At 65.6% G+C, this 57,046-nt stretch carries 52 protein-coding genes and 1 pseudogene (2 of these 53 only partly in view); 31 read left to right on the top strand and 22 right to left on the bottom strand.

Features of this window, described 5'->3' with window-relative positions; all coding sequences use genetic code 11:
* A protein-coding gene (locus tag OU419_RS13340) for a hypothetical protein (RefSeq protein WP_254474464.1) crosses the window boundary here: on the top strand, positions 1–1,185 show its 3' portion. The gene continues 120 nt to the left of window position 1, outside the view; 1,185 of the gene's 1,305 nt are visible here — the last part of the coding sequence; its start codon lies off the left edge, out of view; its stop codon occupies positions 1,183–1,185.
* Between the two features lie 58 nt (positions 1,186–1,243).
* On the opposite strand, the gene OU419_RS13335 is transcribed toward OU419_RS13340, so the two are convergent.
* Both OU419_RS13335 and OU419_RS13330 read right to left on the bottom strand, forming a co-directional pair.
* Entirely contained in the window at positions 1,244–2,578 is a 1,335-nt protein-coding gene (locus OU419_RS13335; protein ID WP_254474465.1) for a sigma-54 dependent transcriptional regulator, read from the bottom strand.
* Positions 2,579–2,709: 131 nt separating this feature from the next.
* Entirely contained in the window at positions 2,710–4,200 is a 1,491-nt protein-coding gene (locus tag OU419_RS13330; protein WP_254474467.1) for a RimK family protein, read from the bottom strand.
* Positions 4,201–4,352: 152 nt separating this feature from the next.
* Here OU419_RS13330 and OU419_RS13325 point away from each other — a divergent pair, with 152 nt between their 5' ends.
* Positions 4,353–5,447 carry a GNAT family N-acetyltransferase/peptidase C39 family protein gene (locus OU419_RS13325; RefSeq protein WP_254474469.1) on the top strand — a complete coding sequence of 365 codons (1,095 nt, stop codon included), beginning with the start codon at positions 4,353–4,355 and terminating at the stop codon, positions 5,445–5,447.
* 370 nt (positions 5,448–5,817) lie between these two features.
* On the opposite strand, the gene OU419_RS13320 is transcribed toward OU419_RS13325, so the two are convergent.
* Together OU419_RS13320 and OU419_RS13315 are read right to left on the bottom strand one after the other, a co-directional pair.
* Entirely contained in the window at positions 5,818–6,252 is a 435-nt protein-coding gene (locus tag OU419_RS13320) for a carboxymuconolactone decarboxylase family protein (RefSeq protein ID WP_254474472.1), read from the bottom strand.
* Between the two features lie 146 nt (positions 6,253–6,398).
* Positions 6,399–6,827, bottom strand: coding sequence for an Lrp/AsnC family transcriptional regulator (locus OU419_RS13315; RefSeq protein ID WP_254474474.1), 429 nt, complete (start codon positions 6,825–6,827; stop codon positions 6,399–6,401).
* 223 nt (positions 6,828–7,050) lie between these two features.
* On the opposite strand from OU419_RS13315, the gene OU419_RS13310 reads away from it, so the two are divergent.
* The gene (locus OU419_RS13310; protein WP_254474476.1) at positions 7,051–8,733 is read left to right on the top strand and encodes a flavin monoamine oxidase family protein; all 1,683 of its coding nucleotides are present in this window, start codon (positions 7,051–7,053) and stop codon (positions 8,731–8,733) included.
* A 103-nt stretch (positions 8,734–8,836) separates the two neighbouring features.
* Positions 8,837–9,622, top strand: a complete 786-nt coding sequence (locus OU419_RS13305) for a carbon-nitrogen hydrolase family protein (RefSeq protein ID WP_254474478.1) — start codon at positions 8,837–8,839, stop codon at positions 9,620–9,622.
* A gap of 243 nt (positions 9,623–9,865) precedes the next feature.
* On the opposite strand, the gene OU419_RS13300 is transcribed toward OU419_RS13305, so the two are convergent.
* The 8 genes from OU419_RS13300 to OU419_RS13265 form a co-directional block, all read right to left on the bottom strand.
* Entirely contained in the window at positions 9,866–10,816 is a 951-nt protein-coding gene (locus OU419_RS13300) for a PDR/VanB family oxidoreductase (RefSeq protein WP_254474479.1), read from the bottom strand.
* Between the two features lie 132 nt (positions 10,817–10,948).
* Positions 10,949–11,689 (bottom strand): SDR family NAD(P)-dependent oxidoreductase, encoded by a 741-nt coding sequence (locus OU419_RS13295; protein WP_254474480.1) that lies wholly within the window; start codon positions 11,687–11,689, stop codon positions 10,949–10,951.
* A gap of 10 nt (positions 11,690–11,699) precedes the next feature.
* A complete protein-coding gene (locus tag OU419_RS13290) occupies positions 11,700–12,197 on the bottom strand; it encodes an aromatic-ring-hydroxylating dioxygenase subunit beta (protein WP_254474481.1) in 498 nt (165 codons plus the stop codon).
* Entirely contained in the window at positions 12,194–13,477 is a 1,284-nt protein-coding gene (locus tag OU419_RS13285; RefSeq protein WP_254474482.1) for an aromatic ring-hydroxylating oxygenase subunit alpha, read from the bottom strand. Before OU419_RS13285 ends, OU419_RS13290 begins: the two co-directional genes overlap by 4 nt.
* Before the next feature lie 10 nt (positions 13,478–13,487).
* Positions 13,488–14,645, bottom strand: a complete 1,158-nt coding sequence (locus tag OU419_RS13280; protein WP_254474484.1) for an amidase — start codon at positions 14,643–14,645, stop codon at positions 13,488–13,490.
* Positions 14,642–15,142 carry a nuclear transport factor 2 family protein gene (locus tag OU419_RS13275; RefSeq protein WP_408004940.1) on the bottom strand — a complete coding sequence of 167 codons (501 nt, stop codon included), beginning with the start codon at positions 15,140–15,142 and terminating at the stop codon, positions 14,642–14,644. The genes OU419_RS13280 and OU419_RS13275 overlap by 4 nt, the downstream gene beginning before the upstream one ends.
* 3 nt (positions 15,143–15,145) lie before the next feature.
* Positions 15,146–15,517, bottom strand: a complete 372-nt coding sequence (locus OU419_RS13270; protein WP_254474486.1) for a hypothetical protein — start codon at positions 15,515–15,517, stop codon at positions 15,146–15,148.
* Positions 15,518–15,616: 99 nt separating this feature from the next.
* Positions 15,617–16,768, bottom strand: a complete 1,152-nt coding sequence (locus OU419_RS13265) for an acyl-CoA dehydrogenase family protein (RefSeq protein ID WP_254474488.1) — start codon at positions 16,766–16,768, stop codon at positions 15,617–15,619.
* 213 nt (positions 16,769–16,981) lie between these two features.
* On the opposite strand from OU419_RS13265, the gene OU419_RS13260 reads away from it, so the two are divergent.
* Complete coding sequence (locus OU419_RS13260) at positions 16,982–18,463, top strand: PAS domain-containing sensor histidine kinase (protein WP_254474489.1); 1,482 nt, start codon at positions 16,982–16,984, stop codon at positions 18,461–18,463.
* A gap of 43 nt (positions 18,464–18,506) precedes the next feature.
* On the opposite strand, the gene codA is transcribed toward OU419_RS13260, so the two are convergent.
* Genes codA through codB form a run of 3 tightly spaced genes read right to left on the bottom strand, consistent with a single transcriptional unit; the run spans position 18,507 to position 22,238 of the window.
* The gene (gene codA / locus OU419_RS13255) at positions 18,507–19,748 is read right to left on the bottom strand and encodes a cytosine deaminase (protein ID WP_254474490.1); all 1,242 of its coding nucleotides are present in this window, start codon (positions 19,746–19,748) and stop codon (positions 18,507–18,509) included.
* A 22-nt stretch (positions 19,749–19,770) separates the two neighbouring features.
* Complete coding sequence (locus OU419_RS13250; protein WP_254474491.1) at positions 19,771–20,982, bottom strand: PucR family transcriptional regulator; 1,212 nt, start codon at positions 20,980–20,982, stop codon at positions 19,771–19,773.
* On the bottom strand, positions 20,979–22,238 hold the full coding sequence (gene codB, locus OU419_RS13245) for a cytosine permease (protein WP_254474492.1): 1,260 nt from the start codon (positions 22,236–22,238) through the stop codon (positions 20,979–20,981). Before codB ends, OU419_RS13250 begins: the two co-directional genes overlap by 4 nt.
* Before the next feature lie 559 nt (positions 22,239–22,797).
* Between codB and OU419_RS13240 the strand changes: the two genes are divergently transcribed.
* From OU419_RS13240 to OU419_RS13220, 5 genes are read left to right on the top strand one after another with little or no spacing between them, the layout of a single operon-like run.
* Complete coding sequence (locus OU419_RS13240; protein WP_254474493.1) at positions 22,798–23,943, top strand: amine dehydrogenase large subunit; 1,146 nt, start codon at positions 22,798–22,800, stop codon at positions 23,941–23,943.
* Between the two features lie 37 nt (positions 23,944–23,980).
* The gene (locus OU419_RS13235; protein WP_254474494.1) at positions 23,981–24,520 is read left to right on the top strand and encodes a MauE/DoxX family redox-associated membrane protein; all 540 of its coding nucleotides are present in this window, start codon (positions 23,981–23,983) and stop codon (positions 24,518–24,520) included.
* A gap of 4 nt (positions 24,521–24,524) precedes the next feature.
* A complete protein-coding gene (gene mauD / locus OU419_RS13230) occupies positions 24,525–25,151 on the top strand; it encodes a methylamine dehydrogenase accessory protein MauD (protein ID WP_254474503.1) in 627 nt (208 codons plus the stop codon).
* A 17-nt stretch (positions 25,152–25,168) separates the two neighbouring features.
* Positions 25,169–25,690 carry a methylamine dehydrogenase light chain gene (locus tag OU419_RS13225; protein ID WP_254474505.1) on the top strand — a complete coding sequence of 174 codons (522 nt, stop codon included), beginning with the start codon at positions 25,169–25,171 and terminating at the stop codon, positions 25,688–25,690.
* Between the two features lie 17 nt (positions 25,691–25,707).
* Entirely contained in the window at positions 25,708–26,235 is a 528-nt protein-coding gene (locus OU419_RS13220) for a cytochrome c (protein WP_254474507.1), read from the top strand.
* A 309-nt stretch (positions 26,236–26,544) separates the two neighbouring features.
* Here the strand turns inward: OU419_RS13220 and OU419_RS13215 are convergent, their stop codons facing one another.
* The 5 genes from OU419_RS13215 to paaY form a co-directional block, all read right to left on the bottom strand.
* Positions 26,545–28,035, bottom strand: coding sequence for an aldehyde dehydrogenase family protein (locus OU419_RS13215; RefSeq protein WP_254474508.1), 1,491 nt, complete (start codon positions 28,033–28,035; stop codon positions 26,545–26,547).
* Between the two features lie 16 nt (positions 28,036–28,051).
* On the bottom strand, positions 28,052–28,456 hold the full coding sequence (locus tag OU419_RS13210; RefSeq protein WP_254474510.1) for a c-type cytochrome: 405 nt from the start codon (positions 28,454–28,456) through the stop codon (positions 28,052–28,054).
* A 296-nt stretch (positions 28,457–28,752) separates the two neighbouring features.
* The gene (gene feaR / locus OU419_RS13205; RefSeq protein ID WP_254474512.1) at positions 28,753–29,670 is read right to left on the bottom strand and encodes a transcriptional regulator FeaR; all 918 of its coding nucleotides are present in this window, start codon (positions 29,668–29,670) and stop codon (positions 28,753–28,755) included.
* Between the two features lie 151 nt (positions 29,671–29,821).
* A complete protein-coding gene (gene paaX / locus OU419_RS13200) occupies positions 29,822–30,745 on the bottom strand; it encodes a phenylacetic acid degradation operon negative regulatory protein PaaX (RefSeq protein WP_254474515.1) in 924 nt (307 codons plus the stop codon).
* A 77-nt stretch (positions 30,746–30,822) separates the two neighbouring features.
* Positions 30,823–31,422 carry a phenylacetic acid degradation protein PaaY gene (paaY, locus tag OU419_RS13195; RefSeq protein ID WP_254474520.1) on the bottom strand — a complete coding sequence of 200 codons (600 nt, stop codon included), beginning with the start codon at positions 31,420–31,422 and terminating at the stop codon, positions 30,823–30,825.
* A 375-nt stretch (positions 31,423–31,797) separates the two neighbouring features.
* On the opposite strand from paaY, the gene paaF reads away from it, so the two are divergent.
* From paaF to OU419_RS29105, 19 genes and pseudogenes are all read left to right on the top strand, one after another.
* Positions 31,798–32,571 (top strand): 2,3-dehydroadipyl-CoA hydratase PaaF, encoded by a 774-nt coding sequence (paaF, locus tag OU419_RS13190; RefSeq protein WP_254474521.1) that lies wholly within the window; start codon positions 31,798–31,800, stop codon positions 32,569–32,571.
* Positions 32,572–32,609: 38 nt separating this feature from the next.
* Positions 32,610–33,401 carry a 2-(1,2-epoxy-1,2-dihydrophenyl)acetyl-CoA isomerase PaaG gene (gene paaG, locus OU419_RS13185; RefSeq protein ID WP_254474524.1) on the top strand — a complete coding sequence of 264 codons (792 nt, stop codon included), beginning with the start codon at positions 32,610–32,612 and terminating at the stop codon, positions 33,399–33,401.
* 3 nt (positions 33,402–33,404) lie between these two features.
* The gene (gene paaH / locus OU419_RS13180; RefSeq protein ID WP_254474526.1) at positions 33,405–34,922 is read left to right on the top strand and encodes a 3-hydroxyacyl-CoA dehydrogenase PaaH; all 1,518 of its coding nucleotides are present in this window, start codon (positions 33,405–33,407) and stop codon (positions 34,920–34,922) included.
* Entirely contained in the window at positions 34,915–35,355 is a 441-nt protein-coding gene (gene paaI / locus OU419_RS13175; RefSeq protein WP_254474528.1) for a hydroxyphenylacetyl-CoA thioesterase PaaI, read from the top strand. The genes paaH and paaI overlap by 8 nt, the downstream gene beginning before the upstream one ends.
* A 5-nt stretch (positions 35,356–35,360) precedes the next feature.
* On the top strand, positions 35,361–36,566 hold the full coding sequence (pcaF, locus tag OU419_RS13170; RefSeq protein ID WP_254474604.1) for a 3-oxoadipyl-CoA thiolase: 1,206 nt from the start codon (positions 35,361–35,363) through the stop codon (positions 36,564–36,566).
* A gap of 175 nt (positions 36,567–36,741) precedes the next feature.
* A complete protein-coding gene (paaK, locus tag OU419_RS13165) occupies positions 36,742–38,061 on the top strand; it encodes a phenylacetate--CoA ligase PaaK (RefSeq protein ID WP_254474530.1) in 1,320 nt (439 codons plus the stop codon).
* A gap of 172 nt (positions 38,062–38,233) precedes the next feature.
* Positions 38,234–38,587 (top strand): DUF1428 domain-containing protein, encoded by a 354-nt coding sequence (locus tag OU419_RS13160; protein ID WP_254474532.1) that lies wholly within the window; start codon positions 38,234–38,236, stop codon positions 38,585–38,587.
* Positions 38,588–38,936: 349 nt separating this feature from the next.
* Positions 38,937–39,929: a 1,2-phenylacetyl-CoA epoxidase subunit PaaA gene (gene paaA, locus OU419_RS13155; protein ID WP_254474534.1), complete on the top strand. Its 993-nt coding sequence runs from the start codon at positions 38,937–38,939 to the stop codon at positions 39,927–39,929.
* Positions 39,930–40,078: 149 nt separating this feature from the next.
* Positions 40,079–40,360: a 1,2-phenylacetyl-CoA epoxidase subunit PaaB gene (paaB, locus tag OU419_RS13150; protein WP_254474542.1), complete on the top strand. Its 282-nt coding sequence runs from the start codon at positions 40,079–40,081 to the stop codon at positions 40,358–40,360.
* Positions 40,361–40,370: 10 nt separating this feature from the next.
* Positions 40,371–41,132 (top strand): 1,2-phenylacetyl-CoA epoxidase subunit PaaC, encoded by a 762-nt coding sequence (gene paaC / locus OU419_RS13145; RefSeq protein WP_254474543.1) that lies wholly within the window; start codon positions 40,371–40,373, stop codon positions 41,130–41,132.
* Positions 41,119–41,652: a 1,2-phenylacetyl-CoA epoxidase subunit PaaD gene (paaD, locus tag OU419_RS13140; protein ID WP_254474544.1), complete on the top strand. Its 534-nt coding sequence runs from the start codon at positions 41,119–41,121 to the stop codon at positions 41,650–41,652. The genes paaC and paaD overlap by 14 nt, the downstream gene beginning before the upstream one ends.
* Before the next feature lie 170 nt (positions 41,653–41,822).
* Positions 41,823–42,899 carry a 1,2-phenylacetyl-CoA epoxidase subunit PaaE gene (gene paaE / locus OU419_RS13135; protein ID WP_254474545.1) on the top strand — a complete coding sequence of 359 codons (1,077 nt, stop codon included), beginning with the start codon at positions 41,823–41,825 and terminating at the stop codon, positions 42,897–42,899.
* A 201-nt stretch (positions 42,900–43,100) separates the two neighbouring features.
* A complete protein-coding gene (gene paaZ, locus OU419_RS13130; protein WP_254474546.1) occupies positions 43,101–45,152 on the top strand; it encodes a phenylacetic acid degradation bifunctional protein PaaZ in 2,052 nt (683 codons plus the stop codon).
* A 453-nt stretch (positions 45,153–45,605) separates the two neighbouring features.
* Positions 45,606–46,925, top strand: a complete 1,320-nt coding sequence (locus OU419_RS13125) for an amino acid permease (protein ID WP_254474547.1) — start codon at positions 45,606–45,608, stop codon at positions 46,923–46,925.
* Positions 46,918–48,181 (top strand): annotated as a pseudogene (locus OU419_RS13120) (aspartate aminotransferase family protein). Before OU419_RS13125 ends, OU419_RS13120 begins: the two are co-directional and overlap by 8 nt.
* Before the next feature lie 25 nt (positions 48,182–48,206).
* Positions 48,207–49,226: a phosphotransferase enzyme family protein gene (locus OU419_RS13115; RefSeq protein WP_254474550.1), complete on the top strand. Its 1,020-nt coding sequence runs from the start codon at positions 48,207–48,209 to the stop codon at positions 49,224–49,226.
* Positions 49,227–49,318: 92 nt separating this feature from the next.
* Positions 49,319–50,266 (top strand): AraC family transcriptional regulator, encoded by a 948-nt coding sequence (locus OU419_RS13110; RefSeq protein ID WP_254474551.1) that lies wholly within the window; start codon positions 49,319–49,321, stop codon positions 50,264–50,266.
* 195 nt (positions 50,267–50,461) lie between these two features.
* On the top strand, positions 50,462–51,787 hold the full coding sequence (locus OU419_RS13105; RefSeq protein ID WP_254474553.1) for an alginate export family protein: 1,326 nt from the start codon (positions 50,462–50,464) through the stop codon (positions 51,785–51,787).
* A gap of 63 nt (positions 51,788–51,850) precedes the next feature.
* On the top strand, positions 51,851–53,983 hold the full coding sequence (locus OU419_RS29105) for a methyl-accepting chemotaxis protein (protein WP_254474554.1): 2,133 nt from the start codon (positions 51,851–51,853) through the stop codon (positions 53,981–53,983).
* Between the two features lie 3 nt (positions 53,984–53,986).
* Here the strand turns inward: OU419_RS29105 and OU419_RS13095 are convergent, their stop codons facing one another.
* On the bottom strand, positions 53,987–54,220 hold the full coding sequence (locus OU419_RS13095; RefSeq protein WP_254474556.1) for a DUF2790 domain-containing protein: 234 nt from the start codon (positions 54,218–54,220) through the stop codon (positions 53,987–53,989).
* Positions 54,221–54,478: 258 nt separating this feature from the next.
* Here OU419_RS13095 and OU419_RS13090 point away from each other — a divergent pair, with 258 nt between their 5' ends.
* A complete protein-coding gene (locus OU419_RS13090; protein WP_254474557.1) occupies positions 54,479–55,441 on the top strand; it encodes a GlxA family transcriptional regulator in 963 nt (320 codons plus the stop codon).
* A gap of 177 nt (positions 55,442–55,618) precedes the next feature.
* Here OU419_RS13090 and OU419_RS13085 read toward each other — a convergent pair whose 3' ends face one another.
* Complete coding sequence (locus OU419_RS13085; RefSeq protein WP_254474558.1) at positions 55,619–56,080, bottom strand: Lrp/AsnC family transcriptional regulator; 462 nt, start codon at positions 56,078–56,080, stop codon at positions 55,619–55,621.
* Between the two features lie 264 nt (positions 56,081–56,344).
* Here OU419_RS13085 and OU419_RS13080 point away from each other — a divergent pair, with 264 nt between their 5' ends.
* A protein-coding gene (locus OU419_RS13080; protein WP_254474559.1) for a 3-methyl-2-oxobutanoate dehydrogenase (2-methylpropanoyl-transferring) subunit alpha crosses the window boundary here: on the top strand, positions 56,345–57,046 show its 5' portion. It continues 531 nt past the right edge of the window; only the first 702 of its 1,233 coding nucleotides appear in the window; its start codon is at positions 56,345–56,347; its stop codon lies off the right edge, out of view.

Below are 57,046 nucleotides of genomic sequence, written 5' to 3'. Positions count from 1 at the left end.
CGTCAACGCTATGTGGAACAACAGAACGCGCTGTCGGTACTCGAACAGCGCGTGCGCCAGGTGGAAAGCCAGCCCGCCCAGGCACAGCAGGGAATCATCAAACCTATCCAGGCACCCTACCAGGCCAAGGCCGCTGCACAGCAACAGCAGCAGATGGCAGCCGCCCAGGGCACCTCGCGCAACAGCTCGGGCAGCACCTACGGCGAATCGCTCAAGGAAAACTCGCAGCCGGCGCAGAGCGTGGAGAACATCTACCAGGACGCCAGCGGTTTCTTCGGTGCCGGCACCTTCAGCGTCGAAACCGGCCTCACCTACAGCCGCTACGACACCCGACAGTTGTTCCTCAACGGCTTCCTGGCCCTGGATTCGATCTTCCTCGGCAATATCGGCGTGGACGAAATCGAGGCAGATATCTGGACGCTGGATCTCACCGCCCGCTACAACTGGAAAAACCGCTGGCAGTTCGACGTCAACGTGCCGGTGCTCTATCGCGAATCCACCTACGACTCGGCGGGGGCTGGCGGCAGCACCAACCAGATCTCCTCGGAAACGGTCACTGGCGACCCGCGCATCGGCGACGTCAACGTTGGCGTCTCCTACAAATTCATGGATGAAAGCGATACTCGCCCGGACATGGTCGCCAGCCTGCGGGTCAAGGCACCCACCGGCAAGGACCCGTATGGCATCAAGATCCACCAGGTGCCGGGCAACAACAATCTCAACGTCCCCGACGACCTGCCCACCGGCAACGGTGTCTGGTCGGTCACCCCGGGCATCTCCATCGTCAAGACAGTCGACCCCGCCGTACTGTTCGGCAGCCTGTCCTATACCTACAACTTCGAAGAGTCGTTCGACGACATCGACCCCTCCGAAGGCGTGAAGACCGGCGGCAAGGTCGACCTCGGCAACTGGTTCCAGATCGGCGCAGGCGTGGCCTTCGCGCTCAACGAGAAGATGAGTATGTCGTTCTCCTTCTCCGACCTGGTCAGCCAGAAGAGCAAAATCAAGCCCGACGGCGACAGTTGGCAGACCATCCAGGGCAGTGACGCCAACGCCGCCTACTTCAACTGGGGCCTGACCTACGCCGTGAGTCCGAAGCTGACCATCGTGCCGAACCTCTCCATCGGCATCTCCCCCGACGCTCCCGACTACACCTTCAGCGTGAAATTCCCCTACTACTTCTGATCTCGCCACAAACGAAAAGGCCCCGCGAGGGGCCTTTTCGTCGTTCCCGGAGCCAGGCTCAACGCAACTGGTGCTTGTGCAGCAAACGGTAGAAGGTCGGGCGGGAAATCCCCAGCATGCGTGCCGCCACACTGAGGTTATCGCCATGCCGCGCCAGCGCATCGCACATCGCCTGGCGCTCGGCGCCGAGCTTGTACTCCTCCAGCGTCACCAGCGGCAGGTGCGGATGCCTGCCCTTCTCCCGCTCCAGCCCCAGGTCCCGTGCCTCGATCTGCCGCCCCTCCGCCAGCACCAGGCCGCGACGCACCCGGTTGGCCAGCTCGCGCACGTTGCCCGGCCAGGAATGCTCTGCCATCGCTGCCAGCGCATCGTCACTGAAGCGCCTCGGCCGGCGTCCGGTCTCGACGCTGTAGAGGTGGGAAAAATGATTGGCCAGCAATGCCAGGTCTCCGTTGCGCTCACGCAGCGGTGAAGTGGAGACCTGCAGGACATTGAGCCGATAGTAGAGATCCTCGCGGAAGGTACCCGCGCGAATCGCCGCCTCCAGGTCTACATGCGTCGCTGCCAGCACTCGCACGTCCACATCGATCGGCTGGCTGCCACCGACCCGCTCGATCTGTTTCTCCTGCAACACGCGCAGCAGGTTGGCCTGCAGCTCCAGAGGCAGATCGCCGACCTCGTCGAGGAACAGCGTGCCGCCGTTGGCCTGCTCGAATCGGCCGATCTTGCGCTGGTGCGCGCCGGTGAATGCGCCCTTCTCGTGGCCGAACAGCTCCGACTGGATCAGGTTTTCCGGGATCGCCCCGCAGTTGATCGCCACGAACGGCCGCACCGCTCGCCGCGACTGGCGATGCAGCGTGCGCGCCACCAGCTCCTTGCCGGTACCGCTCTCGCCGCGGATCAGCACAGGCGACTCGGTCGGCGCGAACTTCGCCAGCAACTTGCGCAGCTCGCGGACGTCACGGCTCTCGCCGAGCAGCTCGTGCTGCCGCTCCTCGCTGTGCGTGCTGCCGCGTCCGCGCAGGCGCGCCATGCCGAAGGCGCGGCCGAGGGTGACCTGCACCCGCGCCACGTCGAACGGCAAGGTATGAAAGTCAAAGAACCATTCGCTGACGAAATCACCCACCTCATGGATGGGCAACACCTCAGGGCTGAGCACCGCTATCCACTCGGTGCCGCTGCGGCTGATGAGTTCCTTGACCGATTCCGGCCGATCCAGATGCTCGGGTTGCAGGCGCAATAAACCGACGTCACAGCTGCGCTCGCCGGCAAGATCCAGCTCGCAACTGTCTACCTCCCACCCTGCTGCCCGGAGTCCGGGTAATAACCGCCGGCAGTCATCACATGGATCCACCACCAGCAAGCGACGAAGATTCGAGGCTGCCTCGAGCATGCTCCCTTCCTTGGCGCCATTATTTTGAAAAACGTTAAAAAACAGTTGTTTGGCGCTCCAGTTTGTAAAGCTAGCAATATCTTGACACACCCCATTGACCGTTTTTCTATAGCATCAATGCCGAAAAAATCTCACCAGCCACGGCCCCGCCGCTTGACTTCCAGGCGCCTCACGAATTCTTCGAGCACCAGCTTGTAGAGGTCGTCGCCGAGGTACACATCCTCCACTCCACAGTCGATGTTCGGGTTGTCGTTCACCTCGATCACCACGACACGGTCGCCAGACTGCTTCAGGTCCACGCCATACAGTCCGTCGCCGATCAGATTGGCGGTCTTCACCGCCAGCTCCACGACCTTGCGCGGCGCCTCGTGGACCGCCAGGGTACGGAAATCGCCGCTCAGCTCCGCGGCGTCCGGGCTATGGTCGTAGATCTGCCAGTGCCCCTTGGACATGAAGTACTGGCAGGCGAAGATCGGCTTCTGGTTGAGCACGCCGATCCGCCAGTCATACTCGGTGTAGAAGAACTCCTGGGCCAGCAACAGCACCGAGCGCTCGAACAGCTCGGCGCTGGCCTTGAGCAGCTCAGCCTGGTCGGACACCTTGATCACCCCGCGGGAGAAGCTGCCGTCGGGAATCTTCAACACCAGCGGAAAGCCCAACCGCTCGCCGACTCTCTCCAGCTCCTGCGGATTGTCCTTGTACAGAATCTCGGTGGCCGGCATGCCCAGCTTGTGGCTGCGCAACAGGTCCGCCAGATAGACCTTGTTGGTGCAACGCAGGATCGACACCGGGTCGTCCATCACCACCAGCCCTTCGCTCTCGGCCTTCTTGGCAAAGCGATAGGTATGGTCGCTGACACTGGTGGTCTCGCGGATCAGCAGCGCGTCGTACTCGGCCAGCCGCGAGTAGTCCTTCTTCTCGATCAGCTCGACGTCGATGCCTAGGCTGCGGCCGACACGGATGAAATTCTTCAGCGCCTTGCGGTCCGATGGCGGGAAGGCTTCCGCCGGATCGTGCAGGATCGCCAGGTCATAGCGGTACTGGCGGCGCGAACGCGGCTTGCGCCAGATCTGCCGGCTGAAGCTGTCCAGCGCGCTGGCGAACAGATCTTCCTGGTCTTCGCGCAGCTTGTGGATGTTGCCCGGCTTCACCCCTTCGATATGCCAGCCGCGCGCACGGCGAAACTCCACCAGCAGCATCGGGCAGGGAAACGCCTCGAACAACTGGCGCGCCAGGTCCTGCAGCGGCTCGATCTCGGTGCGTCCGAAATACAGCGTCAGCGTGAAGCCGTCGGTACTGCCGTAGGGGTGGTCGGCAAGCGCCTTGTCGAGGGTCTTCTCCAGGTCTTCCAGCGCCAGGCTATAGAGTGACTTCTTCGCCAGCTCGCTGATGCTGCGCACCGATGGAATGACCTTGTGCCCGCGCGCCTCGGCCAGCAGCGAACAGTAGTAGCCGTGGCCCAGATAGCGGTAGTTGCGGCACAGGTTGATGACCTGCACGCGCTTGCCGTTGTCGTCGTCAATGGGCATTTCCAGGTACTCCTGGGCGGTGACCACATCGTCGCTGGGGTAGTAAGAGGCCCAGTCTTCCTTGCGTTCCACGATGATGAACAGCTTGCTCACGACACCTCCAAAGGCCCGCGACCACGTGCTTGCCGCGCCTGCCGCCAGGGACAATACTCGGATGACTGCTCCTTCGACCGCGAGCCCGGGCACCCGTTCGCGGCCCGCATGGAATCAACCTGCGCCATCCAGATTAAAGAAACCTTACCGGTATGAACCTTCGATTCCGCGCCGCCTCCGCCGACGATCTCAACGCCCTGGTCGAACTGGAAAAGCGCTGTTTCGAGCATGATCGCCTGTCGCGGCGCAACTTCCAGTGGATGATCAGCCGCGCCCACGCCTCGCTGCTCGTCGCCGAAGCCGACGGTAACCTGCTGGGCTACGCCCTCGTGCTGTTCCACCAGGGCACCTCGCTGGCCCGCCTGTACTCCATCGCCGTGGAAGAACGCGCCCGCGGCATCGGCCTCGGACAGAAGCTTCTCGACCAGGCCGAAGCGCAAGCCATCGACAACGAGTGCGCCTACATGCGTCTGGAAGTGCGGCCGGACAATCGTGGCGCCATCGCCCTCTACCAGCGCAACGGCTATCGCCCCTTCGCCACGGTACGCGACTACTACGAGGACCACAGCGAGGCGTTGCGCCTGCAAAAGCGGATCCGCCAGATCAGCGACCGCGCTCCCCGGCACGTCCCCTACTACCGCCAGACCACCGAGTTCACCTGCGGTCCGTCCTGCCTGCTGATGGCGATGGGCGCACTGGAGCCTGAGCGCATACTGGAGCGCCGCGAAGAACTACGCCTTTGGCGCGAGGCCACCACCATCTACATGACTGCCGGACACGGCGGATGCAGCCCCCAGGGCCTGGCGCTTGCAGCCTGGCGGCGTGGCTTTCGCGTGCAACTGCAACTGTCGGAGGATGGCCCGCTGTTCCTGGACGGCGTGCGCAGCGACGAAAAACGCGAAGTGATGCGCCTGGTGCACGACGACTTCGCGGCCGAACTGGCGCAGAGCCATGTGCAGCAGTTGCTGGTCAACCAACTGGATATCGATAGCGCTCTGGAGGCCGGAGGGCAGCCGCTGGTACTCATCAGCAGCTACCGCCTGACCCGCTCCAAGGCGCCGCACTGGGTGGTAGTCACCGATTGCGACGAAGACTTCGTCTACCTCCACGACCCGGACGTCGACCACAGCCAGCACCGCGAACCGCTGGACTGCCAGCACATCCCGGTGAACCACGGCGAGTTCGAGCAGATGAGCCGCTTCGGACGAAGCAAGCTGCGCGCGGCGGTGATCCTCTACAAGCGCTGAACATGCCTCATGCGACCACACGCTCCGCCTGCAGCAAGGGCACTTCGTAGGTTGGGTGGAGCGCTGAGACACCCAACCTGGGCTGATGGGTATCGCAAGCTCCACCCATCCTACGGCTGACTTCAACTTTGGCAGACGTTGCCTTCGCAGGTGTGGATTCGATCCGCGATTGGCTCAGATGCAAAGACAGCCGCGAACAAGACCCGCTCCTGCGAGGTGACACCGGCACGCCCCCAAAGGCGCAACTCCTTGGCACTTCGTAGGATGGGTGGAGCGCAGCGATACCCATCGCGCATCACCCGCCCAGGGATGATGGGTGTCACAAACGAAAAAGGCGCCAACCGGCGCCCTCTTCAGTGCATTGCGCCGCTCAGGGCACCATCGCCATGCCCACGCCGAAACGGTTCCAGGCATTGATGGTGGCGATCGCCAGGGTCAGGTTGACGATCTCCGCCTCGCTGAACTGCTCGCGCAGCGCTTCGAACTGATCGTGCGGCGCGTGCTTCTCGGCCAGCAGCGTAAGACTTTCCACCCAGGCCAGCGCGGCGCGCTCGCGTTCGGTGAAGAAACGGGTCTCGCGCCAGACGCTCAGGGTCTGCAAGCGCGCCTCGGTTTCGCCAGCCTTACGGGCATCATTGGCGTGCATGTTCACGCAATAGGCGCAGCCATTGATCTGCGAAGCGCGCAGGCGTACCAGTTCCAGCAGCGAGTGTTCCAGGCCGGACTTTTCCAGCGCCTGCTCCAGGCCGAGCATAGCCTTGTAGGCATCGGGGGAGGCCTTGGGCCATTCGATACGTGCACTCATGTTCATCTCCAGTGGGCCCGCCGTACTTGCGGGAATGGCGATACGTTAGCGTCGCCGCCCGGAGGTTCGAATAGCCAATTGCGGACAATATCGACAGACCAATGGAGCCGAATCAACCATGCTCCCAACAGGCCCGACAGCGCTCGTCAGCGATCGATTCGCGTCGACAGGATGATCGAGGACATGGTCCGTTCCACACCATCCAGCGCGCCGATGCGATCCAGCACCGCGTCCAGGTCGCGGATCGACAGCGCCTCGACGATCACGATCATGTCGAAGTTGCCGCTCACCGAATGCAACGTCTTCACCTCGGCGATCTTCTCCAGCGCCTGCACCACCTGGTGCGACAGCTTGGGCAGCGCCGTCACCAGCACGTGGGCGCGCACCAGCGACTGCGCGTAGCTGTCCGACACCTTGACCGAATAACCGCTGATGACGCCCTGCTGCTCCAGCCGCTCGATGCGGCTCTGCACCGTGGAGCGCGATACGCCGAGCTTGCGCGCCAGCTCGGAGATCGACTCGCGGGCGTTGGCGCGCAGCAGGTTCAACAGCGCCGCGTCGGCGTTTTTCGTCATATTGCTCATCGTATTGGTCAATCTGCCTGAAAGCTCTCGCCAATCTTGCAGATTGCAGGATTCATTTCAACGACAGCCTTTGCAATAGTGAACGCCACGGCGAGCCCTCACAGCTCGCCATTTCTTTGCCTGCGCGCCACCCATCGACTGGCCGCTGCAGGCCGCGAAAGCCTTGCCAAGCTGGTGATACAAGCCGGCATTCCGAACAAGAAGGACGCCTCCGATGCACAAGAACCGCCACCCCCATACCCCCGGCAAGAAACCGGTCACCATCTTCGGCCCGGATTTCCCCTTCGCCTTCGACGACTGGATCGAGCACCCCGCCGGCCTGGGCAGCATTCCTGCCGAGCAGCACGGCCAGGAAGTGGCCATCGTCGGCGCCGGCATCTCCGGCCTGGTGGCGGCCTACGAGCTGATGAAGCTGGGTTTGAAGCCCGTGGTCTACGAGGCGTCGAAGATGGGCGGCCGCCTGCGCTCGGAGACCTTCGAAGGCGCCGACGGGATCATCGCCGAGCTGGGCGGCATGCGCTTTCCGGTGTCCAGCACCGCCTTCTACCACTACGTCGACAAGCTCGGCCTGCAGACCAAGCCCTTCCCCAACCCGCTGACCCCGGCCTCGGGCAGCACCGTGGTCGACCTGGAAGGCACCAGCCACTACGCCGAGAAGATCGACGACCTGCCGGAAATCTTCCGCGAAGTCGCCCAGGCCTGGGCCGACGCCCTGGAAGACGGAGCGCGTTTCTCGGAGATCCAGGACGCCATCCGCGAGCGCGACACGGCCAGGCTCAAGGCCCTGTGGGACGAACTCGTGCCGAAGTGGGACGACCGCACGTTCTACGACTTCGTCGCCAGCTCCAAAGCCTTCTCGCGCCTGTCCTACCGCCACCGCGAAATCTTCGGCCAGGTCGGCTTCGGCACCGGCGGCTGGGACTCGGACTTCCCCAACTCCATGCTGGAAATCTTCCGCGTGGTGATGACCAACTGCGACGACCACCAGCACCTGGTCGTGGGCGGCGTCGAGCAGGTGCCGCGCGGCATCTGGAGCCACGTGCCGGAGAAGTGCGCGCACTGGCCAGCCGGCACTTCGTTGGCCTCGCTGCACAACGGCGCGCCGCGCCCGGGCGTGAAGAAGATCGCCCGCGCCGCCGACGGCAGCTTCGCCGTCACCGACTACTGGGGCGATACCCGCCACTACGCCGCCGTCCTGGCGACCTGCCAGACCTGGCTGCTGACCACGCAGATCGAGTGCGAGGAAGCGCTGTTCTCGCAGAAGATGTGGATGGCTCTGGACCGCACCCGCTACATGCAGTCCTCGAAGACCTTCGTGATGGTCGACCGGCCGTTCTGGAAGGACAAGGACCCGCAGACCGGCCGCGACGTGATGAGCATGACCCTCACCGACCGCCTGACCCGCGGCACCTACCTGTTCGACAACGGCGACGACAAGCCGGGGGTGATCTGCCTGTCCTACTCCTGGATGAGCGACGCCATGAAGATGCTCCCGCACCCGGTGGAAAAGCGCGTGCAGCTTGCGCTGGATGCGTTGAAGAAGGTCTACCCGAATGTGGACATCGCCAGCCACATCATCGGCAACCCGATCACCGTGTCCTGGGAAGCCGACCCGCACTTCCTCGGCGCCTTCAAGGGCGCGCTGCCGGGCCACTACCGCTACAACCAGCGCATGTACGCGCACTTCATGCAGGACGACATGCCCGCCGAGCAGCGCGGCATCTTCATCGCCGGCGACGATGTGTCCTGGACCCCGGCCTGGGTAGAGGGCGCGGTGCAGACCTCGCTCAACGCCGTGTGGGGCATCATGAAGCACTTCGGCGGCGCCACCCATCCGGAGAACCCCGGCCCCGGCGACCGCTTCGCCGAGCTGGGCCCGATGGTGCTGCCGGACTGATCCGCGCCATTGCCCGACATATGACTTGACAGCGGCTCGCGCAGGGCCGGGATCGGGTGCACACTGCCTGATCCCGGCCTTGCGCGTTTCGAAGGAGAATCCCATGTACCTCGCCCTCTACCAGTGCCCACCCGGCCCCGACGACGTCGCCGGCAACCTGCGCCGCCTGGAACAGGCCGCACAGCAGGCGGTGCGGAACGGCGCGGACCTGCTGGTCCTGCCTGAAATGTACCTCTCCGGCTACAACATCGGCGCAAAGCGCGTCGCCGAACTGGCGGAAGGCTGCGACGGCCCGTCCGCACAGCGCATCGCCGAGATCGCCCGCGAGCACAAGCTCGGCATCCTCTACGGCTACCCGGAGCGTGACGGCGACGCCATCTTCAACAGCGTGCAACTGATCGACCGCCAGGGCGAACGCCGCGCCAACTACCGCAAGACCCACCTCTACGGCGACCTCGACCGCAGCCAGTTCAGCGCCTCCGACCAGCCACCGGCCATATTCGAGCTGGACGGCTGGAAGATCGGCCTGCTGATCTGCTTCGACGTGGAGTTCCCCGAGAACGTGCGCAGCCTGGCGATGGGCGGCGCCGACCTGGTGCTGGTGCCCACCGCCAACATGCGCCCCTACGAATTCGTCGCCCAGGTACTGGTGCCGACCCGTGCCTATGAGAACCAGGTGTTCCTCGCCTACGCCAACTACATCGGCAGCGAGGGGGAAATCGAGTACTGCGGCCTGAGCAGCATCGTCGCCCCGGATGGCCAGGTGCTGACCCAGGCCCGGCATGGCGAGGAACTGCTGGTGGCCGAGCTGGACCCACAGCGCATCGCCCTGGCGCGCGAGGGGTACAGCTATGTGCACCTGCGCCGGCCGGTGCTGTATCGCAGCTGAGAGAAAGGCCCGGCTTGATGCCGGGCCTTTGGGGCCTGATCCCCAGCGGGTCAACTGTGCTCCGCTCCTACGGGTTGGTGGCCCCGGTGACGCAGGAAAAAGCCCCTGTAGTTCTGCGAAGCCGTCGTGCTGCGCTTGCCACCACGTAGGGCGCATAACGCCTATGGCGTTATCCGCCATCGCGGCGCACAACCCGTTCCGGGTTATGCGCCCTACGGATGTGCCACGCAGGGTGCGCGCCGCTTAAAGGTCCAGCACCAACCGCGCCGATTTCGCGCGCGAAACGCAGGCGCAGATCTGCCTGTTGGCGGCCTTTTCCTTGTTCGACAGGCAATTGTCGCGGTGCTCCGGCTCGCCCTCGAGTACCTCGACAATGCAGGTGCCGCAGATGCCTTCGCGGCATTCGGTGTCGATGTCGCAGCCGTGGGCCTGCAGCACGTCCACCAGCGTGCTGTCCGCCGGTACATGCAGCACCACGCCGGAGCTCGCCAGCTCGACCTCGAAGGAACCGGCTGGCGCCGCGCTGGCGGCGGGGTCGGCCTGGAAGTGCTCCAGGTGAATGGCGTCCTCCGGGCGGCTGCGCGCGGCGATCTCCACCACTTTGCTCATGAACGGCGCCGGGCCGCAGGTGTAGACATGGGCCTGCCGCGGCGCACGCTCCAGGCACTCGCCCAGCACGCGTTCGAGGTCGGCCGGTTCGACACCATAATGCAGCTCCACTTTGCCGGCGAACGCCTCGCTGCCGAGCAATTGGACAAAGGCCGCGTGCCCGGCGGAACGAGCGAAATAATGCAAACGATACGGCTCGCCCCTGGCGTTCAGGCGGTAGGCCATGCTGAGCAGCGGCGTGACGCCGATGCCGGCGGCGAACATCACATGCTCGCGGGCATCCGGGGCGAGGCGGAACAGGTTGCGCGGCGCACCGATGTCCAGTTCCATGCCTTCGCGCACTTCATGCAGGGCGACGGAGCCACCGCGGGAGGCGCCTTCCTTCTTGATCGCCACCAGGTAGGCGGCGCGGTCGTCCGGCGGGCTGCACAGCGAGTACTGGCGCGTTACACCGGTCGGGCCGGTGACGTCGATATGCGCGCCCGGCTCGTAGGCGTCGAATGGCTGGCCATCACAACGTACGAGGCGCAGGGAGCGGATGTCTTGCGCTTCTTCGACGATTCTTTCGATTCTGACCTTCATCATGGCGTTACCTGCAAGGCGTTGCTGTGGGCTCTGCGGCCCCTTCCTACCGCTTCTGCGAGCGGACGGGTTCTTCGATACTCGTGCCGGAGCGAGGCCTGCCCCGCTCCGGCAATCTGTCTGCGCCAGTGCGCCTCAGCGCATGAACAATCCGCCGTTGATATCCCAGCAGGCGCCCGTCACCGACCCGCCGTTTTCCGCGCAAAGCAGCAGCACGCTGTCGGCGATGAAGGTCGGATCACCCAGGCGGCCGGCGGGGATACTCTTGAGGATCTGCTCCAGGCGCTCGGGCGCTACGCTCTCGTAGACCACCGGCAGATCCAGAGGCCCCGGCGAGATGGCGTTGACGGTCACGCCCTGCGCCGACAGCTCGCGGGCGAACACCTTGGTCAGGGTCGCCACGCCGCCCTTGGCCGCCGCGTAGTGGCCGCCGGTGGCGGTGCCGCCGTTCTGCCCGGCCAGCGAGGCGATGTTGACGATGCGGCCGAAACCGCGCGCCGCGAAGTGCGCGCCGAACACCTGGCAAGCGACGAAGGTGCCGCGCAGGTTCACCGCCATCGAGGCATCGAAGTCCTCGGGGCTGATGTCCATCAGCGCGGCCACCTTCGACATCCCGGCGTTGTTCACCAGGATGTCGGTGCCGCCCCACCGCCCGGCGAGCTGGTCGCGGGCGCGTTCGAAATCTGCCTTCTCCCGTGCGTCGAGGCGGATGCCGAGGGCCGTGCGGCCCTCGGGGTCCAGTTCGTCGGCCAGCCGCTGCACAGCTTCTTCCTGCAGATCGGCCAGCGCCACGCGCAGGCCGGCGGCATGCAGGCGGCGCGCGATGGCTTCACCCAGCCCGCGTGCGGCGCCGGTTACCAGGGCTACTCGTTGCATGGCGCGGCCCTCAGAGCAGGAAGCCGAGCGCATTGAGCGCGTCTTCGGCGTTGATCAGGCGGATCACCTTGCGCTCCAGCCGCGGCTGGCCATCGACGAAGCGGATGCGGTGGTTCAGGTCGGCAATGAACGGCGTCGCCAAGCCGCGCTTGTAGGCGTAGAGCACCTGCGCCGAGTTCACCTCGACGAGGTCGCCCGCCGCTTCCACCAGGGTGAAGCGCGATACGGTGCGCACGGTCTTCGCCGCCTCCACCGCCGACGGCGAATGGCCGCCGGTGAGGCGCTCGATGCGCAGGGCACGCATGCGCGCGTCGTCGAACACGTAGTTCAGGCGCGAGGCGAAGTCATCGTCCTCACCTTCGATCGGCACCACGTAGACGCCATCCTCGCTCCACAGCTGCGACCACTGCGCGTAGTCCTTGCGGTCCAGTAGCTCGGCTTCGCGCCAGACGAATTCGATGGCCTTGGCCAGCGGGCCGGAGAAGCCGTTCAGGGTGTCGTAGCTCATTGGCTCATCATCCTTTTCCACATCCGGTACGCCTCGCGCATGCCACCTTCGTCGGTGGCGTGGGAGACCTTGTCGCCGTTCTGCGCGACCACTTCGCGGTTCAGGCCGCGGTTGACCAGGATCGGCGCGTCGACGCCGGCGTAGGAGCCACGCTGCACGCGGTCCCAGGCCTCGGCGTCATCCGGGCTGCCGAAGCCGAACGGGCCCTGGAAGTGCTCGTGAATGCGCATGCGCTCGCGGTTGGCGATTTCCGGGCCGCCGTCCATGCCCAGCGCCACGTGGCGAATCTCGGTCTCGGTGACGGAGATCGGCCGCAGCACGCGGAAGAACGACATGGACATGGCCACGTTGGGGAACAGGTTGAGGTTGAAACCGGCGCCGTGCAGCGAACGGACGATGCGGCGCACTTGGGCAGGCTGCATGGTTTTCGACAGTTCCGCGGTGACGTGGGCGAAGCGCTCCTGGAGCTGCTCGGTGCCGTCGTCGTGGTCGAGGTCGACGTGTTCGGGAACCATCACCATCACGCTATGGCCGTTGCCCAGGGCATGGGTGACCGCCTGCTCGTCGCTCATGAACGAGAGCATTTCTTCGGTCTCTTCATCCACCGAGGACATGAACGACTTGTGCACGATGGGGAAGTGGTAGCCGTCGGTGGTGTTTTCCAACTGGATCTTCCAGTTGCCCTTGAAGGTGAATTTGTGTTCGCCCTGGGTCTTGATCGGGTAGCCGGCGCCCTGCTTCATGAACAGGTCCATCCAGTGCTTCGCCCCGCCGAGGAAGTCTTCCAGCGGTTCGATCTCGTCGTTGTAGGTGGCGAACACCATGCCGGCGTAGCTCTCGACCCGCAGGCTGGTGAGCGGCAGCTCGGACTTGTCGAGGATGTCCTCGTAGCCGTCCGGGTACGGCAGTGCGCGCAGCTTGCCGTCCAGCGCGTAGGACCAACTGTGGTACGGGCAGGTGAAACCGGTGGCGTTGCCCTTGTGCTTCTCGCACACGGTGGCGCCACGGTGGCGGCAGCGGTTTTCCAGGACGTTGATATTGCCTTTCTTGTCGCGCACCACGATAACCGGGCGGCGACCGACGCTGGTGGTCTTGAAGTCGCCGGGATTGCGCACTTCGCTTTCATGGGCGACCCACACCCAGGTGCGGTAGAAGATCTTGTCCATCTCCGCGTCGAACAGTTGCGGGTCGTTGTACAGCGAGACGTCGACGCGGTCGTCGCCGACCAGCTCCTCGACGCTGCGCGACCGGGCGATCAGCCGGTATTCGTGAGCGCTCATGCCCTTCTCCTCATGCCGATTTCTTGTGTTTTTGTGCAGGCCGCGTGGCAGCCAGGCTGTGTTCCAGTTGCGCGCCGAAGGCACAGACGCGCTCGTCGTCACCCTTGCGGCCGACGATCTGCAGGCCGACTTTCAGCCCGCCGCAATCCAGCTCCACCGGCACGCTCAGCGCCGGGTGCCCGCTCAGGTTGAAAGGCCGCACCAGAGGCGTCATGCCGGCCACGGACTTGCCATTGCGCGCGTCGGAAAGCAGCGGCGGCAGGTCGGGCATGGTCGGCAGCAGGAGCACCTCGAAGTCTTCCAGCGCAGCGTCGATGGCGTGGGTGAAACTGTCGCGCACCTTCTCCGCTTCGGCGCGCTCGGCGTCGGTGGTGCGGCTGGCCAGCAGCAGGCGTTGCTCGACGTCGGCGCCAATCAGGCCCTTGCCGGTCAACGCCGCGTAGGCAGCCCAATTCTCATGATTGATCACCACCAGCCCGGCCTGGAAAGCCGCCTCGAACTCGCCGAGGTACAGGTGGCTGCGGCGCCAGCCGGCACGGTCGGCGGCGGCGCCCAGGCAAGCCTGAATATGCGGCGCGGCTGGCACTTCGAGGAAGGCTACGCGGGCGCCCTCGCCCGGTAGTTGCGCGTCGCCGAAACCGGGGCAGATGACCCGCATGGCGGCGATCAGGTCAGCCATGTTGGCGGCGAACGGTCCGACGCAATCCAGACTGCTCTGCGCCGGGTGCACGCCATCGCGGCTGACGCGGCCGAAGGTTGGCTTCAGCCCGGCGATGCCGCAGCACGCCGCCGGCACGCGCACCGAGCCACCGGTATCGGTACCCAGGGCGATATCCGCCAGCCCGGCCGCCACGGCGGACGCGGAACCGCTGGAGGAGCCGCCCGGCACGCGGTCCGGAGCCATCGGGTTGATCGGCGTGCCGGTCCAGTCGTTGATGCCGGTGACGCCGAAGGCCAGTTCGTGCAGGTTGGTCTTGCCGACAATCTGCCAGCCGGCGTCGAGCACGGCGTCGACCACGAAGGCGTTACGCGCGGCCGGCGCGGCGTCGGCCAGCGCGCGGGTGCCACAACGGGTCGGATGGCCGGCGATGTCGATGCTGTCCTTGACCGCGACGCGCTTGCCGTGGTCGCTGCGGCCCAGGAGGAATTGGCTGACGAAGGTACTCATGGACGTCGCTCCTCTGCGCTGCCCAGCAGGCGCTGCGACAGGCGCTGGGTGCGGAAGTGGCTGATCTGCCAGCGCCCGTCGATCTCGCGGAAGTCGATGTCCAGGCGCGTGCCGAACAGTTCGGTGCGGCCCTCGGCGTAGGTCGAAAGCTGCTGCATGATCCATTGCCCGCGGGCGGTGGGGCCGTCGACGCGGATCGACTCGCTGGTGAGGAAGTGGAGGTTCACTGCGAAGTGCGGCGACGGCGGCAGGTAGCTGAAGACGAACCGTGCGATGGCCTCGCGGCCCTGGTGATGGCCGAAGGTTTGCGCGGTGGAGGTGCCGATGCCCTCCCACACGGCGTCCTCGCTGAACAGCTCGGCCAGTTGGCTGAGCGCCACCGGCGCGCGCGGCACGTCGCAGAGGTCCATGTAGCGAGCCATCAGGCGGCGCACCTGGCTCTCTGCTTCGAGAACCTCCAGGCGGCGGCTCAGTTCGGCCATGCTCAGGCTGCTCATGGCTCAGGTCCGCGCGGCTTCGGGGATGGTCAACGGACGGCCGATGCGCGCCTCGACCTTGGCGTACTTCCACAGGCTGTACTCGCCCACCGGAGTGGTGCGGAACAGGTTGCAGGCGTCGATCACGGTCTGGTGGCAGTCGACGTCGGCCATGATGTAGACGGTCCAGGGCGAGGTGGTGGACGGGCCGACCATCAGGCGGTCGTCGTCCAGCACGCCGAGCACGTTCATGCCCGGCAGCGCGCCGAGGTCGCTCATCATCTTCGAGAAGCCCTTCCACACGGTGATGCCTTCACCGGTGGGCAGGTCGAAGAACGGCTGGGCGATGCCGATGCAGAACAGTACGCGCAAGGGTTCGGTGGTGGGGCGGGTCATGGCTCGGTCCTTGTTCTTGGGGCCTGCTGTCGGTCTGCTGCGCGCCAGCCGCGTACCGCGGTTCCAGCTCGCAGGATCGAAACCAGGCCCTCTGGGTTGTCAGATGTATCCGGGGAACGGCGGCACATCGAGCAGCACCGCGCCGGCGCCGTCGTACATGCCATCGCTGAGGAAAGCGTGCTGGGTGACCACCATCGCGTCGCGCAGGTAGCGCTGCAGCGGGTGGTGCAGGTAGATGGCCGTGGTGCCGGCCAGGGTGTAGGCGCGGCGCACCACGTCGGCGCCGGCGCGGGACACATGCACAGCGGACAGGCGCAACTGGCTCACCTGCTCGGGGCTGACGGCGTTGCCGGCGAGAATCGATTCCCAGACGGTTTCCGTGGCGTCGTAGAAGAAACCACGCGCGGCCTGCAATTCAGCTTCGGCCTTGCCGATCTCGATGCGCACGTAGGCCCGATCGCCCAACTTTGGCGCGCCGGTAACGCCGCTGGACGAGGCCATGCGGGTGATTTCGTCCAGCGCCGCACGGGCAAGGCCCAGGTTCACCACGGCGAGCACCTGGGCGGCGTAGGCGATGGTCGGGTAGCGGTACAGCGGTTCGTCGATGCTCGATTCGCCGCCGCGGATGAAGGTCCAGTCGTCCGCGACGAAGGCGTTGTCGAGCTTCAGGTCATGGCTGCCGGTGCCCTTGAGGCCGACCACGTTCCAGTTCTCGACGATTTCCACGTCCCTGGCGCGCAGCAGTGCGGTGCGCGGCTTGCCGCCGGGACCACCGATGCCGATACCGACGCCGAGCACGTCGGCGCCCTTGCAGCCGCTGGCGAACTTCCAGGTGCCGCTGACGCGCCAGCCGCCTTCCACCTGGGTCGCCGGCTGGATCGGGAACAGGCCGCCGGCGAACACCAGGTCCGGGCCGTCGGCATAGAGCTCGGCGAGGGTGTGGCGCGGCAGCGCGGTGAGGTAGGTGCTGGCGCTGCCGAAGCTGGCGACCCAGCCGGCGGAGCCATCGGCCTCGGCGATGCGCTCGACCAGGCGCAGGAACCGGGCCGGCGGCAGCGCGTCGCCACCGAAGCACCTGGGCGTCGCGGCGCGGTAGATGCCCACGTCGCGGAAGCGTTCGATCATGTCGCGCGGCACATGGGAGCGGGTGTCGAACTCCTCGCGGCGCTGGCGGACTTCATCGAGCACGCGCTGGAATTCGAGGGCACGGCCGTCCGCATCGAGCGGTTCGGCGAGAGCGGCACGCAGCATGGCGTCATCTCCGGTTGTTCTTGTAAGACCGAGCCGTTCGATGCGGGCCGGTCGTCGATGGGGCCAGTGTATGAACCGCCCTGCCCGGCCAACTATTGGGGCGTGCAGCCCCATGCCTAAGGGAATCCCCTAGTCGGCGCCGGGTTACTCCGCAGTCCCTTCGCGCTACGCTGCGCGGTATAAAGACAGCACCTGCCTGCCCGAGCGTGTCCGATGTTCCAGCCCAAGCCCGACGACTTCCTTGCCCTGCTCCAGGCCATGCCGCTGTGCGTGATCCTCCACGATGCGCAGACCAAGGAAATCCTCTGGGCGAACAACGCCGCACTCGCCGTGCTCGGCTTCACCCTGGAAGAGCTGGTGCCGCTGAAGGCACCGGACATGACCGCCAGGGCCCCGCAGTACCGCCGCTCGGTCGGCCTGCGCTGGCTGGAAGGCGCCGCGCGTACCGGGCAACGCACCATCGAGTGGTGCTACCGCTCCAAGCAGGGGGTGGAGATCCTGTCCGAAGCGGTCGCCACCCGGGTGCACCTCCAGGAGCGCGACGTGCTGATGGTGCAGTTCCGCGATATTTCCCGGGAGAAGCAGGTGGCGCGCGATCTGCAACGCTTCGAAGGCCGCCTGAAGGCGATCATGCAGGACCTCGCCGAAGGCGTGGCGGTGCTGGGCCCGGACGGCGACCTGCGCTTTCTCAGCGAGTCCGCCTTGCCGCTGCTGGGTGGCACCCAGGACGACTGGATGGCGCACAACTTCCTCGATCGTTGCGATGCCAACACCCGCCCGCGCCTGCTCCATCACCTCGCCATGCTGCCGCCCAGCCGCGAGCCGTACAGCGTCAGTTACCAGTTGCAGCGGCTGGACGGCGAATGGCGGTGGCACCACGCGACCTGCCGCTATATCGAGATCGAAGACGACCTGGTCGGCCACCTGCTGCTGTTCCGCGACGTCACCGAACAGGTCCGCGCCGCCCAGGCACAGCGCCAGAGCGAACAGAAGCTGGAGTACCTGGCGCGCTACAACGCGATGGGCGAAATGGCCCTGGCGATCGCCCACGAACTCAGCCAGCCGCTGGCGGCGACACGCAATTTCATCGAAGGGGCATTGATCCGCCTGGACCGCGAGCAGAAACGCGAAGCGGCCGCGGCCTGGGGCCTGGACAGCGCCGTGCGACAGATCGAGCACGCCTCGCTGATCATCAAAAGTGTGCGCGAATACGTGGTGAAGCTGGAGCAGGCCGAGCAGCGCATCGACCTCAACGAGCTGCTTGGCGAAACCCTCTACTTCATCAGCCTCAAGGCGCAACCCAGCGGCGTGCGCGTGGAGCTGCAACGCTGCGACGAGCCGCTATGGGTGAGCTGCGAGAAGGTGTTGCTCGGCCAGGTGATCCTCAACCTCGCCTTCAACGCCATCGAGGAGATGCTCGACCTGCCCGAGAATCGCCGCCTGTTGCGCATCCGCACCGGGCGCGACGCCGAGGGTGCGCGGCTGTGCGTGGAAGACCGTGGCCGCGGCATCGACGCTGGCACGAAGGACAAGCTGTTCGACGGCTTCTTTACATCGAAGGTCGCCGGCAACGGCATTGGCCTGGCGCTGTGCCAGAGCATCGTCGCACGGCACCGGGGCGACATCTGGGCGGAGAATGCCGAACCGTGCGGCGCGATGTTCTGCTTCAGGCTGCCGCTGGTCGACACACCATGACTGGCGTGCCCATGCCAGTCATGGTGCCGGGCGAAGGCGGGAATCAGCCTTCGATCAGTTCCACCTGCTCCGGTGCGCGCTTCATCAGCACACGGCCGTGGCGGATCGAGTACAGCGCCTTGGTCTGCTGGCGCACCGCTTCGTAGTCACTGCCCACACCCAGCACCAGCAGGTTGGCCGGGCGGCCGGCGGCAATGCCATAGCGCTCGCCCAGGTTCAGCGCGCGGGCGCTGTTGTCGGTAACCAGGTCGAGCGCGCGTTGCAGGTCGTCGAAGCCCATCATGTGGCAGATATGCAGGCCGGCATCCAGCACCCGCAGGATGTTGCCGTTGCCCAGCGGGTACCACGGATCCTTGATCGAATCCTGGCCAAAGCAGACGTTCATGCCGGCACGGTCGATCTCGGCCACGCGGGTCACGCCGCGGCGTTTCGGGAAGGTATCGAAGCGGCCCTGCAGGTGAATGTTCTCGGTCGGGCAGGAAACGAAGCTGATGCCCGAACGCTTGAGCAGGCGGAACAGCTTGGAGCAATAGGCATTGTCGTAGGAGCCCATCGCGGTGGTGTGGCTGGCGGTGACGCGCTCGCCCATACCGCGTACGCGGGCCTCTTCGGCGAGCACTTCGAGGAAGCGCGAGTTCGGGTCGTCGGTCTCATCGCAGTGCACGTCCACCAGGCAGCCGGTGCGCTCGGCCAGGTCCATCAGGAACTTGATGGAGCTGACGCCCTGCTCGCGGGTGTTCTCGAAGTGCGGGATACCGCCGACCACGTCGGCACCGAGGCGGATCGCCTCTTCCATCAGTTCACGACCGCCTTCGTAGGATTCGATACCTTCCTGCGGGAAGGCAACGATCTGCAGGTCGACCAGGTGCCTGGCCTCCTCCTTCACTTCCAGCATCGCTTTCAACGCGGCCAGGGTCGGATCGGTGACGTCGACATGGGTGCGCACGTGCTGGATGCCGTGGGCGGCGAGCATGCGGATGGTGGTGTGAGCGCGGGACTTGGTGTCCTCGTGCGTGATGGTTTCCTTGCGCTGTGCCCAGCGTTCGATGCCCTCGAACAGCGTGCCGCTCATGTTCCACTCCGGCTCGCCGGCTGTCAGGGTCGCGTCGAGATGGATATGCGGCTCGACCAGCGGAGCGATGACCAGGTTGCCACGGGCGTCGATGTCGTCGCCGCTGGCGACCACGGTGCCGGCTTGCTGCGCGACTTCGGCGATGACGTCGCCTTCGCAGCGGATGGTGAACAGGCCGGATCGCTTGCGAAGGGAGGCATTGATGATCTTCATGGGTTTTTCATTCCTCTTCTGGCTATTGGTGGCGCGGCGCATTGGACATGCGCCAGATGAGCAGCGCCACCGAGGCGTTCAGGCGGAACTGGGCATCGTCGAGGGACTGGCCGCTCAGGTTTTCGATGCGCGCGATCCGCTGGTTCAGAGTGTTGCGATGGATGCCCAGGCGCTGTGCCGCCCTGAGCGCATTGCCGCCTTCCTGGATCAGCGCGTCGAGCGTCTCGACCAGCAGGTACGGCTGCTTGCGGCCCGCGTCGGAAAGCGCGCCGAGAGTGTCTTTCATGAACTGGTCGATCACCGTGCGCTCGGGAATCGCCCGCAGCAGGCGCAGTACCCCAAGCTCGCGATAATCGCAGAGCCCGGCAGCCGGCCGCAGACCCTCAGCCACATCCAGTGCCTGGCGCGCCTCCAGCAATGCGCGAGGGTATTCGGCGCAACTGTCGGCCCGCGCCGACAGGCCGAGAAACGCGCATAACGGCGCCAGGTCCTGGCGCAGCTCCCCAGCCAGGGTCGCCAGTTCGTCGCGCTCGACCTCGGCCAGCAACAGCACGAACAGGTCGCCCTGCACGACCACCGGCAAGCGATCGACGCGGCCTTGCTGCCAGTTCTCCAGATGATCGAGCAGTCGCTGGCGGGTAAGTTGCAGCGCGCGCTCGGCCTCCTCCGGCGAATGCTCGCGGAACAGCGTATCGACCCCGGACAGGCGCAGCGCCACCAGGCGGCGCGGCACATCCAGGGGAAGATCGAGATGCCGGGCACGCTGGCGGACGATCTCCAGGCTCGGGAAATCCCCGCTGAGCAACTGCCCGAGGATGTCGCGGCGGGAGTGTTTGGTCTGCGTCATCTGCACCAGCGCCGTGCCGATCAGATGGGTGACGATGACCATCTTCAGCGCATAGGGCTGCTCGATCAGCGGCAGACCTTCCACATCGGCCAGATGAATCACGGACTGCGGGATGCGCCGGATGAATTCGTCGCCGGTGAGGATGACGATACCGGCGATTCCGCTGGCAACGCCCTCGCGCACCAGTTGCAGCAGGTTGGCTTCGTCACGGGTGTGGTTGATGCCGGTGACGAACACCAGCTCGCCACCCATCACCCAGTCGGCGATACCGACGTTCTCCGCCACGTAAGACCAGCGCACGCTGCGATGCACGTTGCGCGCGCCGGCCCGCAGCACGAGGCTCTCCAGCCCCGGCAGACGGAGGATTTCCTCGACGCTCAGGCTCAAGCGCGCGGCTCGGCCACCGGCGCTCGAGCGCGGGTGACTTCGGTGAGGACGATATAGCAGACAGCCGAGGCGGCGATGCCCACCAGCGGCGCAATCCACGGCGAGGCGTAGGCCAGGCCCGCACCGACGGCGTAGGACACCAGGCCGGAGACGTTGAACGCCGGGATGTGACGGCCGACCAGTGCAGGGTATTCACCCCGGTTGCGGTACCAGAAGTCCGCCATGATCACGCCACCCAGCGGCGGAATGATCGAGCCCAGCAACACCAGGAACGGGATCAGCCACTCGTACATGCCGCCGATGGCCAGCACGATGCCGATACCGGCGGCCAGCAGGGTCATGCTGCGGCGACGCTCGCTGCGCACCAGGTGGCAGGCGGCGGCGGAGACGTTGTAGATGGTCGGGCCCTGGATGGTCCACAGGTTCAGGCAGAGCATGATCACCGCAGCGAAGGACAGGCCCTGCAGCACCATCACTTCGACGATGTCGGCGTTCTGGTAGACGATGGCGCACCAGGCGCCGGCGACGATCATCAGGCCGTTGCCGACAAGGAATGCGACCACGCTGGCGACCACCGCGATACGGCCGCTGCGGGCCATGCGGGTCCAGTTGGTGGCCTGGGTGGCGCCGCTGGCGAAGGTGCCGAACACCATCGTCACGGCGGCGGAGAAGGTCAGCGTCTGGCTGGGTTCTGCCGCCAGCAGCCCGCTCCAGCCACCGGCGTGGCTGGTGGCGATGATCATCGACGCCACCAGCAGGATGAACATCAGCGGCACCGACACGCGCGACAGCATGTCCAGGCCCTTGAAACCGATGATGGCGGTAATCGAGAAGCCCAGGCCGAACAGCACCATCAGCGGAATGGTCAGCCAGCCGGGCAGAGCCAGCAGCTTGACCAGCACGATGGCGACCGTCGCCGTACCCCAGGCATACCAGCCCAGTTCGGCGAAGCCGAGCAGGAAATCGGAGAGTTTGCTGCCGCGTTCGCCGAAGCAGAAGCGGCCCATCAACACGGTATTCAGACCGCTGCGCGAGGCGATCAGCCCAAGGGCCGCCGCGTAGATCGCCAGCAGCACGTTGCCGACGAAGGCGACCCAGAGCATGTCGACGAAGTCGAAGGCCATGCCGATCTTGCCGCCTGCGAACATGGTGCCGGTAAAGAAAGTGAAGCTGAACAGGACCATTGCGATGGGCAACAGGCCTTTGCGCCCTTCCCTGGGCGTTGCGCTCAGGGGGAACTCACTGGGGGAACTCATCGGGACTCTCCGCGTGGACTGGTTGAGAGCCAGTCTGCGATCCGCTGCGCGTCGGCCACAGGGCGCGGGAAAGCATCCTCAGAGGCTCATTTACAGAATGTAAACTCCACTCTTCGGGCACTCTCTGCATGCCAGGAGGGCTCCAACTCGCAAGGATCGCAAGACAGCTCTATGGACTCCCGGCACAACGCAAATAGCGGGCCGGAAAAGCCAATCAGGAACGACGCGGGCATGGCGAACATTGCAAACTGTTCACAGTGCACACTTCCGGATGGGTATTCGGCGTTTCAAGATAGCTCAAATGTGCATTGTGCGACTTTTCTGGGCATGGTGCAGCTTTTTCGTACCAAAAACCGACGCCCAGTTGATCCATGCCCATGCCGTTCAGCGGAAATTCCACTGCCGGCGCAACGAGGGTCTGCACTTTCTCCCTGCGGCACCCTGTCACCCCCAGACAAGGAAATGGCACGGACAACAAGTCCCCCGCATGTTGACGCAGGCAGACTCTCCTCAATGTTCCGTCCGCGATCCGCCAACAATAAATAGGGAGTACCCGCCAATGAGCGTCGCCAGGTTCCTCGCTCCATCGGTCCTCGCGCTGGGCACATGTCTCGCTGTGGGCGCAGTCCACGCCGAGCTGCCGACCGAGAGCATCGGTGAGACCGTCTTGCCGTTCCCCCCTTCCCCGCACCGCGCCTACATTGTCGATGTGGAGTTCGAGAACTTCATCGCCGGCCGCGTCACCGTCGTCGATCCCGAGCAGAAGAAGATGCTGGGCATGGTCAGCACCGGCTTCGTCGCCCCCGCGACCCTGAGCCACGACGACAAGACGCTGTACTCCGCCGACACTTTCTACTCCCGCGGCACCCGTGGCGTACGCACCGACGTGCTGACCGCCTGGGACACCTCGAATTTGCGTCCGAAGTGGGAAGTGGAAATCCCGGCCAAGCGCGCCTCGATCCTGACCCAGAAGTACGCTCTGGGTACCAGCTCCGACGACCGCTTCGTCTACATCTACAACTTCACCCCGTCCACTTCGGTCACCGTGGTCGACACCAGGGAACACAAGGTCGCCAGCGAAATCGCCATCAGCGGCTGCGTGCTCAACTACCCGGTCGGCAAGCGCAGCTTCGCCTCTCTGTGCGGCGATGGCCAGTTGCAGATCACCAAGGTTGGCGAAGACGGCAAGGAAGTCGGCCGCAGCCAGACCCCCTTCTTCGATCCGAACAAGGAAAAGCTCAACGAACGCGGCCTCGCGGTCGGCGAGACCTACTTCTTCGTCACCACCGACGGCATGGTCAAGCCGGTGGACGTTTCCGGCGACAAGCCGAAAATGCTGCCGAGCTGGTCGCTGACCACCGACGAAGAGCGCAAGAAGGGCTGGGGCACCGGCGGCTGGCAACTGATGGCCGTGGCGCCGAAGCTCAACCGCATGTACGTCCTGATGCACGAGGAACACACCCCCGGCAAGTGGGAAGACCCGAGCCCCTTCATCTGGATCTACGACCTGAAGACCCAGAAGAAGATCGGCACCCTGGAAGCGCCCAAGCCTGTCTGGAGCCTCCACGCCACCAATGACGACAAGCCGTTGCTGCTGGGGACCGACATCGAAGGCGGCCTGCAGGTCTTCGACCTGAAGTCCGGCAAGCTCACCGGCAGCATGGACAAGATCGCCAAGACACCGATCCTGGTCCTGAGCCATTGATCCATTCCCTGGAAAGTCACCCTCGAGAGGTGCGGATATGTTCTCCGATCCGATCCTGATCATCGCCAGCGCGGTGGCCGTCGGTGTGCTGCTTGCCAGCGCCGCCAGCCACAAGCTGCGCGCGCCGATGCGCTTCGCCCGCCAGGTCGAAGACTACGGCCTGCTGCCGGCCGGGCTGGTCGGCCCGGTGGCCCGCACGCTGCCAGTGGTCGAAGGCGCAGTCGCCTTCGCCCTGCTGGTGCCGGCGAGCCGCCACGTCGCGGCCCTGGCCGCCACGGCGCTGATCCTGCTGTACGCCGGCGCCATCGGCATCAACCTCTGGCGCGGGCGCCGCGACATGGATTGCGGCTGCTCCGGCCCCGGCCAGATGCAGCCGCTGCGCCCGGTACTGCTGCTGCGCAACGCGATCATCGCCGCGCTCGCGCTGATCGCCGCCTGCGCTCCGCAGGCCCGCGAGATGGGCGTGTTCGACGCCTTCGTGATCCTCGCCGCCAGCGCTGTGGCACTGTTCCTGTATGCCGCGGCCGATGGCCTGCTGGCCAATCATCCCCGCCTGCTCAAACTCATCGGAAGGTGAACAAATGGAAGGTCTGATCGTTTCCAACATTCTTCTCTGGGTGCTGCTCATCGCCCTTGCCTTCACCGTCATGGCGCTGGTGCGCCAGATCGGCGTCCTCCACGGCCGTATCGCGCCGGCTGGAGCGCTGATGGTCGACAAGGGCGTGGCCGTCAACGAGCCCGCACCGAAAGTCACCGCCGCCGACCGCCACGGTCGCCCGGTAAACTTCGGCTACGAAGGCGAGCGCGGCCAGCTCCTGTTCTTCCTTTCGCCGACCTGCCCGATCTGCAAATCGCTGCTGCCGGCCATCAAGTCCATCGCCAGGGACAAGGCCGGCGAGCTGGACGTGGTCTACGTCAGCGACGGCGACATGGCCGCCCAGCAGGCACTGATCGCCGAGCACGGCCTGGAGAAAGCCGCCTACGTGGTCGGCCCGGAAGTGGGCATGACCTACCAGATCGGCAAGCTGCCCTACGCCGCGCTGATCGACAGCAAGGGCATCCTGCGTGCCAAGGGCCTGGTGAACTCCCGCGAGCACCTGGACAGCCTGTTCGAGGTCGAGCACCTGGGCAGCGCCACCCTGCAGCAGTACATGAATGGCCACAACCACGTGCACGCCCACGACGCCACGCACGGCCACAGCCACTGATCACGGAGAGAACAAGAATGAAATTCCTCGACAACCTGTTCGAGCGCTCTTCCCGCCAGGTGGCCAACGTCACCTCGCGACGCAAGCTGCTGGGCCGCTTCGGCTCGCTGCTGGTGGCCGGCGCCGCCCTGCCGATCATCCTGCCGGTCGACCGCACCTCCAAGGCCCTGGCCGCCGAGTCGCCCAAGGCCGGCGACCCGGGTGATCCGAACAGTTGCGACTACTGGCGCTACTGCTCCATCGATGGCTTCCTCTGCTCCTGCTGTGGCGGCACCACCACCTCCTGCCCGCCCGGCACCGATGCCTCGCAAGTGACCTGGATCGGTACCTGCCGCAACCCGGCGGACGGCAAGGACTACATCATTTCCTATAACGATTGCTGCGGTAAGCACAGCTGCTCCCAGTGCGCCTGTACCCGCAACGAGAGCGAGGAACCGCTGTACCGTCCGTTCAACAACAACGACGTCAACTGGTGCCTGGGCGCGGAATCGCGCATCTACAACTGCACCGTCACCATCATCCGCGGCGTCGCGGTCTGAAGTCGGGAGAAAAGCCCATGCGCAGTCTCGTTGTCGGCGTCCTGCTCTGCAGCCTGGTCGCCCCGTTTGCCCAGGCCCGTGCGATCCCCGATCCGCACCAGCGGCCGGCGCCCGGCAACGAGGAGGTGCAGAAGCCGATCTCCCAGCAGAGCTACACCCCGGCCACCAACTACCAGTTGCAATGCGCCGGCTGCCACCTCACCGAAGGCAGCGGCAGCAAGGCCAACGACACGCCACGCCTGAACGGCTTCGTCGGCAACTTCCTCAAGGTCGAGGGAGGCCGCCAGTTCCTGGTGCGAGTACCTGGCATGTCGCAGTCCGCGCTCAACGATGCGCAACTGGCCGACCTGCTCAACTGGCTGCTGCGCAAGGAAGGCATGGCCGGCGCGAGCATGCCCGACAAATTCCAGCCCTACACCGCCGAAGAAGTGAAAGCGACCCGCTACGAAGCGCTGCTGAACCTGCCGGGCACCCGCGCAGGGCTGATCGAGAAGATGCGCAAGCAGGGCATCAGCATCACCGACGGGATGAGCGACGCCTACTGAAGATTGCCCCTTGAGGTTCTGCCTCCGCACTATCGCCCGCCGCTCCAGCGGGCTTTTTTATGGGCGCCGTTTGCTCGCGCGCTGACGCCATTCAAAGCGATACCTCCCAGCGAAGCAGTGCGCAACGACCAAACCATCAACTATCCGCCCCTCATGCAACGACGTAACTCCGTGATGGCTGCCCCACTCCTCCGTAATCCGGCAGACATCACGCGGTGAAGCCGGCTTGGGCGGGCAATCAACCCACAGATTGACGCAAAAAAAACGGGCCCGAAGGCCCGTACAAACGAGGGTGTTGCTCTCTATCGATCAGTGCGCAATGCACACCGACTTGATTTCGGTATAGGCCTCAACCACCGCGCGGCCGAACTCGCGCCCCATGCCCGACTGCTTGACGCCGCCGAACGGCATGCTCGGATCGAGCAACACGTGGGCATTGACCCACACAGTGCCGGACTCGATCCGCGGCACCAGGTTCATCGCCTTGGAGAGGTCGTTGGTCCACAGGCTCGCGCCCAGGCCATACTCGCTGTCGTTAGCCATCTCGATGGCCTGCTCGTCGTCATCGAACGGCAGCACTGCCAGTACCGGGCCGAACACTTCGTCGCGGGCCACGGACATCTGCATGGTCACGTCGGCCAGCACGGTCGGCTGCACGTAGAAACCGTCGCCGCCGACATCCTGGCCGCCACAGACGATGCGCGCGCCCTGCTGGCCGGCACGGGCGATATGGTCGAGCACGCTGCGCTGCTGCTTGCGCGATACCAGCGGGTTGATTTGCGCAGAGGGGTCCATGCCTTCGCCCAGGCTCATGCCGGCGACAGCCGCGGCCAGCTTCTCGACGAATTCGTCGTAGCGCGAACGATGCACGTAGAAGCGCGAAGCGGCGGCGCACACCTGGCCATTGTTCAGCAAGCCACCGAGCAGTGCGCCCTGGACGGCCTTGTCGATGTCGGCATCGGCGAGGATCACCATCGGGTTCTTGCCGCCCAGCTCCAGGGCGAAACGCGTCATGTTCTGCACGGCAGCCAGACCGACACTACGGCCAACGGCGGTAGAACCAGTGAAGGAAACCTTGTTCACCAGCTTGTGGCTGGCCAGGCCGCCGCCAATGCGCGGGCCATCGCCGGTCACCAGGTTGAACACGCCGGCCGGAACGCCGGCCTCGAAGGCCAGCTCGGCCAGGCGCAGTGCAGTCAACGGGGTTTCCGAAGCAGGCTTGATCACCACGCTGTTGCCAGTGGCCAGCGCCGGGATCAACTTCCATACGGCAATCATCAGAGGGAAGTTCCACGGCACGATGCCAGCCACCACGCCAAGCGGTTCGCGGCGCGTGTACGCGGTGAACCTGGCGCCGGGCGGCAGCGGGATGGAGACGTTCAGCGACTGGCCTTCGATCTTGGTAGCCCAACCCGCCATGTAGCGCATGAACTCGACGGTGGCGCCGACATCCAGCATCCGCGAGATATTGATCGACTTGCCCTGACTGAGGGTTTCCAACTGCGCCAGTTCTTCGCCGTTGGCTTCCACCAGGTCAGCGAAGCGCAGCAGAATGCGCTCGCGATCTGCCGGGCGCAGGTCGGCCCAGACACGGGACTTGAACGAGTCATGGGCGGACTTCACCGCGCGATCGAGTAGCGCGGTGTCGATATCGGCGACGCTGGAGATCGCCTGGCCGGTGGCCGGGTTGAGCACATCGGTACGCGCACCCTCGAAGGCCACCCAGGCTCCATCGATGAAGCAGCCATGCTTGCGCTGCAGGAAGTCGGCAACCTTGGGCAGGATTTCAATGACGTTCATGGTCTCTCCTGAAGGATTAGTGCTGCTGGCTCAGCCAGCAGGTGAGCGCCCGCCGCTCGGCCGCATCGGCGAGTCCGGCGAAAGGCATGTAGGTTCCCGGCACGGCGGCCTGGGGCTTGCTGACGAATGCGTCGAGGTTGTCCTGCGACCAGGCCGCGCCTTTACTGCGCATCGCCTGGGAGTAGCTGAAGCCAGCGAGCGAGCCGGCCATGCGACCGACCACGCCATGCAGGTTCGGCCCCATCATTCCGAGGCCGTCGGCCTTGGCCGTGTGGCAGATCGAACAGTCGCGGGCGAAGACCGTTTCACCCTTCTGTGTATCAGTGGCGGGGCAGTCGGTGGCGAACGCCAGGACTGGCTGCAGGAGCGCGCCAGCCAGCAGCAGGCTGGCAGCGCCGAACTTGAGCATCTTGCGGGACATCGAAAATCACCTTCGAGTACAGCGTCGTGGCCGGATGGCGCACGGATTCGAGGATGATTGTTACCACTGGCAGGCGGACAGGGCTTTTCCTGCATGCCAGTTGTATTGGCGGGAGTGCCAGGTTGGAAATCGGGTGGCGACCGTCATGGCACGAAAGCGGCGCGAGACGGCCTGGGCATGCTTGCGCACATCCCCGGCAGAGGGTTCAGGCGAAGGTATGGGCGGGCGACAGCGCAGGAAGGACTGGAGCGCAGCGATATCCGTCACTCACGGATATCGCCGGCCATCGACGCGAATCAGTTCGCGTAGCGCTTGCGGTACTCTCCGGGCGACACGCCAAAGCGGCCCTTGAATGCCGTGGAGAAGTAGCTCGAATCGGAGAAGCCCCAGGCATAGCCAAGCGCCGACAGCTTCTGCTCGAAATGGGCGTTGCGCAGCGATTCGGCGCAGAAATCCAGGCGGCGGTTCTTGATGTACTGCGCCACCACCAGGCCCTTCTTGGCGAACATGCGGTACAGGCCGCGCACCGAAATGCCCACCTCGCGCGCGATCAGCTCAGGGCAGAGCTCATCGGTACCGATGTGCTCGTCGATGAAGGCCACGGCCTTGCGGAACATACGCTCATGGCTGTCCTGCTCGATATCGTGGCTGGCCAGCGCCGGGCGCAGCAGCGTCACCAGCGCATCCAGCGTCGCCTCGCTTTCCAGCATACCCAGGCTTTCCTGGTGGCTGGTTTCGACGATCAGCCGATTGGCCAGCACCGCCACCGGCGAGCTGGCGGAAATCTTCGAGGCGCAATTGACTTCGGAGACCCGCAGGCCGCGCTCGATCACCTGGCGTGGCAGGATCAGCGAAAGCTGGCGGGACTTCTCCAGGTACGTCATGTCGCTGGGCCGGCTGGCGTCGATCAGGGTGATGTCGCCGCGCGACAGCTCCACCCGGTTGCCGTTCTGCTCGAGGCGCGAACGTCCCTCGAGCTGGAACACCGCGTAGTAGTGACCGCCGGCGCTTGCGCCAACTTCCTTGCTGGTCCGGTACAGGTGCACCTGAGCCATGTCGACCACGCTGAGTTTGATCGCACCACCCTGGTACTCCCGCAGCTTTCCGTGAAACTGAGGACCGAGAGTGCGCGCATCGAAGCGACCGCACGCACGGTTGACCTGCCCCAGCCACGCCTCGAAAGCATCTTCCCTCAATGTCGATGAAGAATTCATGACCTGCAAAGCCTCACACGCATTGTTTGTTGTTATTCAGCGACCGCTTCTTCGAGCGTATCGTTACCCGCGGATCGCGACGCTCGCAGGAGCGCCGTTTCCGGTTCCGCCGCACTGCAACGGATCAAGAGGCATTTTTCACGCCAATTCCCTAGTTGAGCCCGCCGAAACGCTTGTAGAAGCTCTCCGCTGCATCGGGAAGCGGGCCGTCAGCCGTTTCCAGGTTGCGGTTCAGCCATTCCTCGGCCCGGGCGTAGATCAACCGGTAGATATTGCGGCACAACTGTCGCGCCGCGCGCCCCTCCCAATCGCCCGGTAACAGTTCATCGGGCAATTGTGGGTCGCGCAGGAGCAGCTTGCGGTATTCGTGGATCAACAGGGTGCGCGCGAGGAAACAGTCCTCGGGGCGCAGTTGATCCTCTTCGCGCAACGCTTGCCAGAGCGGGCGGAACAACTGGATGAACTCGCTGTAATGCTGCGCAAGCTCGTCGATCTTCCAGCTTTCGCGCACCTGCAGGCGCATTGCCCGCGATGCCAGCACGTCCTGGGCGCGAGTCTCGAAGATGATGCTGTCGTCCGCTACGTCCAGATCCTGCAGGGTCGCCAGCACATCGCCGCGATCGCCACGCGGGCAGGCCATCACCGTCGGCGAAATGGCGCCGAAGCCTTGCCATTCCAGCTCCTCGCGAGCCTGCTTGCGCTTGTCGGCGGCTACCTGGGACAGCATCACCAGCGTCCAGGAACCATCCCAGGCCGGCAGCGTGGAGCTGTAGACCCGCTTGAATGCCTTCTCGAACCGCCGCCGCCCCGTGCCGGTCAGGCTGTAGTAACTGCGTCGGCCTACTTTCTCGGCAGTCAGCCAGTCTTCCTTGGTCAGCCGGAAGATAGAGGTACGGATCAGCCGCTCGTTGATGCCGATGGGCTCCAGCAGGCTGATCAGGCTGCCGAGCCAGACCGTACCGCCATGCGGTTCGATGGCATCGCCATACAGCGTGATGATCAGCGAGCTGGCGCGGATCGGCGTCTGTTCCTGGAAGCGGGAAATCAGTTGATTCAGCGGTGCTAGAGCGGTCATGGCACGATTGGCAGTCGAGGGAGCGCCGACTATACCTGCCCGTCGCATCGCCTGGCCATTGGAGCGAACCCCAGTACTCATACGCCCTGCCCCGGCTTGGGCCGGAACCCGGAATCGCCCAGGCGCGAACGCTGCTCTTCCACTTCGGCGAGCGGCTGGCACTCCACCAGGCTGGCGATGCAGCGCCTGGCCAAAGCCTGGTACTCCTGCGTGCCACGACGTTTCCAGGCGATCTCCTCGTCGCTAAGACTGCGCTTGACGCTGGCCGGCGCACCCATCACCAGGCTCTGCGGCAGGCACTCGAACTTGGCTTTGACGAACGCCGCCGCCGACACGATGGAGCGTGCGCCGATCTGCGCGTAGTCCATTACCACTGCATTCATGCCCACCAGCGCGTCCTCGCCGATACGGCAGCCGTGCAGCACCGCGCCGTGGCCGATATGACCGTTGCGCTCTACCACCGTGTCGCTGTCGGGGAAGCCGTGCATAACGCAGGTGTCCTGCAGGTTGGCGCCCTCCTCCAGGACGATGCGCCCGAAATCGCCGCGTAGCGCCGCCAGCGGGCCGACATAGCAGCCGGGGCCGACGATCACGTCACCGATCAGCACTGCCGTGGGGTGAACGAAGGCAGTCGGGTGCACCACCGGGCGCACGCCCTCGAGGCTATAGCAAGGCATCTGTTTCTCCCGAGATGCCGGGCTGGCCCCGGCATCATCACACAAGACGATCAGAACACATGAAAATCTTGTATCACATAAAGAAAGATGCAGCCAGAAAAATTACGACGTATCGCTTCATGCGCGGAAAGAAGTCCAGTCAAAAAATGCGCACAGGCCCATGAATACTGGAAGTCCTGAGAGCCGGAAGCAGAACAGCGAGCACCCGGCTGGCAACGACAGAAACAATTAAGACACGTAATCCAACTTTTAATATTGAATTTATGTATCACTTCAAGCCTATACTGGGGGAAGGCCGGAGAATGGCCACGCCATCTCCCACAATTCCAATACAAGCCGGCCACCAAGCCGCGCGTGCAGCCTGAGGACGATGCCATGTCTCGCACCCTTGCCGTTCATACACCTGAAGCCGGCGTCCGCCTGATCACCCTGCAGCGCCCGGAAGCGCTCAACGCCCTCAATACCGAGCTGCTCGGCGAGCTGGCGGCGGAACTCGACGCCGCCGAGCGGGACCCGGAAGTCCGGGTCGTGGTGCTCACCGGCAGCCGCAAGGCATTTGCCGCCGGTGCCGACATCAAGGAGATGGCCGAGCGCGATCTGGTCGGCATCCTCAATGATCCACGCGTCAGCCACTGGCAACGCATCGCCGCCTTCTCCAAGCCGCTGATCGCCGCGGTCAACGGCTTCGCCCTGGGCGGCGGCTGCGAACTGGCCATGCACGCCGACATCCTCATCGCCGGCGACGACGCCCGCTTCGGCCAGCCGGAAATCAACCTCGGCATCATGCCAGGCGCCGGAGGCACCCAGCGCCTGCTGCGCGCGGTCGGCAAGCCGCTGGCCATGCAGATGGTGCTGACGGGCGAAGCCATCGACGCCCGCCATGCCCAGCGCGCCGGCCTGGTCAGCGAAGTCACCCAACCCGAATTCACCGTCGAGCGTGCCCTTGCGGTCGCCCGCAGCATCGCCGCCAAGGCACCGCTAGCCGTGCGCCTGGCCAAGGAAGCTCTGCTCAAGGCCCAGGACACCGACCTGGCCAGCGGCCTGCGCTTCGAACGCCACGCCTTCACCCTGCTGGCCGGCACCGCCGACCGCGACGAAGGCATCCGCGCCTTCCAGGAAAAACGCAAACCGGCCTACCAGGGCTGCTGATCCCCCTGTTTCCGCCTATAGATGGAGCGAGTCCGCCCATGAACTTCGAACACATCCTGTTTTCCATCGAGGACGGCGTAGCCCTCCTCAGCCTGAACCGCCCGGAACAGCTCAACAGCTTCAATGCCGCCATGCACAGCGAGGTGCGCGAAGCGCTCATGCTGGCGAGGCAGAGCCCGGAAGCCCGCGTCCTGCTGCTGACCGGCGAAGGCCGAGGCTTCTGCGCAGGGCAAGACCTGTCCGACCGCAACGTCGCCCCTGGCGCCGAGATGCCCGACCTCGGGCAGTCCATCGAACAGTTCTACAACCCGCTGATCCGCGCGCTGCGCGACATGCCGCTGCCGGTCATCTGCGCGGTCAATGGCGTGGCCGCCGGCGCCGGCGCGAACATTCCGCTGGCCTGCGACCTGGTGCTGGCGGCGCGCTCCGCCAGCTTCATCCAGGCGTTCTGCAAGATCGGCCTGATCCCGGACTCCGGCGGCACCTGGACCCTGCCGCGCCTGGTCGGCATGGCCCGCGCCAAGGCGCTCGCACTGCTGGGCAATCGCCTGTCCGCCGAGCAGGCCGAGCAATGGGGCCTGATCTACCAGGTAGTGGACGACGCCAGCCTGCGCGATGAAGCCCTCAAGCTCGCCCGCCACCTGGCCACTCAGCCCACCTACGGCCTGGCCCTGATCAAGCGCAGCCTCAATGCCAGCCTGAACAACAGCTTCGACGAGCAACTGGAGCTGGAACGCGACCTGCAGCGTCTGGCCGGACGCAGCGACGATTACCGAGAGGGCGTTTCCGCCTTCATGGAAAAACGCACCCCCAGCTTCAAGGGCCGCTGAACGATGAGCGCACTTTCGAAAGACGCAAAAGTCGCGGTGATCGGCGCCGGCGCGATGGGAGCCGGCATCGCCCAGGTAGCCGCCCTGGCCGGCCATCCGGTCAAGCTCCACGACAACCGCCCCGGCGCAGCCGCCCAGGCCATCGACGGCATCGACCGCCAACTCGGCCGCCTGGTGGAGAAAGGCAAGCTCGACGCCGCCGCGCGCGGTGCCATCGCCGCGCGCCTGCAGCCGGTGGAATCCATCGAGGCACTGGCCGACTCGGCACTGGTGATCGAGGCCATCGTCGAGAACCTGGAGATCAAGCGCAGCCTGCTCCAACAGTTGGAAACGCTGTGCGGTGAGAACTGCATCCTCGCCAGCAATACCTCCTCGCTGTCGATCACCAGCCTCGCCGCCGGCCTGAAGCGCCCGCAGCGCGTCGCCGGCATGCACTTCTTCAACCCCGCGCCGCTGATGGCCCTGGTGGAAGTCGTCTCCGGCCTGGCCACCGATCCGGCGGTGGCCGCCAGCCTGTACGCCACCTCAGTGGCGTGGGGCAAAAAGCCGGTCCACACCCGGTCGACCCCCGGCTTCATCGTCAACCGCGTGGCGCGCCCGTTCTACGCCGAGAGCCTGCGCCTGCTGCAGGAAGGCGCAGCCGATTGCGCGACGCTGGATGCGCTGATGCGCGATGCCGGCGGCTTCCGCATGGGCGCCTTCGAGTTGACCGACCTGATCGGCCATGACGTCAACTACGCCGTCACCTGCTCGGTGTTCGCCGCCTACTACGGCGACTTCCGCTTCCAGCCATCGCTGATCCAGAAAGAACTGGTGGATGCCGGTCGCCTCGGTCGCAAGAGCGGGCACGGCTTCTACGACTACGCCGAAGGCGCCGAGCGCCCGCAGCCGGCAAGCCTGAGCAGCGCTGCCAGCATCGCTCCATGTGTACTGGAAGGCGACCTGGGCGTCGCCCAACCACTGGTACAACGCCTGAAAGACGCCGGCATAGAGATCACTCAACGCGCCGGCAGCGGCCTGCTGCGCGTGGGCGATGCGGTGCTGGCACTCTCCGATGGTCGCCTCGCCAGCCAGCGAGCCAGGGAAGACGGCCTGCGCAACCTGGTGCTGATCGACCTCGCGCTGGGCTACAGCAAGGCTTCGCGCCTGGGCATTTCCGCTTCGGCGGATACCAGCCCCGAAGCGCTCGACCAGGTCGTCGCCCTGCTGGCCAAGGCCGGCATTACCACCAGCCGTCTGAGCGACACACCCGGCCTCGCCGTGCTGCGCACCGTCGCCATGCTCGCCAATGAAGGCGCCGACGCGGTGTTGCACGGCGTGGGCAGCGCCGGCGACATCGACCTTGCCATGCGCGCCGGCGTCAATTACCCGCAAGGTCCGCTGGCCTGGGCCGAGCAGATCGGCATCGGCAACCTGCTGCGGGTGCTCGACAACCTGAATGCCGCGTATGGCGAGGACCGCTATCGCCCTTCCCTGCTGCTGCGCCGCTTGCACGCCGAGAGGAGAACCTTCCATGACTGACCCCACCCAACTGGCACGCGACTGCGCCGAGGCCATGTACGAGCGCGACCAGGCCACCCGACGCATGGGCATCCAACTGCTGGATGCCGGCCCTGGCAGCGCGAAACTGTCGATGCGCGTGCGCGAGGACATGATCCAGGGCCACGGCACCTGCCACGGCGGCTACCTGTTCGCCCTCGCCGACTCGGCCTTCGCCTTTGCCTGCAACAGCTACAACGACGCCACCGTCGCCATCGGCTGCAACATCGACTACGTGGCGCCCGCGCGCGAAGGCGACGAACTGTTCGCCAGTGCGTTCGAGCAGAGCCGCAACGGCCGCACCGGCAACTACGACGTGCGCATCGAGAATTCCCAGGGCCGGTTGATCGCTCTGTTCCACGGCAAATCCTACAAAGTGCGCGGCACCGTGCTGGCGCAGGAGACATCCGAATGAGCGACATGACCGACGCCCTGATCATCGACGCCGTACGCACGCCCATTGGCCGTTACGCCGGCGCGCTGTCCGGCGTGCGTACCGACGATCTCGCGGCGATCCCGATGAAGGCCCTGATGCAGCGCCACCCGGAACTGGACTGGAGCGCCATCGACGACGTGATCCTCGGCTGCGCCAACCAGGCCGGCGAAGACAACCGCAACGTCGCCCACATGGCCTCACTGCTGGCCGGCCTGCCGGTGTCCGTGCCCGGCACCACCCTCAACCGCCTGTGCGGTTCGGGCCTGGACGCCGTGGGCAGTGCCGCCCGCGCCCTGCGCTGCAACGAGGCCGGACTGATGCTCGCCGGCGGCGTGGAATCCATGTCCCGCGCACCCTTCGTCATGGGCAAGTCGGAACAGGCGTTTGGCCGCAGCGCGGAAATCTTCGACACCACCATTGGCTGGCGCTTCGTCAACAAGCTGATGAAGAGCCAGTTCGGCATCGATTCGATGCCGGAAACCGCGGAGAACGTCGCCGAACAGTTCAATATCAGCCGCGCCGACCAGGACGCCTTCGCCCTGCGCAGCCAGCACAAGGCCGCCGCGGCGCAAGCCAATGGCCGCCTGGCAAAGGAAATCGTCCCGGTGGAAATTCCCCAGCGCAAGGGCCCGGCCAAGCTGGTCGAGCAGGATGAACACCCGCGCGGCGACACCACCCTGGAACAGCTCGCCAAGCTGGGCACGCCCTTCCGCGAAGGCGGCAGCGTCACCGCCGGCAATGCCTCGGGCGTCAACGACGGCGCCTGCGCCCTGCTGATGGCAACTCCGGCTGCCGCCGCGCGCCACGGCCTGAAGGCCCGAGCCCGCGTGGTCGCGATGGCCACCGCCGGCGTCGAACCACGCATCATGGGCATCGGCCCGGTGCCGGCGACGCACAAGGTGCTGGAACTGGCCGGCCTGTCGCTGAACGAGATGGACGTGATCGAGCTGAACGAAGCCTTCGCCGCCCAGGGCCTCGCCGTACTGCGCGAACTGGGGCTGGCGGACGACGACGAGCGAGTGAACCCCAACGGCGGCGCCATCGCCCTTGGCCACCCGCTGGGCATGAGCGGCGCACGCCTGGTCACCACCGCCCTGCACGAACTGGAAGAGCGCGGCGGACGCTACGCCCTGTGCACCATGTGCATCGGCGTCGGCCAGGGCATCGCCCTGATCATCGAGCGGATCTAGCAACAGGGAAACTTTCGAATCCTGTACCGCCAGTCGCGAAACGCTCTGACTGGCAGCCGGAGCAAGGGCTCTGACAGGATTTCAAAACTCCCGGCAAACGGGGGCGCTATCCTGCTCCCATGACACTCACGGCCCTTGCACCGGGCCGGCGCACAAGAACAAATCGAGTGAACCCATGAACATGTACCATGATGCCGAACGTGCCCTGCTTGACCCGATGGAAACCGCCAGTATCGACGAGCTGCGCCGTCATCAGCTGGACCGTCTGCGCTGGAGCCTCAAGCACGCCTACGACAACGTTCCGCTGTACCGCAAGCGCTTCGCCGATGCCAGCGTGCACCCGGACGATCTGAAATCCCTCGACGATCTGGCGAAATTCCCCTTCACCGGCAAGAACGACCTGCGCGACAACTACCCCTACGGCATGTTCGCAGTGCCCCAGGAGGAGATCGTGCGCCTGCACGCCTCCAGCGGCACCACCGGCAAGCCCACCGTGGTCGGCTACACGCAGAACGACATCGACACCTGGGCCAACGTGGTCGCCCGCTCCATCCGTGCCGCCGGTGGCCGCAAGGGCGACAAGGTACATGTCTCCTACGGCTACGGCCTGTTCACCGGCGGCCTGGGCGCGCACTACGGTGCCGAGCGCCTGGGTTGCACCGTGATCCCCATGTCCGGCGGCCAGACCGAGAAGCAGGTTCAACTGATCCGCGACTTCCAGCCGGACATCATCATGGTCACCCCGTCCTACATGCTCAACATCGCCGACGAGATCGAGCGCCAGGGTGTCGACCCGCACAGCCTCAAGCTGCGCCTGGGCATCTTCGGTGCCGAACCCTGGACCGCCGAGCTGCGCCGCGCCGTGGAAGAGCGCATGGGCATCACCGCCCTGGACATCTATGGCCTCTCGGAAATCATGGGGCCTGGCGTGGCGATGGAATGCTCCGAGACCAAGGACGGCCCGACCGTCTGGGAAGACCACTTCTACCCCGAGATCATCGACCCCGCGACTGGCGCCGTGCTGCCCGACGGCGAGTACGGCGAGCTGGTGTTCACCTCGCTGTCCAAGGAAGCGCTGCCGATGGTCCGCTACCGCACCCGCGACCTGACCCGCCTGCTGCCGGGCACCGCGCGGCCGATGCGGCGCATCGACAAGATCACCGGGCGCAGCGACGACATGCTGATCATCCGCGGGGTAAACGTGTTCCCCACGCAGGTCGAGGAGCAAGTGCTGAAGATCAAGCAGTTGGCCGAGTGCTACGAGATCCACCTGCACCGCAACGGCAACCTCGACTGCATCGATGTGCACGTCGAATTGCGCCACGACCTGCAAGCCATGTCGGCGGATGAGCAGAAAGCCATCGGCAGCGAACTGGGCAAGCAGATCAAGACCCACATCGGCGTCAGCGCCCGCGTCCTGGTACAGCCGTCCCACAGCCTCAAGCGCTCCGAAGGCAAGGCCTGCCACGTGTACGACAACCGCCCGAAGAGCTGACCCCCTGCGTACTGGAAAGCCCCGCCTCGGCGGGGCTTTTTCATTCACCGCCTCCATGCGCGCAGCCGCCTGTCGCCCTGCCACCCGAACCTGTCGATCTCCGCCGCCGCGCTTCGACTACCCCTCAAAGGCGGCGGCATCCTGCCGTTCGCCGATTGGCAGGAGATGAACGATGACCTATGTGGATGGCTTTCTCGTACCCGTACCCGAGGCCAGGCGCGAGCAGTACCTCGAACTCGCGCGCAAGGCTGCACAGGTGTTCCGCTCGCACGGCGCGCTCAGCGTCGTCGAGTGCTGGGGCGACGACGTACCGGATGGCAAGGTGACGTCCTTCCCTCTCGCGGTACAGCTCAAGGAAGGAGAGGCCGTGGTGTTCTCCTGGATCACCTGGGCCAGCAAGGAAGCGCGGGATGCCGGAATGAAGGCAAGCATGGAAGACCCGCGCATGAAGCCGGACTTCGAGAACATGCCGTTCGACGGACAGCGCATGATCTTCGGCGGCTTCCGCGTGCTGGTAGACGCCTGATCGCACCAGGCAGGGGCGATGCCCGCCGGCATCCGCCCCTGCGCAACAAAAACACGCTCTCATCAAAAAAGACACCTAACGTATCACTTTATCGTCTCAATGGCGGCAATCGGCACCTTTGAACCGAAGCCGCTCCGCGCAGAAACTTCCACGATTACGCTACTAAAATCCATCTAAAGCTGACTTTTTTGCGAATTTCTGCGAATCCGAATTCACCTCGCTCCGGCAATGCTATGCAAAATCAATTACGACACACCAATTATTGTTAGACATTAATTTCTGTATCATTTAAAAATACACCAAGGCCAAGGCCATACCCACGAATCAGAAGAAAGGCTGGAGACACAGCATGTACGCACAACTGGTTGAGACCGGCGTGAAGCGCGTGAAGACGCTGGACGAGATGTCGCCCGAAGAGCGCGCCTTCCAGGAGAAGATCGATGCCGAGATCAAGATCGAAGCGAAGAACTGGATGCCCGACGCCTATCGCCAGACGTTGATCCGGCAGATTTCCCAGCACGCCCACTCCGAGATCGTCGGCATGCTGCCCGAGGGCAACTGGGTGACCCGCGCGCCAACGCTCAAGCGCAAGCTGCAACTGATGGCGAAGATCCAGGATGAAGCCGGCCACGGCCTGTACCTTTACAGCGCGATGGAAACCCTGGGCGCGGACCGCGACGAGGAAGTGGCACGGCTGCATTCGGGCAAGGCCAAGTACTCCAGCATCTTCAACTACCCGACGCTGAACTGGGCCGACATGGGCGCGGTGGGATGGCTGGTGGATGGCGCGGCAATCGTCAACCAGGTAGTGCTCCAGCGCACCTCCTATGGCCCCTACTCCCGCGCGATGATCCGCATCTGCAAGGAAGAGAGCTTCCACCAGCGCCAGGGCTACGAAATCCTCCTGACCATGATGCGCCACGGCAACCAGGCGCAGAAGGACATGGTCCAGGACGCCATCAACCGTCTCTGGTGGCCGGCGCTGATGATGTTCGGGCCCAGCGACGAGCATTCTCCCAACAGCGCCCAGTCGATGGCATGGAAGATCAAGCGGCAGAGCAATGACGAGCTGCGCCAGCGCTTCATCGACCAGACAGTGCCGCAACTGGAGCTGCTCGGCTGCACAGCTCCCGACCCGCACCTGAAGTGGAACGAGGAACGCGGCCACTACGACTTCGGCGACATCCAGTGGGAAGAATTCTACGAAGTGCTCAAGGGCAACGGCCCGTGCAACGCCGAGCGCATCGCCACACGCCGCAAGGCCATCGAAGAAGGCGCCTGGGTCCGCGAAGCCGCGGTCGCCTATGCCCGCAAACAACAACAGAAGAAAGCCGCAGCCTAATTCCGCCTCTGAGCTGGCGAGCCAGGGCAGAACCAGGCGGAAACAGGCACGGGCGCGGAGTTTACGGTTGTAAATGAGCACGCCCGGAGATGCTCCGGCGACATTCTGCCGACGCGCAGCAGCCCATGCCCGACGTTCAGGAGAACACCATGAGTGAGTGGACCCTTTTTGAAGTTTTTGTGCGCAGCAAGCACGGCCTGAACCACAAGCACGTTGGCAGCGTCCACGCCGCCGACGCCGCCATGGCCATCGAGAACGCCCGCGAGCTGTACACCCGCCGCAACGAAGGCGTGAGCCTGTGGGTGGTGCCCTCCGCGCTGATCACCGCCTCCTCCCCCGACGAGAAGGACCCGCTGTTCGAACCGTCGCAGGACAAGGTCTACCGCCACGCCAGCTTCTACGAGCTGCCGCCCGAAGTCGGCCACATGTGAGATCGCGTGCATGAACCCGAACGCTGACAAGATCGAATACCTGCTGCGCCTCGCCGACAGCGCCCTGATCCAGGGCCAGCGCCTGTGCGAATGGTGCGGCCACGCCCCGGCGCTGGAGGAAGAACTGGCGCTGATGAACGTCGGCCTCGACCTGGTAGGCCAGGCGCGCAACTGGTACGAATACGCCGCCGAACTGCTGAACGATAGCCGCGACGCCGACCACCTTGCATTCCGCCGCGACGAACGCGCCTTCCGCAACCTGCTGCTGGTGGAACAGCCCAACGGCGACTTCGCCGTCACCATGACCAGGCAGTTCCTCTACGACGCCTGGCACTTCCATGTACTCGACGCCCTGAGCGCCTCCCGCGACGAGCGCATCGCAGCCATCGCCGCCAAGGCGTTCAAGGAAGTCACCTACCATCTGCGTCGCTCTGGCCAGTGGGTGCAACGCCTGGGCGACGGCACCGAAGAGAGCCACGCGCGCATGCTCGCAGCCATACCGCAGGTGTGGCGCTTTACCGTCGAGCTGTGCAACTCGGATGACATCGAGCAGCGCCTGTCCGCCGAAGGCATCGCGCCGAACCCGGAGGAACTCGCTGCCGCCTGGAAAGCCAAGGTCGCCGACATCTTCGCCGCCGCGACCCTGCCGCTGCCCGAGCCGGCGGTGAACTTCTACCTCAGCGGTCGTCGCGGCGTGCATACCGAGCACCTGGGCATCCTCCTCGCCGAGATGCAGTTCCTCCAGCGAGCCTACCCCGATGCAACCTGGTGAGCTGATTGGCAGCGACCGCGGCGCACGCGCCGGCACCGCCGACGACCTCAGCCACGCCTGGCGAGTGCTTGGCGCGGTAATGGACCCGGAGGTGCCGGTGGTCAGCGTGGTCGACCTGGGAATAGTGCGCGGGCTCGACTGGCGGGATGGACACCTGCATGTGGTAGTCACCCCCACCTACTCCGGCTGCCCGGCCACCGAGGTCATCGAGCAGGACATCCAGCACGCCCTGGAGCACGCAGGCTTTGCCTCGCCACGCCTGGAGCGCCGGCTGAACCCGGCCTGGACCACCGACTGGATCAGCGCCAGCGGGCGCAAGGCGCTGCGCGAGTACGGCATCGCACCGCCGGCGGGCAGCACCAGCAAGCGCAGCCTGCTCGGCGAGACGCAGGAAGTGCGCTGCCCGCAATGCGGCAGCCTGCATACCGAACAGCTCAGCCAGTTCGGCTCGACCGCCTGCAAGGCACTGTACCGCTGCATCGACTGCCGCGAACCCTTCGACTACTTCAAGTGCATCTAGGAGGACGAAGACAAACTGCTGCGCCCGGCCATGCGCCGCGGCGGGAATCGACTTCGAAGTGCTCATTCACAGATGTGAACTGCGCTTCGGAAGCCGCCTCCGCCCGGCCGGACCTTCGCTCGCGACGTTTGTATTCGCCCTCCGCGCGGTGAAACCGCAGGAGAACGACAATGAGCAGATTCCATAGTTTGAAGATCAAGGAAGTGCGCGCGGAAACCCGCGACGCCGTGTCCATCGCCTTCGACGTTCCGACGGACCTGGCCGACAGCTTCCACTTCCAGCAGGGCCAGCATCTGGTGGTGCGCGCCCAGCTCGACGGCGAGGAGGTTCGCCGCTCCTATTCCATCTGCAGCGGCGTCAACGACGGCGAACTGCGTGTGGCGATCAAGCGCGTGCCCGGCGGTCGGTTCTCGGCCTATGCAAACGATGCCCTGAAGGCCGGCTCCAGCCTGGAAGTGATGCCGCCATCCGGCCATTTCAACGTCGCCCTGGACCCGACGCGCCACGGCAACTACCTCGCAGTGGCCGCCGGCAGCGGCATCACGCCGATCCTGTCGATCATCAAGACCACCCTGGAAACCGAGCCTCACAGCCGCGTCACCCTGCTCTACGGCAACCGCTCCAGCAACGCCGCGATGTTCCGCGAGCAATTGGAGGACCTGAAGAACCGCTACCTGCAACGCCTCAACCTGATCTTCGTATTCAGCCGCGAGCAGCAGGACGTCGACCTCTACAACGGCCGTATCGACGCCGACAAGTGCGGACAGCTATTCAGCCGCTGGCTCGACGTGGGGAGCCTGGACGCCGCTTTCATCTGCGGCCCGCAGGCGATGACCGAGACCGTGCGCGACCAGCTCCAGGGCAACGGCATGCCGGCCGAGCGCATCCACTTCGAACTGTTCGCCGCCCAGGGCAGCCAGAGCAAGCGCGAAGCCCGCGAGGCCGCCGCTGCGAGCGATAGCAGGATGAGCCAGGTCACCGTCATCAGCGATGGCCGCGAGCTGTCTTTCGAACTGGCCCGCAACAGTATCAGCATCCTCGATGCCGGCAACGCCCAGGGCGCAGAACTGCCCTACTCCTGCAAGGCAGGCGTGTGCTCGACCTGCAAGTGCAAGGTGGTCGAAGGCGAGGTGGAAATGGACAGCAACTTCGCCCTGGAAGACTACGAGGTCGCCGCCGGCTACGTACTGAGCTGCCAGTGCTTCCCACTGACCGACAAGGTAGTGCTCGACTTCGACCAGCTCTGACTCTTGCGCTCTCGCAGGGCGACCCTGCCGGCGAATCCCGGCAGGCCTGCGACGGCCTCACGCTCCACCGCCTGCGGCTCACGAGGCCCCTGGCGCTCCTGATCCGGCGGCTTCGTCCCGCCACCGTACAACATGCCGCCGACGCCCAGCCGGCGCGGCGGCCAGCGAACCACTTGCGTAGCGATCTGAGGGAAAACAATCATGGCCCAAGAGCCTATCCTGCAAAGTTTCATCGGCGGCCGCTGGGTCGGCCAGCATGGCGCCCAGGCGCTGCGTAGCGCGCTCAACGGTCAACTGGTGGCGCGCACCCACGAAGAAGCGCCGGACTTCGCCGAAGCCGTCAGCCATGCCCGCCGGCACGGCCTGGCCGAACTCATGGCGCTGGACTTCCAGCAACGCGCCCAGCGCCTCAAGGCCCTGGCGCTGTACCTGACCGAGCGCAAGGAGCAGCTCTACGAGATCTCACGCCACACCGGCGCCACCCGCGCCGACAGCTGGATCGACATCGAAGGCGGCGCCGGCACTCTGTTCGCCTACGCCGGCGTGGGCGGCCGCGAGTTGCCCTCCGGCAACGTGGTCCACGAAGGCCCGGCGATCCCGCTGGGCAAGACCGGAAAGTTCGCCGGCAGCCACATCCTGGTTCCGCGCGGCGGCATCGCCGTGCACATCAACGCCTTCAACTTCCCGATCTGGGGAATGCTGGAGAAGTTCGCGCCGAGCTTCCTCGCCGGCATGCCCTGCATCGTCAAACCGGCCACCGCCACCAGCTACGTGACCGAAGCTGCCGTGCGCCTGATGCAGGAATCCGGCCTGCTGCCGGCGGGCAGCCTGCAACTGATCATCGGTGGCACTGGCGACCTGCTGGACCGCCTGCAGGGCCAGGATGTCGTGACCTTCACCGGCTCCGCCGACACCGCCGCCAAGCTGCGCGTGACCCCCAGCCTGATCCGCAACTCGGTGCCCTTCAACGCCGAAGCCGACTCGCTGAACTGTGCCATTCTCGCCCCGGACGTCACCCCGGACGATGAAGAGTTCGATCTGTTCGTCAAGGAAGTGGCTCGCGAGATGACCGTCAAGGCCGGGCAGAAATGCACCGCCATCCGCCGCGCCATTGTCCCCGCCAGGCACATCGACGCCGTGGCCGAACGCCTGCGCGAGCGCCTGGCCAGGATAGTCGTCGGCGACCCGTCGGTGGAAGGCGTGAAGATGGGCGCCCTGGCCTCCCATGCCCAGCAGGCCGATGTCGCCGAGCGCGTGGAAGCCCTGCTGAAGTCCAGCGAGCTGGTCTTCGGCGCGAAGGATGGCTTCGCCCCACGCGGCGAAGGCGTGGCCGAAGGCGCGTTCTTCGCCCCGACCCTGCTGCGCAGCCGCGATCCCCACGCAGAGGGCGGCGCCCATGACATCGAAGCCTTCGGCCCGGTCAGCACCCTGATGGCCTACGACGACATCGACGAAGCCATCGCCCTCGCCGCCCGCGGCAAGGGCAGCCTGGTGGCGAGCCTCGTTACCCGCGACCCCCAGGTGGCGGCCACGGCCGTCCCGGTCATGGGCGCACTGCACGGTCGCCTGCACATCCTCGACCGCGAATCCGCCGCCGAGTCCACCGGCCACGGCTCGCCGCTGCCGGTGCTCAAGCACGGCGGCCCGGGCCGCGCCGGCGGCGGCGAAGAACTGGGCGGCCTGCGTGCGGTGAAGCACTACCTGCAACGTACCGCCGTCCAGGGCTCGCCGACCATGCTGATGGCCGTCACCGGCGAATACGTGCGCGGCGCCAAGGTCCATGAGACCGACGTACACCCGTTCCGCCGCTATTTCGACGAGCTGAAGATCGGTGAGTCGCTGCTCACCCACCGCCGTACCGTCACCGAAGCCGACCTGGTCAACTTCGGCTGCCTGTCGGGCGACCACTTCTACATGCACTTCGACGAGCTAGCGGCGAAGGACTCGCAGTTCGGCAAGCGCATCGCCCACGGCTATTTCGTGTTGTCGGCGGCCGCCGGCCTGTTCGTCTCCCCGGGAGTCGGCCCGGTGCTGGCCAACTATGGCCTGGACACCCTGCGCTTCATCAACCCGGTCGGCATCGGCGACACCATCCAGGCCCGCCTGACCTGCAAGCGCAAGATCGACCAGGGCAAGAGGAGCCCCAAGGGCGAACCCCAGGGCGTCGTAGCCTGGGACGTGGAAGTGACCAACCAGCTCGGCGAGCTGGTGGCCAGCTACGACATCCTCACCCTGGTGCTCAAGCGCGTGTGACGCGCAAAGCGCAGCGACTCCCGCGTCACTCACGGCCGGCCTTCGGGCCGGTTTCCCATGCCTGGCGGCGGCGCGCGCCCTGAACGGCGCAGCCCCATCGCGAGCGCATGGATTCAGGCTGTTGCGGGCTCACCGAGCCCACTGCAAGGCATTGCGCGAATCTGCGCGCAATCGCGGACATGGTCCGCTTGTATCTGCCGACCGGCGTTGCCACCTGCGTCTTTGCGCATTTCTGATATCGGCTCACCCCGTGCCCTTCGTACCTTCTACGTGCCCGCTGCACAGGCGGCGGGCGCGTGCACTCCCCCATAAAACAACAAGAAGGGCCGCCCAATGACTCCACGCATCCAACCCTCGGCACCCGCCGAACATCTCCCTTGTCCGCTGCGCCCCGGCGCTCGCGGCTGACTGCCGTTCAAAACTTCGACCACTGACAGGCAAGGGACAACCACCATGCTCAAACAAGGCGTACTCCGCTGGCCCCAGATCGCCGGGCTCGGCATTTCACTGGTCATCGCCGGCCAGTTCTCTGGCTGGAACTACGGCCTGGCCAGCAGCGGCTGGGCCAACATGCTCGTCGCCACCCTGCTGATGGCCGTGCTCTGCGGCGGCCTGGCGCTGTGCGTGTGCGAACTATCCACCGCCCGGCCCCACGCCGGCGGCGTGTTCGCTTATGCGCAACTGGCCTTCGGGCCCTTCGTCGGCTACCTGGTCGGCGCCGCCTGCGCGCTGGCACTGACCATCGGCACCGGCGCAGCCGCCAACTTCCTCGCCGCCTACATGGAGTCGGTGTTCGGCTTCGGCGGCTGGCCGGTGCGCATCGGCCTGTTCGCGGCGATCATTGGCATCCACATCGTCGGCGTCGGCGAGGCTCTCGGGCTGACCCTGCTGGCCGGCGCCGTGGCGGCCATCGCGCTGCTGGCCTTCGGCGGCGCCATGCTGCCCCACGTGCACTGGGAAAACCTGCTGCCCGCCGCCGGCAGCACGCTGCCGAGTGTAAGCGTCGCCGGCATATTCGCCTGCGTGCCCTTCGCCATCTGGATGTTCATCTGTCTGGAGCAGGTCGCCTCCGCCGCCGAAGAAGCCGCCGAACCGGGCCGCAGCATGCCGCGCGGGATCATCGCCGCCGTCGGCACCCTGCTGCTGACAGCCCTGACTGTCGTGATCAGCGCACCGGGCGCGGCCGGTGTGGAAGTGGTCGGCAACGCGGCTGATCCGCTGTACACCGCGATGACCCACGGCGGGCTCTACGGCGAGCGTGACTGGCTGCCGCTGCTGGTCGGTTCCGGTGCCGTGTGCGGCCTGCTGGCGACCTTCTTCTCGGTGGTGTTCTCCGCCTCCCGCCAGCTATTCGCCCTGGCCCGCGACGGCTTCTTCCCCGCATCGCTGGCTCGCACCAACCGCCGTGGCGCGCCCTACGTCGCCCTGCTGGTGCTGACCGTTATCGGCCTGCCGCTGACTCTGGTGCCGCCGGAAAAGCTTTTGCTGTGCATCGTCCTGTTGCTGGGCAGTTGCCACCTGGTGCTGTTCGCCGCCTATCTGCGCCTGCACCGCACTCAACCCGGCCTGGAGCGCCCGTTCCGCCTGCGCGGCGGTCCCGTCGTGGCCAGCGTCGGCATGCTGTTGACGCTGGTGGTGATCGCCGCCTGCTTCCAACTGGAAGTGGCGATGCTCAGCGCCCTGGCCCTGGTGGTCGCCGTATTGATCCTCAACTATCTGCTGCGCGCCGCCACTCGCGCCGGCAAGCCGCTGGAGAATGCCGAGAATGTCTGAACCAACCCTGCTGCAACGCCGCCACCAGGTCATGGGCGATGCCTCGCCACTGTTCTACGACGAACCGCTGGAACTGGTGAAAGGCGAAGGCGTCTGGCTCATCGATGCCGCCGGCAAGCGCTATCTCGATTGCTACAACAACGTGCCCTGCGTTGGCCACTGCCATCCCAAGGTAGTGGCGGCCATGACCGGGCAGGCAGCGACGCTGAACATCCACACCCGCTACCTCAACGAACGCGTGGTGCGCTACGCCGAGAGTCTCACCGCTACCTTCGCCGAGCCCCTGGACAGCCTGATGTTCACCTGCACCGGCAGCGAGGCCAACGAACTGGCCCTGCGCATGGCGCGCTTCGCCACCGGCAACCAGGGCGTGATCGTCAGCGACTACAACTACCACGGCAACACCACCACGCTGGCGGCGTTGACCACCGCGCTGCCCAGCTCCGAGCCGTTCTCGGCGCACGCGCGTGCCGTGCCGATCCCCTGCCGACGGCACGCCCGAGCAGGTTGCCGAGCGTTACGTGGCCCAAGTCGCCGCCGCCATCGCCGAGCTGCAGACGGTCGGCGTCGGCCTCGCGGCCATGCTGATCGACACCCTGTTCGCCAACGAAGGTATCCCGCGCCTGCCGGCCGGCTACCTGGAGCGCGTGGCGAAGCTGGTGCGCGAAGCCGGCGGCCTGCTGATAACCGACGAGGTGCAATCAGGCTTCGCCCGCACCGGCGATCACATGTGGGGGCATCAGTCGCACCCGCTGGTGCCGGACATCGTCACCCTCGGCAAGCCCATGGGCAACGGCTTCCCCCTGGCGGGCGTGGTGACCAGCCGCAAGTGGGTGGAGATCTTCGGCCGCAGCAACATGTACTTCAACACCTTCGGCGGCTCACCGGTGGCCGCGGCCGTCGGCCAGGCGGTGCTGGACGTGATCGCCGAGCAGGACCTGCAAGGCAACGCCCGGCGCCAGGGCGCCAGGCTGAGCGCCGGGCTGCGCCGCCTCGCCGAGCGCCACTCGATCATCGGCGACGTCCGTGGCCAGGGCCTGTTCTTCGCCGTGGAGCTGGTGCGCGATCGCACCAGCCGCGAGCCAGCCGGCCTCGAAGCGCGGCGCATCGTCAACACCATGCGCCGGCGCGGCGTGCTGATCAGCAAGATCGGCGGCGGCGACAACATCCTCAAGATCCGCCCGCCGCTGGTGTTCGAGGCCGAGCACGGCGAGCATTTCATCGCCACCCTGGACCAGGTCCTGAGCGAGCTCTGAGGCAATACCGATGGAGAGAATGTCCATGACTGATTTCTCGATGCTGGATCATGACCAGCAGATCGCCTGCCTGCGCGACCTGGCACTGGATGCCCTGCGCCACTGGGACGGCGATTTCGTCGGCCTGGAACTGCTCAAGTACCGTGAGAACGCGGTGTTCTGCGCCACCCGCAGCGACGGCATGCGCAGCGCCCTGCGCGTGCATCGCGGCGGCTACCACAGCGAAGCGGCGCTGCGTTCCGAGCTGGCCTGGATGGAGCAGCTGGCCGCCGGCGGCATCGGCGTGCCGAGCATCATCCGCACCCGCAGCGGCGAACACCTGGCCGAGGTGCGCAGCGCCGCACTGGCAGAGCCGCGCTTCGTCGACATGCTCGGCTGGCTTTCCGGCAGCACCCTGGGCTCCGCCGAACAGGGCCTGAGCGCCGATGGCGACATCGAGGCGCTATTCCATCAGGCCGGCACCGTGGCTGCGCGCATCCACCTGAGTTCGGCACAGTGGCGCCAGCCCAACGAATTCACCCGGCACGCCTGGGACGAAGAAGGTCTGCTGGGCAGCAACCCGCTCTGGGGACGTTTCTGGGAGCTGGACCTGCTCAGCGACGAGCAGCACGACCTGCTCCAGCGCACCCGCCAGGAAGCCCGCCTGGACCTGCGCCGCTATGGCCGCAGCCTGGACAACTTCGGCATGATCCACGCCGACCTGGTACCGGAGAACCTGTTGCTCGAAGGCGGCGAACTGCAACTGATCGACTTCGACGATGCCGGCTTCGGCTGGCACATGTTCGAGCTGGCCACCGCGCTGTACTTCTGCCTGGACGACCCGCGCCTGGCGCAAATCCAGGCGGCGCTGCTGGCCGGCTACGACTCGGTCAAGCCGCTGTCCGCCGCCGACCGCGCCGCGCTGCCGCTGTTCCTTGCCCTGCGCGGCACCACGTACCTGGGCTGGGTGCATACCCGGCGCAACAGCGAAACCGCCCGGGAACTGGCGCCCATGCTGATCGAACGCGCCTGTACACTGGCCGCCGCCTACCTCGCCGGCCGCTGAAACTGGCAGAGCGCCGCAACACCCTGGCGCGCAGGCACAAGCCTGCGCGCCAGCCCTGACTGATACTCGGCGTACAACCGAGGTGAACCGCCATGACCGGCATAGCCCGCCACCAGGCAACCGACTCCGATGAACTGGCCTGTGCCCTCGCCGGCTGGAGCCAGGACTACACACAGCTCGGCCACGGCCGCCTGCAGGCGGAGCTGCTGCATGTGCAATTGCCCGGCGCCTCGCTGATCTACGAACACTCCAACCTGCACCTGCACGAGAACATGGCGCCGCCCGCCGGTCACCTGGTGATCGGCATTCCCCTGCGTGCCAGTGCCGATTCACGCTTCAACGGCCAGGCCCTGCACGACGACACCCTGCTGGTGCTCGAAGGCGGCCGCGAGCTGGAAATCTGCGCCGCCGGGGAAATCCACATGCTCGGCCTTACCTTCAGCCAGCCGCAACTGGAGCGCCTGCTCGGCGCCGAGGAGCGTGAACTGTTCGAACGCGCGCTGGACCAACGGCGCCTGCAGCTTTCGCCGACCGGTGCTGGCGGTCTCCGGCGCAGCCTCTGCAATGCCATCACTGCCTTCGAGGACGAGTCCTGGCCGGTGGATGACCCGCAACAGGCCGGGCGTGCCGTTGCCCTGGTACTCAGCCATGTACTGCAGGCACTGGAGGAAATCCTCCCGGGCAGCGACCGCGAAGGCGCGCCACGTTCGCTCCAGCAGCATCGCCGACTTGTGCTGGCAGCCATCGAGCGCATGCAGGCGGATCTCTCCGAGCCGCTGTCGCTGCTGGAACTGAGCCAGAGCCTGAACACCAGCCAGCGCACCCTGCAGTACTGCTTCCGGCAGATCTGCCAGAGCACGCCGCAGCAATTCTTCCTCAGCTTGCGCCTGGCCGAGGCGCGCCGCCGGCTCAAGCAGGAGCCGCAGCAAAGCATCACGAACCTGGCGCTGGATCTGGGCTTCGCCAGTTCCAGCCATTTCTCGGCCTTGTACAAGCGCCTGTATGCGGAGCAGCCGTCACTGACCTCGCGCCCGCGCTGACCGGCAGGAACCCCGAGCATCTGCACCCTTTCGCCGCAGCGAGCCCGCTTTTCCCGGAAATGACCGCCCTTGGCGATCTGGCAACCACACCCAATCACTTGGCAGACAGGAACAACAGCACAGGGCCAGCCCTTACTTAGCATCGGCAGAAGTCACATCCCCTCAATCGACAATAACGAAACGGATGCCTTCACCATGACCCACGCCGCCGTGCTGCGCCCCACCCTGCTCGCCCTGTTCATCGCCGGGACCAGCTCCGCCAGTGCCTACGAGCTGTACTCGACCGACGACACGCACCTGAACGCCGACCTCTCGGCGACCTTCGGGCTGTTCCACAGCCAGGAGCGCTACAACATGAGCGGCACGCTGGATGAAGGCTCGTCTTCCTGGCGCGAAGGTTTCATCAAGTACGGCCTGAGCGGCGACCAGAAACTCGGCGGCGCGGGCACCGTCTATGGCGCGTTCAACCTGCTCAGCTCCGGCACCTGGGGCGATGGCGATGCCGCCGGCTTCAGCGACGGCTCCGAGCGCACCACCAAGATCGAAGACGCCTACGCAGGCTGGCGCTCGGGCGAGATGTTCCCGATGCTCGGTGCCGATGGCATCGACCTGTCCTTCGGCCGCCAGAACATCGTAGTCGGCGACGGCTTCCTGATCGACGGCGATGCGCTGAACATGGGCAATGGCCTGGCCGACGGCGAGTACAACCGCGGCGGCGCCTACTACCTGGCAGCACGCCGCGACTTCGACGAAACCGCCGTGCTGCGCATGGGCGGCAAGCAGGGCTGGCGCGGCGACCTGATGCGCCTGAAATCGGACAACCGTGCCCAGGCCAACTCCGAGCTGTACGTCGCCACCCTGGAGCACGTCGCCGACGCCGCCACCTTCGGCCTGACCTACATCGACGTGAACGACATCGACGAGCAGTACGCCTCGCCCGCCCAGCTTGACCGCAAGGACATGAAGACCTGGAGCGTGCGTGGTACCGGCAATGCCGGCGTGCAGGACCTGTTCCTCTCCGGCGAGTACGCCTGGCAGGACAAGCGCCGCGCAGACAATGAGAACGCCTGGTACCTGGAAGCGGGCTGGACCTTCTCCGACATCGCCTGGAAGCCCTATGTCAGCTATCGCTTCAGCCGCTTCTCGGAAGGCTACGACACCCTCTTCTACGGATTCAGCCGTGGCTTTGGCACCTGGTTCCAGGGCGAAGTGGCGGGCAACTACTCGGGCCCGTTCAACAGCAACACCCGCGTCAACAACATCGGCGCCAAAGTCACTCCGCTTGAAAACCTGAGCATCGGCGCGCAGTTCTTCGACTTCCATACCCTGGATAGCGACCTGGGCAACACCGATGGCCGCGAACTGGACCTCTACGCCGAGTGGGCGATCAACGAGCACCTGGTGATCATCCCGCTGGTCGGCCTCTACCAGCCGAAGAAGAGCGCCGAAGAAGGCGGCACGCAGATCGGCAACGACAACAGCAACCTCTACAGCCAACTGCTGTTCTCCACCACCTTCTGACCGCACCCCGGCCCGCCGCCATGCGCGGCGGGTCTGCCACCGGGCATCCGTGGGGAGCCATCCATGCCGAGTTTTCTGACCTCCATCCAGGGCCGCATCACCTGGCTGGCAGGGCTATGCCTGATTGTCGTGGCCAGTGTGCTGATCGGCCTGTCGCTGCACCAGGCACGCCAGGACAGCCAGGCCATCAAGGAGGACAGCGGCGCCCTGTTCGCCGAGTCGGCCCTGCGCAACCTGGAAACCCAGGGGCAGGTTCAGGCGCTACTGATCCGCGAGCGGTTCAAGGACAACCTGCTGCTCGGCGAGGGCCTGCTACGCACCGTTCAGACCCTGCGCCAGCAACGGCAGCAGGGCGTGCTCGACAGCGCCGCGCTGCGCGCCACGCTGGAGCGTTCGATGGCCGGAACCCTTGCCGCGCACCCCGAGCTGCTGGGGCTGTTCGTAGTGTTCCAGGCCAACGCCCTGGACGGCGCCGACGCACAGTTCACCGCCCGTGAAGCGCTGGGCAGTAACGAGAACGGGCGTTTCGCGCTCTACCTGCTGCGCAACGGCGGCGGCACCCAGCGGGTGATCGGCACCGAGCAGGTACTGGCCGACACCACGCCCGGCCCCAGCGGCCAGCCGTACAACGCATTCTTCACCTGCTCCACCGGGCACGCGCGCCCCTGCGTGCTCGACCCGTATTTCGACGACGCCTCCGGCCAGCGCCGACTGGTCACCAGCGTCACCCTGCCGTTGCTGGAAAACGGCAAGGCGATTGCCGCTGTCGGTTTCGATATCGACCTCGCCGTCCTGCAGCAAAGCAGCGTCACCGGCAGCAAGAGCCTGTTCGAAGGCAAGGGCCGCATCCGTATCCTCAGCCCCAACGGCCTGCTCGCCGGCGACAGCAGCGACGCCTCGCACCTCGGCCAGCGATTCGCCGGCCCGCAGGCCCCGCGCATTCTCGAAGACGTCGCGGCGGGCCGCTCACCAATCTATGACAGCGAGGATGACATCAGCGTGCTGCATAGCCTCGCACCGATTCCCGAATCGGCAAGCTGGGGCATCCTGCTGAGCGTGCCCAAGCCGGCCATGCTCGCCCCGGCACAGCGCCTGAAGGACACCCTCGACCGCCTGCGTTGGCGCAGCACGGTGTTCGAGACCGGCGCAGGCATGGCCGCCGGCGTGCTCGGCATGCTGCTGGTGGCACTCACCGCGCTGGGCATCAGCCGGCCGATCCTGCGCCTGGCGCGCATGCTCGAAGATATCGCCGATGGTGAAGGCGACCTCACCCGCCGCCTGGACTACCCGCGCCGCGACGAACTCGGCAGGCTCGCCACCGCGTTCAACCGCTTCCTCGACAAGCTCCAGCCGAGCATCGCTGCCGTGCAATCGGCCACCCGCGACGCGTATTCCAGCGCCGACCGCTCCGCACAGATCGCCCGCCAGACCAGCGACGGCATGCAGCAGCAGTTCCGCGACATCGACATGGTTGCCACTGCTCTGCACGAGATGTCCGCCACCGCCCAGGACTCCGCACGCAGCGCGGCGCGCGCCGCCGAGGCCGCGCGTGACGCCGAGCAGGCCTGCCAGGAGGGAAACCGCACCCTGGAGGCGACCACCCGGGGCGTCGACGAACTGGCCAGCGGAATGAACCAGGCGATGACCGAGCTTCAGCAATTGGCAGTGAGCAACGAACAGATCGGCTCGATTCTCGAGGTCATCTGCGGCATCGCCGCGCAGACCAACCTGCTCGCCCTCAACGCCGCTATCGAAGCGGCGCGTGCCGGCGATGCAGGACGCGGTTTCGCCGTGGTTGCCGACGAGGTGCGCAGCCTTGCCCGGCGCACGCAGGAGTCGGTTGAGGAAATTCGCGGCGTGATAGAGAACCTGCAAGCCCGCGGGCATTCGGTGAGCGCGGCGATGCAGGACAGCTTCCGCCAGGCCCAGGGCAACGTCGGCCAGGCACGCCAGGCCATCGGCGCGCTACGGCGCATCGCCGATGCGGTGAACCTGATCAGCGAAATGAACCTGCAGATTGCCAGCGCGGCGGAGGAGCAGAGTAGCGTGGCAGAAGAAATCAACCGCAACATCGCCGGCATCCGCGATGTCACCGAAACCATTTCGGATCACGCGCAACAGGCCGCCAGCGCCAGCCGCGCGCTCAATGAACTGGCCAGCCGGCAGCAGGGCCTGGTGGAGCAATTCCGCGCCTGAGCGTCAGTTGTCGCTGCACATCTGGGTCTGACGCAGGTAGCGCACCGCATGCACCTGCCCCTGGGAATCGGCGTAGGTCATCGTGGCCAGGCTCACCTCGCAGCGCTCGTTGGGCTGCTCGATGCTGATCACACGCGCCACGTCCAGCGGCATGCCGTAGCGATAGACCGGCGCCTGGTCGGCGAAGGCGGCGCAGGACATCAGTGCGGCGGGTATGGCGAACAGAATGGATTTCATGGCGGAACCTCCGGGATAACGCGGGTCGCGTCGATCGTGGCCCACCCTGCAAATCTAGCTGAGCGCCCGCCGGCCACACAGACCGCCATTGACAATGGATCGATACGGCATCTGCAACAATGACACTGCGAAACAGGTGAAGTACGGCGACTGTGTCGCTATTTGCCGCCTGTCTGGCCGTTTCCGCACCCCTTGCTCGATTGCAGCCAACCTGTGGCCTGGCGAGAATTACCACCATCGATCGGCCCAGGAGGCACCATGAAACGCATCGCCATGCTGCTGTTTCCCGGCGTCCAGGCGCTGGACGTATCCGGGCCACTGGATGTGTTCGCCGAAGCCAACGCTTTCGTGCCTGCCGGCAAGGGTTACCAGGTCATCACCCTCGCCTCTGCCTCCATGCCGCTGCGCGCCTCCAACGGCCAACGGCTCGTCGCCGACTACGGCCTTGATCACGGCCTGCCGGCCGCCGATATCCTGCTGATACCCGGCGGCCCCGGCTTGCCGGAGCAGACGCCCGCCGCCGAACTGCTCGACTGGCTGCGCGCAGCCTGCGCGCAGGCGCCGCGCTATGGCTCGATCTGCACTGGCGCGTTCCTGCTCGGCCACGCCGGCCTGCTCGACGGCAGGCAGGTGACCACCCACTGGAGCGATGCGCGGCGGCTGGCCGAGCTGTTTCCCCTGGCGCGGGTGGAGCCGGACCGCATCCATGTGCGCGACGGAGCGTTGGTGACATCGGCGGGCGTGACCGCCGGCATCGACCTGGCGCTGGCCCTGGTGGCGGAGGATCACGGCGCGGCGGTAGCCCTCGCCGTGGCCAAGCGCCTGCTGGTGGTGACGCAGCGCCAGGGCGGGCAATCGCAGTTCAGCCCCTTCCTGCAGGCACCGGCGCAAGAAGGCTCGCCGGTGGCACGCATCCAGCGCTACGTGCAGGAGCACCTCGACCAGCCACTGGGTGTGCCGCGACTGGCCGCCGAGGTGGCGATGAGTCCGCGCAGCTTCGCCCGCGTGTTCGTCCGCGAGGCAGGCATCACACCGGGAGAGTTCGTCCAGCGCGCCCGCATCGACGCCGCGCGCGGGCTGCTGGAAGGCAGCGACCAGGCGCTGAAGACGATCGCCTGGCGCTGCGGTTTCGGCAGCCCGGCGCGCATGCGCCTAGTATTCACCCAGCGCCTCGGGGTGACGCCGACGCAGTATCGCGAGCAGTTCCGCCGCGGGACCTGAATGGCTGCTGCGCCTCGTCGCAGGATGGGTGGAGAGCAGCGTTGCCGATGCTGCCGGGAGTGCCGAATTGACGGGTATCGCTGCGTTCCACGCCTACCTGCCTGTGCGTTCATTGGCAGCTCTTGCACGGGCTCAACGGCAGGGCCCGCTGCAATGGGCCGGGCACCCCGCGGCGACTCAGATCGGCGGCGCCGAGCGCAGCATTACCGACTTCAACGCAAACGCCGACTTGATTCCCGCCACGCCCGGAATCTGCGTCAGCGTATTGGTCAGGAAGAGCTGGTACGCCGACAGGTCCTTCACCACCACCCGCAGCATGTAGTCCGCATCCCCGGTCATCTGGAAGCAGCTCATCACCTGCGGCGCCTGGACGATGCGTTCTTCGAACCGCGCCAGGTAGTCGCCGGTCTGTTTCTCCAGGGACACCGAGACGAACACACTCATGCCGCCGGACAACCGCTCTTCGTCGAGGCGTGCGAAGTAGCCCTGGATGTAGTGCTCCTCTTCCAGGCGGCGAACCCGGCGCAGCGTCGGGGTCAGTGACAGGCCGATCTTCTGCGCGAGATCGCGCCAGGACAGGCGGCCGTCGTCGGCCAGGGCGCGGAGGATTTTCAGGTCGGTGCGGTCGAGATCAGCCATTTTTCTCAGTACTACAGGTGGTTGTTTTTATAGTTCAAACACACTAATCCCGAAGCTCTGAGCTAGTCAATTTGGAGCAAAAAACCAATCGGTCACACCTATACTGAAATCACAACTACAACAACCGAGGACCTCACCATGAGTGATGTCACCACCCGCCGCGCGACCCCGCGCAGCACCCGCACCGTAGCCCTACCCGGCCGGGTGCACCCGCCAGGCATGGCTTCTTCCATCTGCTGATCCGATCACAACTGGAGACCCGCCATGACCGACTACGCACCACTCCGCCTGCACGTCCCCGAACCCACCGGGCGTCCGGGCTGCAAGACTGACTTCTCTTACCTGCATCTCTCGCCCGCCGGGGAGGTGCGCAAGCCCGACATCGACGTGGAGCCCGCGCAGACCACCGACCTGGCATTCAGCCTGGTGCGTGTGCTCGATGAGCACGGCAACGCCGTCGGCCCCTGGGCCCCGGAACTGAGCCACGAGCAATTGCTGCGCGGCATGCGGGTGATGCTCAAGACGCGCATCTTCGACGCGCGCATGCTCACCGCCCAGCGCCAGAAGAAGATGTCCTTCTACATGCAGTGCCTGGGCGAAGAGGCCATCGCCACCGCCCACACGATGGCCCTGCAGGACGGCGACATGTGCTTCCCGACCTATCGCCAGCAAGGCATCCTCATCACCCGCGACTACCCGCTGAAAGACATGATCTGCCAGTTGCTCTCCAACGAGCAGGACCCGCTCAAGGGCCGCCAACTGCCGATCATGTACTCCAGCCGCGAGAAAGGTTTCTTCTCGATTTCCGGCAACCTCGCCACCCAGTTCATCCAGGCCGTCGGCTGGGGCATGGCCTCGGCGATCAAGGGCGATACCCGCATCGCCTCCGCCTGGATCGGCGACGGTGCCACCGCCGAATCCGACTTCCACACCGCCCTCACCTTCGCCCACGTCTACCGCGCACCG

The sequence above is a fragment of the Pseudomonas triclosanedens genome (genome assembly GCF_026686735.1).
Classification (GTDB): Bacteria; Pseudomonadota; Gammaproteobacteria; order Pseudomonadales; family Pseudomonadaceae; genus Pseudomonas; species Pseudomonas triclosanedens.
The sequence above is the reverse complement of the archived record's forward strand: the minus strand, read 5'-3'. Positions and strand labels throughout refer to the sequence as shown.

Coding starts and splice junctions, on each gene's coding strand:
- paaB (WP_254474542.1), top strand. CDS start 40,079: ATGAGTGAGTGGACCCTTTTTGAAGTTTTTGTGCGCAGCAAGCACGGC.
- OU419_RS13320 (WP_254474472.1), bottom strand. CDS start 6,252: ATGAGTGCACGTATCGAATGGCCCAAGGCCTCCCCCGATGCCTACAAG.
- OU419_RS13295 (WP_254474480.1), bottom strand. CDS start 11,689: ATGCAACGAGTAGCCCTGGTAACCGGCGCCGCACGCGGGCTGGGTGAA.
- OU419_RS13240 (WP_254474493.1), top strand. CDS start 22,798: ATGAGCGTCGCCAGGTTCCTCGCTCCATCGGTCCTCGCGCTGGGCACA.
- paaF (WP_254474521.1), top strand. CDS start 31,798: ATGTCTCGCACCCTTGCCGTTCATACACCTGAAGCCGGCGTCCGCCTG.
- paaX (WP_254474515.1), bottom strand. CDS start 30,745: ATGACCGCTCTAGCACCGCTGAATCAACTGATTTCCCGCTTCCAGGAA.
- paaZ (WP_254474546.1), top strand. CDS start 43,101: ATGGCCCAAGAGCCTATCCTGCAAAGTTTCATCGGCGGCCGCTGGGTC.
- OU419_RS13335 (WP_254474465.1), bottom strand. CDS start 2,578: ATGCTCGAGGCAGCCTCGAATCTTCGTCGCTTGCTGGTGGTGGATCCA.
- OU419_RS13220 (WP_254474507.1), top strand. CDS start 25,708: ATGCGCAGTCTCGTTGTCGGCGTCCTGCTCTGCAGCCTGGTCGCCCCG.
- OU419_RS13275 (WP_408004940.1), bottom strand. CDS start 15,142: ATGAGCAGCCTGAGCATGGCCGAACTGAGCCGCCGCCTGGAGGTTCTC.
- paaC (WP_254474543.1), top strand. CDS start 40,371: ATGAACCCGAACGCTGACAAGATCGAATACCTGCTGCGCCTCGCCGAC.
- OU419_RS13210 (WP_254474510.1), bottom strand. CDS start 28,456: ATGTCCCGCAAGATGCTCAAGTTCGGCGCTGCCAGCCTGCTGCTGGCT.
- OU419_RS13280 (WP_254474484.1), bottom strand. CDS start 14,645: ATGAGTACCTTCGTCAGCCAATTCCTCCTGGGCCGCAGCGACCACGGC.
- OU419_RS13215 (WP_254474508.1), bottom strand. CDS start 28,035: ATGAACGTCATTGAAATCCTGCCCAAGGTTGCCGACTTCCTGCAGCGC.
- paaD (WP_254474544.1), top strand. CDS start 41,119: ATGCAACCTGGTGAGCTGATTGGCAGCGACCGCGGCGCACGCGCCGGC.
- OU419_RS13300 (WP_254474479.1), bottom strand. CDS start 10,816: ATGATGAAGGTCAGAATCGAAAGAATCGTCGAAGAAGCGCAAGACATC.
- OU419_RS13235 (WP_254474494.1), top strand. CDS start 23,981: ATGTTCTCCGATCCGATCCTGATCATCGCCAGCGCGGTGGCCGTCGGT.
- mauD (WP_254474503.1), top strand. CDS start 24,525: ATGGAAGGTCTGATCGTTTCCAACATTCTTCTCTGGGTGCTGCTCATC.
- OU419_RS29105 (WP_254474554.1), top strand. CDS start 51,851: ATGCCGAGTTTTCTGACCTCCATCCAGGGCCGCATCACCTGGCTGGCA.
- paaK (WP_254474530.1), top strand. CDS start 36,742: ATGAACATGTACCATGATGCCGAACGTGCCCTGCTTGACCCGATGGAA.
- OU419_RS13085 (WP_254474558.1), bottom strand. CDS start 56,080: ATGGCTGATCTCGACCGCACCGACCTGAAAATCCTCCGCGCCCTGGCC.
- paaE (WP_254474545.1), top strand. CDS start 41,823: ATGAGCAGATTCCATAGTTTGAAGATCAAGGAAGTGCGCGCGGAAACC.
- OU419_RS13090 (WP_254474557.1), top strand. CDS start 54,479: ATGAAACGCATCGCCATGCTGCTGTTTCCCGGCGTCCAGGCGCTGGAC.
- OU419_RS13110 (WP_254474551.1), top strand. CDS start 49,319: ATGACCGGCATAGCCCGCCACCAGGCAACCGACTCCGATGAACTGGCC.
- OU419_RS13115 (WP_254474550.1), top strand. CDS start 48,207: ATGACTGATTTCTCGATGCTGGATCATGACCAGCAGATCGCCTGCCTG.
- paaA (WP_254474534.1), top strand. CDS start 38,937: ATGTACGCACAACTGGTTGAGACCGGCGTGAAGCGCGTGAAGACGCTG.
- OU419_RS13310 (WP_254474476.1), top strand. CDS start 7,051: ATGCACAAGAACCGCCACCCCCATACCCCCGGCAAGAAACCGGTCACC.
- paaH (WP_254474526.1), top strand. CDS start 33,405: ATGAGCGCACTTTCGAAAGACGCAAAAGTCGCGGTGATCGGCGCCGGC.
- OU419_RS13105 (WP_254474553.1), top strand. CDS start 50,462: ATGACCCACGCCGCCGTGCTGCGCCCCACCCTGCTCGCCCTGTTCATC.
- OU419_RS13290 (WP_254474481.1), bottom strand. CDS start 12,197: ATGAGCTACGACACCCTGAACGGCTTCTCCGGCCCGCTGGCCAAGGCC.
- paaI (WP_254474528.1), top strand. CDS start 34,915: ATGACTGACCCCACCCAACTGGCACGCGACTGCGCCGAGGCCATGTAC.
- OU419_RS13265 (WP_254474488.1), bottom strand. CDS start 16,768: ATGCTGCGTGCCGCTCTCGCCGAACCGCTCGATGCGGACGGCCGTGCC.
- codA (WP_254474490.1), bottom strand. CDS start 19,748: ATGAAGATCATCAATGCCTCCCTTCGCAAGCGATCCGGCCTGTTCACC.
- OU419_RS13325 (WP_254474469.1), top strand. CDS start 4,353: ATGAACCTTCGATTCCGCGCCGCCTCCGCCGACGATCTCAACGCCCTG.
- OU419_RS13305 (WP_254474478.1), top strand. CDS start 8,837: ATGTACCTCGCCCTCTACCAGTGCCCACCCGGCCCCGACGACGTCGCC.
- OU419_RS13315 (WP_254474474.1), bottom strand. CDS start 6,827: ATGACGAAAAACGCCGACGCGGCGCTGTTGAACCTGCTGCGCGCCAAC.
- OU419_RS13260 (WP_254474489.1), top strand. CDS start 16,982: ATGTTCCAGCCCAAGCCCGACGACTTCCTTGCCCTGCTCCAGGCCATG.
- codB (WP_254474492.1), bottom strand. CDS start 22,238: ATGAGTTCCCCCAGTGAGTTCCCCCTGAGCGCAACGCCCAGGGAAGGG.
- OU419_RS13095 (WP_254474556.1), bottom strand. CDS start 54,220: ATGAAATCCATTCTGTTCGCCATACCCGCCGCACTGATGTCCTGCGCC.
- paaG (WP_254474524.1), top strand. CDS start 32,610: ATGAACTTCGAACACATCCTGTTTTCCATCGAGGACGGCGTAGCCCTC.
- OU419_RS13285 (WP_254474482.1), bottom strand. CDS start 13,477: ATGAGCGCTCACGAATACCGGCTGATCGCCCGGTCGCGCAGCGTCGAG.
- OU419_RS13160 (WP_254474532.1), top strand. CDS start 38,234: ATGACCTATGTGGATGGCTTTCTCGTACCCGTACCCGAGGCCAGGCGC.
- OU419_RS13125 (WP_254474547.1), top strand. CDS start 45,606: ATGCTCAAACAAGGCGTACTCCGCTGGCCCCAGATCGCCGGGCTCGGC.
- OU419_RS13225 (WP_254474505.1), top strand. CDS start 25,169: ATGAAATTCCTCGACAACCTGTTCGAGCGCTCTTCCCGCCAGGTGGCC.
- OU419_RS13270 (WP_254474486.1), bottom strand. CDS start 15,517: ATGACCCGCCCCACCACCGAACCCTTGCGCGTACTGTTCTGCATCGGC.
- feaR (WP_254474512.1), bottom strand. CDS start 29,670: ATGAATTCTTCATCGACATTGAGGGAAGATGCTTTCGAGGCGTGGCTG.
- paaY (WP_254474520.1), bottom strand. CDS start 31,422: ATGCCTTGCTATAGCCTCGAGGGCGTGCGCCCGGTGGTGCACCCGACT.
- pcaF (WP_254474604.1), top strand. CDS start 35,361: ATGACCGACGCCCTGATCATCGACGCCGTACGCACGCCCATTGGCCGT.